This window comes from Pedobacter frigoris (assembly GCF_032678645.1).
Taxonomy (GTDB): Bacteria; Bacteroidota; Bacteroidia; order Sphingobacteriales; family Sphingobacteriaceae; genus Pedobacter; species Pedobacter frigoris_A.
Genome location: NZ_JAVTSP010000008.1, coordinates 115,344 through 173,014, shown reverse-complemented (window position 1 = coordinate 173,014; position 57,671 = coordinate 115,344). Strand labels below are relative to the sequence as shown.

Sequence of the window (57,671 nt, the reverse complement as noted above, 5' to 3'; positions counted from 1 at the left end):
TCCCAGCCTTTCAGGTCAGATACCTGCGTCCAGGTCAGTCCATCTTTCTTGATCGCTTCCAACCACTTAGCCTTATCACTATCTACTGAAACACCCAGAATTTCAAAGCCTTTGTCTTTGTAAGCAGCATATTGCTTCAACAGGTTGGGGCTTTCTGCACGGCAAGGTGAACACCAACTGGCCCAGAATTCTACCAGCACGTATTTGCCTTTATAGTCTGATAACGATACCGCTTTTCCATTAGGGTCTTTTTGTGTGAAATTAGGCGCAACTGAACCAAGCGCAGTGACTTTGTCTGCATTGAGTAGTTTATATAAGCTTTGTCCATCATACGACAAACGCAGTTTCTCACTCATTTTGTTGAATACTTCAAGAATCACCTCTGGCTTGTTGCGGTAATTCGCTTCAGGTAGACTGTGCATCGCAAAGTAGGAGTTAGGGTTTTTACCGGCGAATTCCAAAATCTTTGCCCTTCTAGAAGCCTGCATATCGTTTACCTGTTTATCCAGTGCCTTAAAAAACAAGGTGTCCTTTTTTTGCTCGGGACTGGCATGACTTAGTATAAAATTAGCATTGTGGTGTATGGTCATTACGGGCGGACCAACGGCTTTTATAAAAGCGATAGATTCATCATAAACTTTAGAGCCTGTCCATTTCGCATTGTAGAGGGAATCAGCAGAGTTAATCTGGATGTTTTCTTTTCCAAAGCTTGGATAAATGACATCGCCCAAACCACCGGAGCCATAGATCTCCTTATCTCTGATGCCCTCACGTGAGAGCGTCATCCGGCCGGAAGCAATGTTTGCAATGTATCCGGTAAATTTGAAAGTGCCGTTTACCAGTTCGCAAGAATCTGATTTGCCGCTGCCATCAGAACCGTAATCCAGGTAGATCTTTGCGGGTTTGTTTAAGTTCCCAATTTTACCACTAATGGTAAAATTGGGTTTTTGAGCAACTGCAACGATTGGCGAAAGTGCAGCAAGTATTAAGAATTTCAATTTCATATGTGTGTTGTTTATCTGATTGCCATATCCATAGGGTTCCCCGGGATACCTTCAATTTTTTTAATAAATGAACCATATTCACCGGTGTTGATATTGGTAAACCAAATGGTTCCCTCGGTTCCCACCATTAACGTTTTCTCATCTTCGGAGAGTTTCAGCATTGTGATGGGCTTACCTCCAAAATTTGTAGTGATATCCCTTACTTCCTGATTAATAGGGTTGTAAATAACCACTTTGCTGCCTGAGGCAATATAGATTACCCCATTTTTAGCGCCCTGCCATTTGGTGTCGGCCGTGATCAGGTCCTGACGGATAAACTCACGCTTGTGCTGCGGGGTAAATGTAAAAGGCCCGGTAAACTGCACGTTGAATTTCAGCTCGTAGATCTTACCGTCTGTTTGTTTCATATAGGCGAAACAGTCGGCATTGTTCAACTGGATCAGTTTTACCAGGTCCATGCCTACATTCATAGGATCGAATATGGTTGTGCTGCTTACGGAGTACTGCGTTCCGAAGTAAGCAGGGGCACCGTATAGATTGATCCTTTGGAACTGTCTTTTATTTTTATCAAACACAATAAAATAGGTGCCCGGACCAGTTTCTGCCATTGCAAATGAAGGCGCAAGTTCATAATCGCCTTCTGCCGGCAAACCAAACATGCCGTATGTAGCCGCCTGATCCCAGGTACTCGTAGTACCACCATAGAACTTACCATTGATCACGCCCATCATTACCCCCTGAGAATGTGCAAATACGGAGCCTACCTCCAGATTATCCGGTGGGGTAAAGAAATTGTCTTTTAAGGTCTGAGGGTATTTTTCTTCTTCCATCATGGTATTGGATTGTAACCTGATGCCGGCATTTTTGGTGATGATCCAATACCCTAGTAATGTTCCGCCCGTGTTTTTATTTCTCAGGAGGAACAGATTGGTAGGGTTAGGGGGTAGATCTTTACCTTGCATAGCCTTGTAAAGGCGTGCTTGGAGCGTACCGTCGGGTTTCAGGAAAGAGAATTGTGTAATTCCATTTTCAACACTAAGTATACTGGTTCCGGCATTGAATTCCGTAGCACCCTGCACCATAAACTTATGGAAGTATTTCATCCCGTTGGTTTTGTTATACACGGTCAGGAGTGCCGAATATCGTTGTGCCTGCAATCCGAAGATGATTTTCATCACGGGGCCTACGTAGGTTACATCGTTCCCTTCCATCACACTGATTTTCCAGGAAAGTTCCAGCTGTGCGCCTGCAGGGCCTTTTACTTTTGGATCTATCTTCAGACTGTCGCCTACCGTTGCGGTATATAGTGTATCCAGAGCGGTCACCTGTGGCTCTACAGGCATGTTGATGTCGTAGTCGCCCAGGTCTTTATGACAGGCGGAGAGGGAAACTACAAGTACTGCCAGTGCCAGTAGTTTTCTGATAGCTATGTTTATTTTGTTAAATGACTTCATTGCCGTTTTCGTCTATAAAATAATATTTACCATTCTGTGTGTTCTTCCTCAGCAAAGTTTTCTTTGCAGGATTGTTGGTGTTGTAGAAATAATAGTCTGTATTTCCTGCGGTTACTTCTTCTAAAACATATTTTTTCAGCGGATTTCTGGCTACCCAGTTAAACGGATTGTTCAGCATAGTGCTCAATAATCCTACATAATAGAGGTTTTTAGGTGCATCAAGTCCGTCTGTCGACATAGAAGTCTGCCCGGTAACGAGGATAAACAGTTCATGCTTAGTTCTCGAGTAAGGCGGCAATGGCCAGGTATCCCACCAGTGCGGTTTTTCCAGTTTTGCAGAGAATACTACTTTGGCCCTGATGATGTATGGGTTTTCAATCCCAAGATCGCTGGTGCCGTTCAGTTTTACGATTATAGACACAGCGCGGTTTTCCAGTTCTTTGTCTTTGTTGTAGATCACCAGGGGGATATAGCCAACGCCTTTTCCAGCTGGTATGCTGTAGCTTGGTTTCAGTGCTTCGTAATGTAATCCTGACTTAGCGGTAGAGCTGTCGGTCTCAATTCTTGCAGTAAATGTCCTGGCTACATCTGTCCGGATGCCGGAAAGGCGTGCTGCCAGCCATACGGTATCTTGTGGGATGGTAGGTGTGTAAGCAAAAGTCCTTACAATGCTGTCACGGTCTCCATCCCTGAGGTCAAAATAGACATTGGCTGCATGGTCAAATTTCATCTCCTCTGCCTTTTTACAGGAAGCGAGGGAAATCACTGCAAGCAATATGATGATATATGGTTTCATAATTTCTTTTTTAAAATATAACATTGTTTATCTGCCTCCGTAAACCAATTCGTCGTTCGGTAAGGGCAGGACGAAAATATTGTTCGATGCTGGGATAATTGTTCCTGTTTGCCCTACAATGCCTCTGTTTAGTCGCTTGTACATATAAAACAACTGTCCTTCAGCCAGTGTCTCTTTTCTTGTGTCCTTAATCAGTTCCTTCAGGAAATCTTCCTGTTGGTTGCTCACCGGAAGTTTATCGCCGATGTCGCGTGCCGAACGCACCTGGTTCAGATAGTCATAAGCTTTCGCAGGATCTGTTGGGTAAGTAGCTTCTGCAGCGATGTAATACATTTCGCTCAGACGAATGGCAGGTGCCATCAGGTAATGCAGATTTGCTGTTGCGGTCTCACTCAATGGATTCCTGCGGTACTTTAAGATCTCAAAAAATGGAGAATTTCCCTGCACAGAATTTTTGGAAAGGAAATATTTATAGCGTGAGTCCATTGATCCGGCAGTTTGCTTTTCATAGATGAAATCTGCAGCATCCTCAATGAGATGAAAGCCATAGGTGCCGGTGCGAAACCACCAGTCTTTAATGTCTTTTGCCATTCCGGAGATGTACCAGCCAAATACCAACTCTTTATAAAGGATGCGGTCTTTTTTTGCCTCATCAAATGCGCCAAAATCAGTGCTTAGTGTCCATGGGAACTTTTTAGCATCGATCACTTCTTTTGCGTTGGTCAGTGCATTGGCCTTGTCGTTTTTATAAAGATATACCCTGGCCAGCGTGCCGCAAACTGCATAGTAGTTAAGACGGTGCCTTCTGTTCTGCAGAAATAGAGATGGAGAATTCAATTCTGTAGTAATCGTAGTATCTGTTACAGTAGGGTATCCTACTTTGTAACCTGCGCTGCGGATGGGATCTCTTGTCAGCAATCGCTTGGCTTCTTCCAGGTCTTTAAGGATCAGCGTAATGGTTTCAGAAACATTACTCATCGGTGTCGGGTCCTTGGTATATCTTGAAGCATACGGTATACCCTGTGCGGTAGGATTACTGAGATATGAAGGGGCAAACAGACGCAGCAGGTCAAAATGGAAATATGCCCGTAGTGCAAGTGCTTCACCTTTCACAATCTCGTAATTTGCTCCTGTGAAGATGTTCTTTTTCTCATCCACATTTTTTAGTACCAGGTTGCAGTTTACAATGGCACTGTATAAGCCTGCCCATATTTTATCCTTTCTTTCTATAAACTTCCCGTGTTTATAATTGTACAGGGTAGTCTGTCTGTAGTCCTGCAGATCTTCACGCATAGAATAATTCTGCGCCAGGGCTTCAGTTGTGCCGAAGGTTAGTTCAGCACCATAAAGTTCGGATACATTAGCACGGTTGTATATCCCGTTGATGGCATCCATAAAGCCGTTTTCGGTAGAGAACAATACCGGAGCGGCAATCTCTGATTCGGGCTGCAGTTCCAGCCATTTTTTGCAGGAGGAGAACAATCCTGTAAGCAAAAACAATCCGATTAATAACTTCTTGTTCATATTTTTATATTTTAAAATATCTTTAATCATTCCTAAAATCCTGCTCTTAAACCAAATGTGATACTTCTGGCAAAAGGATAATCAATTCCTCTTTCTTGTTTCACGGATGACCAGCGCAACACATCATTTGCGGTGAGGGTGAAGGTCAGGTTAGTCATGAAAAGTCGTTTTGCATATTTCTGATCCAGATCGTAAGACAAAGCCAGTGTCTCCAGGTTCAGCATATTGTCTTTCTGGATAAATCTGGAGTTGACCTCCGTTGTTCCTATATCAGTAATGTTCTTGTAAAAACTCTGGTCTCCGGATTGTTTCCATTTCTCTTCAAACACCCTTCTGTCTACATTATATTTAGGATCGGCATTTTCTACTCTTTCTACAAGCGTGAGGTTGTACATATCGCCTCCAAAATAGGTTCTGAAGTTGGCCGACAGGTTGAAACGCTTGTAGTAGATATTGGTTCCGAAAGAACCGTCCAGCTTAGAATCTGCATTTCCGATAGGCACGATATCTCTCTTGTCATATTCGTAGCTCAGGGTGCCGTCACGCTTTACGTATAGTTCACGGCCGTTTTCCGGATCTATACCTAAAGAAGGTACTCCATAAATGGTATTGATCGACTGGCCTTCTCTGTACCTCAACAATGGTATACCTCTGAACCCGCCGTCTTCTGGTTTCTCTGATTGCAGGTCATTTGCCTTGTCTTCGTATTTCTTAAGGGCATTGGAAATTCTCAGGATTTTGTTTCTGTTGGTTACAAAATTACCGAAGAAGCTTACATTCAGTCCTTTGCTGCGGATGGCTTCCCACCTTAGGTTCAGCTCGGCGCCTCTGTTTTCCATATCCCCAAGGTTTTCTTTGTAGGAAAGAAACCCTGTTGAAGGAGGAAGGGTAACATCAGCAAGGATATCTTTGGTGAATTTTCTATATACTTTTGGAGTAATGGTCAGGCGATCTTTAAACAAACCAAGATCAATACTGATGTCTGTCATCCTTGTCTTCTGCCAGGAAAGGTTTTCATTGCCGTAGTTATCTACGATAGCACCAATACCGGATGAATACCAGTTACCGGTGTTGTATTTATAGGTAGTCCTGGACAGGTAAGGGGAGAACTCAACGGAACCGGTCAGTCCTGTAGAAGCCCTTAAGCGCAATTGGCTAATCACGTTATTGCCTTGCAGGAATGGTTCGTTGTGCAGGTTCCAGCCTAATCCCAATGACCAGAAAGGCGCCAGTTTATTGTCTACTCCAAATCTCGAGGAGCCATCAACCCTTACCGTAGCGTCCAGCAGGTATTTATTTTTGAATGAATAGTTGGCACTCAGGAAGGATCCGAATAACCTGGTTTCTTCTTTTTTACTGCTGGGCTTTCCATCTTCAGCATATCCCTTGGCAAAGCCAATACTGGTAAACCTGTCGTTTGCAAAACCAATGGCTGTAAAGTCTTTGGAATCTTTCATTTCACTTCTCACGTTCACACCGCCAACGAAGTTGATATAGCTCCCGCCAATCTGTTTCAGCCAGGTCATTCTTAAGGTACCATCCCAGATCAGCTCTTTTCGCTGACCGTTAAAATACTCACCTTTCTCATCTGCTTTATCGGTGGTATACTCATAAAATTTATTGGCAAGCGGTGAGGTGAAGATGTCGTCGTTGTTCGAACGGCTGGTCAAACTCATTTGTGCCCTTAGTTTCAGGTCTTTTACCAGCTCAAGCTCCGCAGAAAGGTTGTCAATGATCTCGGTATAAGCTGATTTGTTGAAGCTGCTCAACTGGGCGTCGAAAAGCGGATTAAATACCAGGGTTCTGGACCTGTCCTGTTTTTCCCATGTATCTATCACCTGCGGATATCTTCCGTAAGCATCCTGCATTGGGAAGTAAGGATTCATCCTTACATAGTTTTTGAAGTCGCCATATGGAGATTCCGTTCCCGTCACCTGGGCTATAGACAGGTCATTTCTGAACTGAAACTTATTCAGGTTGTACATGAAGTTCATACCCCCTGAGTACTGATCCCTGGAAGAACCTTTCATGACACCCGGACGGGTCTGGTAGCGGACATCCACTCCATAACGGAATGCATTGGAACCACCGTCAAGACTTACGGAATGCTTCTGGCCTGCAGTAGTGCGTACCGGTTGTGACAACCAGTAAGTGTTTACACCTCCAACAACATTTGCATACCTGTGGTAATAGAGTTCATTCAGCAGATCCTGGGACATACTTTGTTTACTACCATCATAAAGTCCGGCCATTAGCTCGTATTCCATTTTTTCTTTTGCATTCAACACCTGGTAGTCGGACAGGTCCGCACCCGTTACATTGAGCTCGTAGTTGTAATCTACACGTAGTTTACCTTCTCTTGGTGCCCTTGTGGTGACTACCAAAACGCCGTTTGCCGCACGTGAACCATAGATGGCTGTCGCCGCCGCATCTTTTAGCAGGGTGGCCGTTTCTACCCTGTTGATGTCAAGGTCAAATATCTTTTGTACGTTTACCTCGTATCCATCCAGGATAAACACCGGCATATTTACCCCGCTCGTAAAATCATCTCTCCTTAATACTTCTCCGTCTCCGCTTGGTAGTGCAGATGAACCCCTTACATTGATGTTCGGGATACGGTTGGGGTTTGATCCTGCAAGGTTATTCTGCTGCAGTTTAAAAGAGGGATCAAAAGCACCAATGCTAGACAGTAGGTTTTGAGGATTGATTTTCTTCAGATCCGCTCCGGTCATGGTAATGGCCGTACCTGTATAGCTTTCCTTTTTGATGGTCTGGTAACCTGTAATGATGACATCAGTCATCTGGTTTACCTCTTCTTCGAGGCTTACGTTAATGGTTTTATTATTCCCAACCTTTACTTCTTTGGTTTTGTAACCCACATACGCAAACACAATCACATCTTCTGAAATGGCATTTATGGTGTATTCACCGCGGTCATTACTTTGGGCCCTGATATTCTTGTCGGCTTTCAGATAAATGGATACTCCCGGGATGATTTCTCCCGTCTTGGCATCCGTAACCTTTCCAGAGATCTGGGCAAACTTAGCTGGACTGCCGGAGTTGTTTGGCACGTTCCTGATGACAATGGTCTTGTTGACGATGTTGAACGTGAGGTTCATTTGTTCTAAAGTTGCCTTTAGTGCCTCTTCCAGACCTATGTTCTTCAATTCTACATTAATCTTTTGTGTATTAATGTTTACATCGCCACTGTAAAAGAACAGGTAGCCGGTTTGTTTTTTGATGTCATTGAAAACCGTTTCCAGGCTTGTGTTCTTCCTGGATATATTGACGTTTTGCGAATAACTTGCGGCAGACAAATGCATGGTGCCGATCAGTAATAAAATAGCAACTAATTTCATCACTATAAATAGTTTGTACTTTACCCTCCGCATTGTGCACACGGGGTTGTAAAGAAAAGTTAATTTCATACTTTTGGAATAGAATAAAGTGAACAATTGCAGCCGGGGCTTCAAATCTGGCTGCTGACATTTTTTTTAAGCCGGAAGTAGTGAGATACTTTCGGCTTTTTCTTTTGTGGTTCCTAGCAAATGAGTAAGTTTCTGATCATCAGATAAAGGTTTTTGGTTAAAAATCGGTTAGTTGGTTATGTTGATGTGGGACGATTTGCTTTAAGGGGTGCCAGAATAGGAAACCTTAACGGTTTTACCTTTTATTTCAAAGTGTACATTGTTGAGCTCAAGTATTTTAAATACTTCAGATAATTTGCTGCTTCTGGGTATGCCGCCAAAGAATTTTTTGTCGGGTATGTAGCCTGTATAAACAATATCTACATCATACCATCTGGAGACTTCGCGCATTACTGATTTCAGATTGTCATTGTCGAAGAAAAACTGATCGTTAATCCATGCAACTTCTTTTTCCGGATCTATATCTTTTTTCGATAATGAAGTACTGGTCCTGTCGGCAAGAACCTGCTGTCCCGGACTGATCATCATATTGTTCTGACCCAGTAATACCTTAACTGATCCTTCGAGCAGTGTAGTCTTGATCTTTTCCTCATTGGTGTAGGCATTTATGTTAAAATGCGTGCCTAATACCTCAACAGTTTGTCCTTCGGAAAGTACCTGAAAGCGTTTGCCTGTTTGTTTGGCTACTTCAAAATAAGCTTCTCCTTTTAACTCAACGACCCGATCTGATTTCATAAAGGAATTTGGAAAGGTCAGGGAAGAAGCTGCATTCAGTTTTACCTTAGTGCCATCTGACAGGACTATCGTGTACTGTCCTCCGTTAGGAGTAGAAATGGTATTTTGGGTAGGTTCACTGATTGTATTTTCATCTCCTGTCACATTATACACAACCTGTCCATCAGCTGTTTTTGTAATGTTAATTCCAGTTTGAGTACTGATCTGGCCTTTAGAAGCATCATCCAAAACGATCTTTTTTCCATTGGCAAGTGTCAATATTGCTTTGTTACCGCCTGGATCAACATCGTTAGCGGAGGCTGTAAGACGGTTATTATTTGTTCGCGGATTTAACATCAGGAAAAGGGTAACAGAAAGCATCAGAACAACTGATGCTGCAGCAGCATATTTTATCCATTGCCAGGAGTTGGCAGGTTTATTTGTGGCATAGTTAAGTTCTTGATCAATACCGCCTTTTATCAGATCTTTAATGCGGACGGCATCCTCATCAGTAAGACTTAAATCTTCATTTGATTCGAAGAGATCATAATATTTCTCAAGAAAAGTAACTTCTTCAGGGGAGGCAGTTCCCAATCGGTATTTTCTTAAAATATCAATAAAATATTGTTTGTAGTTGTCTTTCATCGTTAGGTTTATATATACATGAGTCGGTTTTTTTAAAATAGCCCATGCAGATTGAAAATATTTTTAATTTTTTCATTTACGTTCGTCATCCTGAATTTATTTCAGGATCCCGGACATGCATAGAGTTTTTCTCTTGCGGGATCCTGAAATAAATTCAGGATGACGAAAGCCTCAAAACCATTCACTACTGTGACATACAAAAAGATTACCTTGTTTGATACAAAAACAGCAGCAAATGCATTAAAAGCATCGAGGATCTTAGCGTAGATAATGCTTTTCCTAATTGATTTCTTACAGTTTTCGGCGAAAGCTCCAATTGATCTGCAATTTGCTGACTGCTCAGTTCTTCTTCGAAACGCATTTTGAAGATAATGCGTTGTTGTGTCGGGAGTGTATTGACGAGTGCATTAAAGGCAATTAAAAATTCCTGATGGAGCACTCCGGAATCAGCTCCACCAAACGGACTTTCCAGTTGCTCCGCTGCATCAGGCAGAGCAGAATACTTTGCCTCTTTTTCCATCTTTTTAAATACCCCGTTTCGGGCGGCAACCATCAGGTATGCCGGCAGGTTATCTATCTGCGTTTTGGATCCTCTGGTCCAAAGCTGTACGAAAACATCCTGGGCAATATCCTGCGCCTGCTCTATGTTATTTAGTCTTTTGTAAGCGGCATTGAAGACCTGCTTCCAGTACTTGTTGTATAATATGTCGAAGGCATGTTTATTCCCCTCACTTAGCTGAAGCAGAAGTGCATTGTCTTCTAAGCTATGGGAATTGTCATCGTACATTTTATAACCGATTTGCTTTTACTCCTTCAAAGGTAATCTTTACTGGTTTAATATGCCCATTTTCATCAAATTCCATTTTGTCAATGCAGGTTGCACGGTGATTTCCATTGGTTTCTCCCAATGGCCTGCGATGGTAGATAATATAATAGTCTTTGGTTTTAGGATTTTGTATGACAGAATGATGCCCTGCACCTGTCGCGATTGTTGGGTCTTGTTTCAGTATTTTGTCAATCCTGTTGAACGGTCCCAGAGGCGAGTCTGCTATTGCATAAGCTACCGAATAATTTGGTCCCGTCCAGCCGCCTTCCGACCACATGAAATAGTATTTGCCATTGCGGATGAACATAAAAGGACCTTCCACATATCCTTTGGGCGTGACCTCTTTATACATTGTCCCATCTGGGAATGAAACAATACTTTTAAAATCATCACTTAGCTTAACGACATTACAATGAGACCAGCCGCCATAATAGAGGTAGTGCTGCCCATCTTTATCTCTAAAAACATATTGGTCTATAGGTTGTGCTCCATTATGGAATTTGTCAATCAGCGGCTTGCCGATATGGTCTTTGAAAGGGCCATAAGGTTTATCGGAAACCGCTACGCCAATACCACCTGTTTCCTGATCATTTTGAATGTCATTAGCGCCAAAAAACAAGTAGTATTTCTTGCCTTTTTTTATAATTGAAGGTGCCCACATGGCCTTGTTTGCCCATTTGATATTATCCTTATTCAAAATATTCGGATGCTTTTTCCAGGTAACCAGATCTTTTGAACTGAAAGCATCCATAAAGATCTGCTCTTCATATTTTGCAGAGTAGGTAGGGTATACCCAATATTCTTTTCCGAAAATGGTTGCTTCAGGATCAGCATACCATCCCTGGAATATCGGATTTCCTGATGTGCTTTTTTCAGGCGCTTTTTGTGCGAGTGTTGACAATGCCAAAAATGGCAGACAGAATAAAATGATAGGGCTCTTCATTTATTAATTTTTTTAAAGAATATTGTTCGGCGTGTCCAAGATAGAACATTATCAACTTTAATGCAAAGAAAAAGCGTTTTAGCTGTGTCAAAAAATGGGAGGCGGCAGGTGAGTGAATTATATAATCTACTAAATCAGTAGATTTAATTTGTTTTTATTAAAAATGCGCTTACATTTGCTTGCTAATGACCAACATTAGTTCAACATGAAATTAAAACTACACCACAAAAAAGAACACGCTCGGGTTATTTCTAATGGGATGAATTCCTTCATCTGTTGTTGTTGCTGTTTCATGCAATAACATTTTCTGTTATTTTTTTAGAATAAACAATAAAGACAGGAACGCTAATTCCTGCCTTTATTAAAAGCATTCAGTATGCAACGCCAATCACTTACTGAAATGCAGCAGTTTTAACCATCAATTTTTATAATTAAAACTTTTTAAAGTTATGCAAAATTTTAAAAAGGGTAAGCGATATGCTTATGCCTTATTAAAAATGATATTGCTGTTCAGCAGCAGTATAACGATACTGATCTCGGTATCTCAACGATCTTTCGCTCAAAATCAACCAATTATCAATTCTACCTTAAAAGGGCAGGTAATTGATTCTTTAACAAAACAAGGGATTCCCGGTGTAAGCATTCACATTAGCGGTACTACTCACTCGGTACAGACCAGTAACGATGGACGCTTCGATTTTGTAACCGGACAAAAGTTTCCGTATAAGCTTGAAATCAGGCATATCGCTTACGAGATAAAAGATGTGGTAGCCACAGGTAGTCCGATCCTTATCCGCTTAAAAGAGCTTTCCAGCCAGTTAAGTGATGTCGTGATTGTTGGCTACGGTACCCAGACCAGAAAAAGTGTGGTCGGCTCCATCGCCAAGATCAATGCATCAGAAACAAAAAGAGTACCGGTAGCCAGTTTTGATGCTCAACTGCAGGGGAGAGCAGCAGGTGTACAGGTCAATACTTACTCTGGTTCACCTGGTGAGGGTGTAAAGGTACAGATACGTGGTACAGCTTCCATCAATGCAAGCAACGAACCACTGTATGTGATCGATGGTGTATTCGTCAATAATAATTCACTTTCTACACTTGACCTGGGTGGCAAAAGAACTTCGCCTTTGGCAGACATCAACCCTGCTGATATAGAAAGTATTGAAGTTTTAAAAGATGCCAGCGCAATAGCGATTTATGGTTCCCGGGGTGCTAATGGGGTTATTCTCGTGACTACTAAGCGGGGTACCTATAATTCTGGCCGCACGAAGTACAACCTGGAGGTATCGCATGGCTGGCAGGAGGCTGATCCGGACAGGTTATGGAAACTGACGACTGGTCCGGAACATGCCGCACTGGTAAACGAACAGTGGATCAACTCGGGAATAGATAAGCCCAGCTTGAATCAGACTTATGCAAACAGACCTTTTCGTCCGGTTAGCGAAGTGGTCAATGGTGTGGCAGGCAGAGGAAATCCTGAAGATCAGCAAACCTATGATCGTCTAAGCAGGGTATTCAGAACGGCTCAGCTCAGTAATTACGATTTTGGAATCCAGGGTGGGAGCGATAGGATCAGGTATAATATCGGAGCAGGTTATACCGATCAGGAAGGCATATTGAAACCTGCGGATTTCCAGAGAGGAAGTTTCAAACTCAACCTGGACAGCAAGCTGAGTGATAAGATCACACTGAGTTCGAGCAACGGTGCTTACCGCACATTCAGGCAGCAGATTCGGGGTGGCGCAGGGCAGCAGGCCGGGCATTTGCTGGCAGCATTACATCATCCTACTTATTTGCCCTTGTTGAACACTGATGGTACACCGGCAAGGGGCTCTATCTACGAGAATATCGATAATCTGACCAATACTGATATCACGAATATCTCTACGGTCAGCATCCGGTACATCGGTAACCAGTCGGTGGAGTTTGATATTCTTCCGGGATTGAAATTGAAATCTTCGGTGGGGTTGGACTACAACACTTATGATGAAAGGGAGTTTTTTAACGACCAGACCATTATTGGTGGAGCACCAAATCCCCTGGGTTATCGTAAGGATGTACACACCACTAGTACCATATTTCAGAATGAGCAAACGCTCGCTTATACAAAAGCGATCAATAAACGCCATAACATCTCGGTGTTATTAGGAAATAGTGTTCAGACTACCGACGTTCAGATTTCACAGGCTGTAGGGCAGGGCTTTCCAAACAACTCATTTCAGCAGATCTCGGCGGCATCGGTAAGGACCGCAGATCAGCGCAGATCGAGATCTACTCTTGCTTCTTTCTTTGGGAGATTTAACTATGGACTTGACAACAAGTACTTTTTTGAAGCGGTATTGCGTGCAGACGGATCGTCTAAATTCGGTGCAAATAACCGCTGGGGTTATTTTCCTGGAGTTGGAGCCTCATGGCGTGTGAAGCAGGAGGATTTCCTAAAGGATAATGAAAGCATTTCTGAACTTAAACTAAGGTTTAGCGCAGGCTCTGCCGGCAATCAGAATGGGATCAACGATTATGCTGCCCTTGGCTTATGGCTGGGCTCTGCTGCTTACCCTGATAATCTGACCAGCGGACCGAAACCTGGTGTTGCTCCGGCACAACTCAAAAACCCTGATCTGAAATGGGAAAGAACTACAACCTATAATGCTGGTGTCGATCTGGGCTTATTTAAAGACCGGATCTTTGTGAATTTTGATGCTTATTATAAATATACAACAGATGCATTGCTTTACCTGCCAGTCCCTCAATCTACCGGTTATTCAAGTACGCTGGCAAATGCCGGAGAGGTAAGTAACAAGGGTATTGAATTGGGTATCACAGGCAATATCATCAAATCAAAGGACTTCGAATGGACTGCCAATTTCAACTTAGCACGGAATGTAAACCGGGCCGAGAAGCTGGTGAGCCCAATTACGTTCGAAGCAAGGGAATATAGAAGAACAGAGGTAGGTGCTCCTCTGGGAAGTTTCTGGTTGTATAAACAGTTATATGTAGATCCGCAAACAGGAGATGCAATATTCCAGCACGGTGATGGCACTACGGGAACTACTGTTACCACCGCCGATCGCCAGTTGATGGGCAACCTGATCCCGGAATTCTTTGGTGGATTTTCAAACAGCTTTACTTACAAAGGGTTTGACGCAAACCTGTTTTTCTCCTATCAGTACGGCAATAAGGTGTTCAACTTCAATAAATACATATTGGAAGGCGGGGGAACAAGGGATGCTTCAAGATCTATATTGGCAAGTCAGCTCAACAGGTGGCAAAAGCCGGGAGACATTACCAATACACCGCGGGTAACGAGTGTAGGTAACAACTACAACATCGAACAAAACAGCCGCTACCTGGAAGATGGTTCTTTCATCAGACTAAAAACAGCAAGCATAGGTTATACGCTTCCCAACTCAGTGACTTCTAAGGCAGGCTTAAATAAAGTAAGGTTGTATGCTTTGGGAACCAACCTCTGGATCAAAACCAAATATTCTGGTGCTGATCCTGAAAGCTCAGGCAGTTCGGGGCAAAACCTGGACGGGCTGGATACAGCCACTCCACCACAACCACGGGGAATTCAGTTTGGTGCCAACATCACTTTTTAAAATAAACTATTATGAATAAGATACATAGATCGCTTTTACTCCTGATATTCACTACCAGTCTCTTTTCTATTTCCTGCAGAAAATTTCTGGAAGAGAGCCCATATGATACCATCCCGGATGAGAATACCATTTACGACAAATCATCCGCCGAAGCAGCTGTAAGGGGAGCATATCGCTCTTTGGCCAGTTTAAATTACAGCAGCGGTTTTCAGAATACGATACTGCAGTCGGGGGGCGACATTAAATCACTGAACAATGCGCAGACTGATCTGAATGTGATCAATTACGACCTCCGTTCTGATATTGCATTTTTATCCACTTACTGGGGGAATTTTTACAATACCATTAACCGTGCAAATCATGTCATTGAGAAATTACCCATCGTAAATGACATTAAGCTCAGTACTGTGTTGAAAGATCAGCTATTGGGCGAAGCCTATTTTATCAGGGCCATCTCTTATTTTGACCTCGCACGAACCTTCGGAAATGTACAGATCTTTCTTACGCCGACTAAGGTAGTAGAAGATAAATTCAATGTGAAGCAAAGTACGCAGGCTGAGGTGTATAATCAGGTGCTGAGTGATCTCAATAAAGCAGAGCCATTATTGCCGGTTACTGTGCTTAGAAACAGGGTAGCCCGGTCTACTGTAAATGCATTACGCGCCAGGCTTTATTTATACACTAAAAAATATGCTGAGGCAGAAGCGGATGCCAGTATCGTCATTGGTAATGCTGCATACAAACTGATCAAACCTTTTGCCCTGGCTGCAGGAACTACAGAATCTGTTTTGGAGCTGTCTTACAGTGTAAATGATGTCAATGCCGGATATGCGCAATGGAATACCAGCAACCGGGCACTGGAGCCTAAAGCAGTAATTCATAACCTGCTGAATGACCCTGCTGTTGGAGGCGACAGAAAACTACTTTCAGTAAAAAATTCATCCGGACAATTTATCGGGGGGATTTACCCTACGAATACCTCGGCTGCCTACCTCATCAGAACAGCCGAAATCTATTTAATCAGGGCTGAAGCAAGGACGTTAAAAACCAGTCCAGATCTTCAGGGAGCAATTGATGACGTCAATGCGGTAAGGTTAAGAGCAAATGTCCCCGCCCTTCCAAATACACTCACTAAAGAAGATATTTTACTGGTGATAGAGAACGAAAGAAGGGTAGAGTTTGCCTTGGAGCCTTTCCGCTGGTTTGATATTGTGAGGACCGGAAGAGCGGCAGCGGTGTTTAACCTGAACGATCCTGATAAATACATTTTTCCAATTCCCGCCGGGGAAATACTGGCAGATAAATCTAAATCCCTGAATCAAAATCCGGGTTATGGTAAAAATTAATCTTCAATAAATATTGATCATGAGCGATATCAAAAATCAAGATAATAAACAGGCTTTCCGGGAGTGGAAAGCTTACGAGAAAAACCTGTTCAGGTTCTTTTTCATTTTTCTCCTGATCCAGATCATACCCCTGGACTGGAAGTTTTACAGCAAATTATTTTCCATCAACTGGCTGCACCTGCATTTCCATGATTTGTTCGAGCTGAGCAAGTATCAGCCCAGGATCTTTTCAGAAGATCAAACTAGGGCGTGGTACACCGGTAGTTTTGTGAATTGGGCATTCTTTGCTGTGATCGCAGGAATAGGTGCTGCGGTATGGGCCAGACTGGATGCTCAGCGCAAAGAATATACGGTACTTTATTATTGGCTTAGGGTAATAGTACGCTACAGGCTTGCTTTTGTGCTGATTACTTATGGTTTTATAAAGTTTTTCCCGTTACAGATGCCTTACCCTTCATTGAGTAACCTCCTTACCAATTACGGGGACTATTTTGCCTGGAAGATCTATTTTCAAACCGTAGGTATTGCACCTAAATATGAATCTTTTCTTGGTTTTGTGGAAATCCTGGCTGCCTTTTTACTGTTCAACCGCAAAACAGTCACCTTTGGGGTAGGCTTGATCTTTGGATTTCTGGGCAATGTAGCCGTGGCCAACGGATTTTATGATATTGGTGAAGAGGTTTTGAGTACTTTTATCGTTCTCCTTGCAGCTTTTCTTTTTGTCTACGACATTCCCAGGTTATATGATCTGCTGGTCAAAGAAATCCCTGCAAAGGCAAACCGCTTTATCTACAACTTTGACAGTAAGAGACTGAAAAACCTGAGGGTGGCTTTGCGGACCGCCTTTGTGTTGTTCGTCGTGTTGTTCGCTTATAAAGCATGGGATAACTATACAAATGACCCTTATAAAATACCGCATACTCCCGGACTGAGTAAGGCTTATGGTTATTATCAGGTCAGGGAGTTTGTACTCAATAAAGATACCATCCCATACTCAAAAACTGACTCGAACCGATGGCAGGATGTGGTTTTTGAAAAATGGTCTACACTCACCATTAAGGTGAATCGTCCGGTTAAGGTCGATTTTTCAAGCGCGGAAGAATTTCATCAGAAGGATATTGACAGAAACTATGAACTGGCAGGTTTTGCAGGCAGACATTATTTCTACTATGAAGCTGATACGGTAAACCATACCCTTTCACTTCAAAATAAGAACAAAAACCACAGGAATGAAAAGCTCTTCCTCAAGTACGATAGGCCAAATGATTCTACCATAGTGCTTTCAGGTATCAATGAGCGAAAAGACTCTATACACGTTGTACTCGCCAGGATCAATAAAAAGTATATGATGTTTGAAGGGCGCCGTAAACCAGTAAAAATTTAATAATCACTCAAAAGAAATTGTTATGTCGATATTAGATGCAAGTCTGGATGTTCAGGAAGTCCTGAAATCTGGAGACAAATCAATAAATGAACCGCTGATAGAGGCAGAAAGATCTGGCCACTGGAAAAATTACCAGAAAGTAGCTTTCAGAATAGGTTTTCTTTACCTGCTGTTTTTATGTATACCTACCTATCCTAAATTCTACGAGCATCTCTTTACGCTCCAGTTCTCTAAAATCACTTACCATGACTTCCAGTCAATCGTGGCCTTCTGGCCTCCACAGTTTGTGACCATAGAATCCGAAGAGGGCGTGTTTGGATTGCTGAATTATATTAATTTGATCCTGCTTTTTGGTATTTCTATAGTTGGCGGACTCATCTGGACACTGCTGGATAAGAAGTCTGCAGAATACAATAAGCTTTATTACTGGATCAGGGTATTGGCTCGCTATCGTCTCGCCTATGGGATGATCGGCTGGGGACTGAAAAAGGCATTTCCTATGCAAATGATTTTTCCTACGGTCGGGATGTTGAATACCCCATTTGTAGACATGGCTGAAAAAAAACTGTACTGGTCTCACGTTGGCGTTTCTTTTTGGTATACCGTGTTCCTGGGCTTTGCCGAGATACTGCCCGGACTGCTGTTGCTCAACAGAAAAACTTCTCCCTTAGGAGCGGCTTTAGCAGCCGTTGTAACGTTTAATATCTGTATTGCCAATCATGCTTATGATGCGGGTGTAGCTGTGCCGGCTGCTTATTTTGCGATCATAGGTATTTTCATCGTATGGTACGATCTTCCGAAAACATGGAACCTGCTGGTCAATGAAAAAGACATCCTTCCTTATCGATATGCACCTTTGATTACGGTCGGCTGGCAGAAAAAACTGGCTTTTGCGGTAAAATGGACATTCAATATTTTGTTTGTACCGGTAGCAGCGGCACTATGGGCGTACGGATTTTTCAATGGCAATAACTATAACATTCCAAGTACACCAGGACTGGCGGGTACTAAAGGGTATTATCAGGTTTCTGAATTCAGACTGAACAATAAAGTCATCCCTTACACTCCGCAGGATTCCATCAGGTGGCAGGATGCAACGTTTGAGGAATGGTCGTCATTGAGTTATAAAACCAATCGTGGTGCTATTGCAGATCGGATGATTGGTTATTCCCCTTTGAGAGTAAAAAATGATCAAAAGAACAATAGGCTGAACCAGGTAAATACCCAGGACTCTGATGAACTTAACAAGCTGAAAAAAAACAGGGATCTTGGGGTGACCAGGTGGGAAGTAGGCGGCATGGCCGGAGAACGTCGTTACTTTTTTTACAAAGCAGATACGGTAAATCACATCCTTTATCTTCAGAATAAGAACAAAAATCATAAGGAGGAAACCCAGGTTTTGCATTATTCAAGACCAACCTCCAGTAGGGTTATATTGCAGGGAATCAATGAATTCAGAGATTCTATTTACGTAGTTCTTGATAAGGTCAATAAAAAATATCCACTGGTAGAGGGACGTAAAAGTGATGTTAAGTCATATTAATAGATACATACATGAAATATCCATATCTTCGAGATTTGCAGATGCCGATTAATGAGAAATACTAAAACTGATTTTGATGCGATAGTAGTAGGCTCCGGTCCAAATGGATTGGCGGCTGCAATTACCATGCAACAGGCCGGACTTTCGGTACTGATCATTGAGGGAAAGGACGAGATCGGCGGAGGTCTGCGTTCAGCAGAACTGACCTTACCAGGCTTTGTTCACGACATTTGTTCGGCCATCCATCCACTGGCAATTGGTTCGCCGTTTTTTAATACTTTACCGCTGGGTGATCACGGCTTGCTTTATCAATTTCCAGATCTTGCGGCCGCCCATCCGTTTGACAATGGCAGTGCTGCGGTATTAAGCTCCTCCCTGACCGAAACTGCAAAGTCATTAGGGGTAGACGAGCATGTTTATCTTAGACTGGTAGGGTCACTTGTAAAGGATTGGCCGGATATCGCAGGCGATGTTTTAGGCCCGCTTCATTTTCCGAAGCATCCTCTTGCTATGGCTAAATTTGGGTTAAATGCGCTGACATCAGCTACTCACCTGGCAAAAAGATTTAAGACTAAAGAAGCTAAAGGACTTTGGGCGGGCATGGCGGCACATTCCATACAACCATTATCCAACTTAAGCACTTCAGCTATAGGCTTGGTTTTAATGGCAGCAGCACACCTGAAAGGCTGGCCGATTCCGGCAGGCGGATCCCAGCAGATCGCCAATGCGTTAAGCTCTTATTTCATTGCGCTTGGTGGAAGAATTGAAACAGGCAGGTTTATCAATTCACTGGATGAACTGCCTTCGTCTAAAACAGTACTTTTTGATGTAACACCAAGACAGCTTTTAAAAATTGCGGGACACAAATTCTCTTCCATTTACAAATGGCAGCTGGAAAGATACCGTTATGGAATGGGTGTATTTAAGGTAGACTGGGCACTTGATGGTCAGATTCCTTTTACAGCAGCGCAGGCCAGAAGAGCGGGTACTGTACATATAGGGAATACGATTGAAGAGATTGCATTGTCTGAGAAAAGCTGCTGGCAAGGCAAGCATGTGGAGAAGCCATTTGTTTTACTCGCCCAGCAAAGCTTGTTTGACGATACCAGGGCCCCAGAGGGAAAGCATACGGCATGGGCTTACTGCCACGTTCCAAATGGCTCTACGAAGGACATGACGGAGATCATTGAAAAACAAATTGAACGTTTTGCACCTGGCTTCAGGGATTTGATTTTGGCGAAACACAGTATGGATACCAGCGAAATAGAAGCTTATAATCCAAATTACATTGGTGGCGATATCAATGGCGGGGTGATAGATCTGGGGCAGCTATTTACCAGGCCCGCACTTCGAAGTTCGCCTTACCGTACCTCGGCAAAGGGTCTATACATTTGTTCATCATCTACACCGCCGGGAGGTGGGGTGCACGGAATGTGTGGTTATCATGCAGCTAAACGTGCATTAAAGGATATTTTTTCCATCATTATCGACAATTAAGAAACACAAATAAAACCAATATATAATGTCTGAAAACAAACAATTTAGTATTCATGAAGACTGGGTGGTGGTCATACTCGGCGCACTTACCATTATTTTATCCATTTCGGGGCTCATACTGCCTGTTCCTGTTTTTGGCTGGAAAACAGCAACTGAACTGACCACTACGGTATTGTCTGTAGCTAATCTTGAAATCATAGGACTGCAGTTTATTTTCGTGATCGCTACGGCGGCACTGGGGGCTTTGCTGACCGGGAAATCAGTAAAAAGTGCATTGTTCACATTTCCATTTGTATACATCCTCACTATTATAGCACTCGTTTTGGCTGGCAATAGTCAGGTTAAAGCTTTAAACCTTGAAGCGGTGATTTTCAGTCTGGCTATCGGACTGGCAATCGGCAATTTTTTCAAGTTGCCGGAATGGTTCAAATCGTCTTTGTCTACAGAGTTGTTTGTAAAGATCGGTTTGGTCTTGCTGGGTACGAGTGTCATATTTTCTGATATTTTAAAAGCGGGTTCACTGGGCCTGATTCAGGCATTAGTTGTCGTACTGTCAGTTTGGTATTTTGCTTTCTGGCTCTGTAAAAAATTAAAAGTGGATGAGGAGCTGACCATGATGATTTCAAGTGCAGTATCCATATGCGGGGTATCAGCGGCAATTGCTACTTCAGGTGCCATAAAGGGAGATTCAAAAAAACTGTCTTATGTGATCTCAATGGTGCTTATTACGGCTATCCCGATGATGATTTTTATGCCTTATATAGCTCATTACTTCAATTTTCCTCAGGCTGTTACTGGAGCATGGCTGGGAGGAAGTATAGATACAACAGGTGCTGTAGTGGCATCTGGTACATTGGTAGGAGAGGAAGCTTTAAAGATCAGTACGATTGTTAAGTTTTCACAGAATGTCCTGCTGGGTATCGCTGCTTTTGCAATTTCAGTATACTGGACTTACACACAACACCCTGCCGGTAAAGATGCTGCATCGAAACCTACGCTAAAAGTAATCTGGGAGCGTTTCCCTAAATTTGTGATCGGATTTATAGGCGCATCATTGCTATTTTCTTTCTTTGTTTCGCCGGAGACAAATACCGCCGTTAAAGGTAGCCTTAAGAACCTGCAGGGCCTTTGGTTTGCCCTTGCTTTTACCAGTATAGGATTGGAAACCAATTTTAAAGATCTTTTTAGCAGAAATAGCAAAACACCTTTCTATGCATTTTTAATTGCACAGGGTTTTAATATTATTGTCACGCTGATCATTGCTTTCTTTTTATTTGGTTAATTAATCCATTATCTTGGTTTTAATAAATAAAGCCTGACGTTTGGAAATAAAATATGCGACAGGTATGGATCATCTTCATACCTGTCATTTTTTGAAACTAAAACCTTAAGTTGCGCCAGTATTCAACAGCAGATATGAAATATTTTTTACTCCTTTTTTTTATCATCACTTCCGGGTTTACATTCGCACAAGAACAATCAAAAGCTAAGTCAGGGAAAAATTCAGATCTGACCTCCAAAGTAAATGTCTTTTTGGGTTCATCAGGCGACCATGGACAACTATCTCCCGCTGCCAGTTATCCATTTAGTATGTTGAGCATCGGCCCGCAAACTTATCCGAATCTCCATGCGGGTTATGAGCATTCTGCCAGGCAATTTCTTGGCTTTACCCACAATCGTTTTGAAGGGGTAGGTTGCATGGGAAGCGGGGGCAACCTTATGATTAAACCTTACCTGGGAAATGATCCCGGCAAAGGGGAATTAATAAAAGTAAAAGAACAGGCATCTCCGGGATATTATAGCGTAGGGTTTGAAAATAAGGTGACAGCAGAGATGACTGTTTACAAAAATCAGGGTATGCACCGTTACCACATGCCACAGGGTAAAAAAGGTTTTGCTATTGATCTGGGGTATGCATTTAACGGGGCATTCGTTGCCGAAGAACATCAGCTTGGCAATAATACCATAACTGGTATGATTGCCTCAAAAACAACCTGTGGGGCCGGTGTTTATCGTATTTATTATCTTGTAGAATTTAGCAAACCGGTAAAGTTTCAGTCAACCGGCGATCATAAGTTCAATGCTGTTCCTGCTGCTGCAGATACGGAGCTGGAAATTAAGGTGAGCTTTTCATCTACCAATATTGATTATGCTAAGAGAACACTTAGTAAGCTGAGTTTTGACCAGCTTAGGGAAGAAAGCAAGCAGGGCTGGAATAGCCACCTCAATCGCATCATAGTAAAGGGCGATAAAGAAAGAGAAAAATTATTTTATTCACTGTTATACCGTACCATCCAGTCTCCTTATCAGATATCAGAAACTGACGGAACCTATAAGGCAATAGACGGGTCTACCCAAAAAACAGAAGGTATAAAATACAATGGCTGGGCCATATGGGACAATTACAGGACGCAACTGCCTTTGCTTTCAATTGCTTATCCGGAAAGGTACCAGGACATAGCAGGATCCATTGCCAATCTTTACACTTATGGCAAAAAAGACTACGCGACTAAATTTGAGCCTTCCCCAACAGTAAGGACAGAACATGCGGTAGTAGTTGTGCTGGATGCAATCAGGAAAGGATATAAAATAAATACCGGACAAATCATCGATTCCCTGATTAAAGAAGTCGATCATCTGGATTATGGAGCGCCTGATAAAGCTTTGGAGTCATCTTACGATGCCTGGGCGCTTTCTGAGATACTGAGTATAATGGGCAAAAAAGAGGATGCTGATAAATACAGACAAAAAGCATTGGAGTATAAAAACTACTGGAACAAAGACTTTAAAGACATTACCAAATCCGATGTAGACAGAATGCAGGCACGCAAACTATATCAGGGAACCATATGGCAGTACAGGTGGTTCGTGCCATTTGATGTAAAAGGGCTAACAGAGCTTATCGGAGGCGAGAAAACCTATGTGGAGCAACTGGATTATTTTTTCAAAAATGACCTGTATAACCATGCCAATGAGCCTGACCTTCAGGTACCTTTAATGTACAATACAACTCCGCAAGCCTGGAAATCTCAAAAGCTGATGCACAACTATGCGGTAGATACCGTAGTACAATATTACTTTAACGACAACAGCAGGGGGATAGATCCGTTTGTAGACCGGATCTATAAGAACACAGATAAAGCCTATATCCGTACGATGGATGACGATGCAGGCGCAATGTCGGCATGGTTTGTACTTACTGCTGCGGGTATTTCACCTGCATGTATTGGCTGGCCTGTATATTATCTGAATGTACCTTTGTTTGAGACAGTAACCTTCAACTGGGAGAACGGCAAAAGTTTGAATATTAAAGTTCAGAATTTCTCGGATAAGAATCTATACATCAAAGAGGTAAGCTTAAATGGCAAAAAACTGGATCGCAACTGGATCACTCAAAAAGAGATCATGGATGGAGGAACATTAGAGATTACGGCAACCGATAAGCCCCAGGAAAATAAAAATGCCTGGATTTCAGATATTAACAGAAAGGCAGTGCAGTAAGTCTCTAACTTTTTGAAAAATGTATGGAAACCTGCACAAGAATGTTTAAATTGGGATTATCAAGTATAAACAGATAGTTATGGCTAAAACGCATGAATACCAGACAAGTTTGGTATGGACAGGAAATAAAGGTTCAGGTACGATGGATTACAGGTTATACGACCGCAGTTATGTGATTTCAGTAGATCATAAAGCGGATATACAGGGCTCCTCTGATTCGGCATTTATGGGCGATAAAACAAAACATAACCCGGAAGATCTTTTGGTTTCGTCGTTATCCTCATGTCATATGTTATGGTACCTGCACCTGTGTTCCCAAAATGGAATTATAGTTTTAGATTATAAAGATAATGCAGTGGGTGTTATGGAAGAAAATGCGGATGGTAGCGGACGTTTTACTTCAGTAGTCTTGAATCCAGAAGTAACCATCAACAAAGAAGGAAATGTTGATCAGGCGAATGCATTGCATGCCCAGGCCCACAAAATGTGTTTCATAGCCAATTCATGTAATTTTCCAATAACCCATCAGCCAAAGTGTATCGTTGAAAGAAGTTGAGAACCGATAAAGCCCGTAAAATATAAACCCGTCATTGCTTCGTATTTCGCAATGACGGGTTTTTTTAATATATATCTGTTTACAACTCCCTTAGCCAAACGTTGCGGAAACTTAATGGCTCGCTTGGATCTCCATGTGACTGAAGTTTTATGGGAGATGCTCCGTGTGCCTTTCTGTAAGACGGATCTCCAATGTACTGTGTCGGCCCCTTTAAGATGGTGTTGTCCTGTACTAAAACACCGTTAAAAAGTACTGTTACCCGCGCAGGTGTTTTTACTGATTTATCATCATTGAAAGTTGGAGCGGTCCATATTACATCATAGGAGTTCCATTCACCAGGTTTGTTTGTAGGATTGGCCAAAGGAACAAACTGTTTATAGATACTTGCGGCCTGCCCGTTTGTATAGGTATCATTTTTGTAAGAATCAAGGATCTGCAGTTCATAACCGTCATCGCCTTTGCCTATTGAAGCAAGAAAAAGACCACTGTTACCACGTCCCTGACCTTTTCCTTTAATATTTGCAGGAACTCTCCATTCTATATGCAACTGGTAATTGAGGAAAGCTTGTTTTGTTTCTATGTTTCCTGATTTTTTGTTTACGGTAAACTCATTATTCGCAACAGTCCACTGCGCAGCTTGATCCCTGTTATTGGTCATCACCCATTTACTCAGATCTTTTCCATCAAAAAGAATGATAGCATCTGAAGGGGCAGGGGTAGATAGGGCCTTTGCTTCAATAATTTTTGGCACTGGTGTATACACCTCAGTTTCTTCTGGTTTGGTTTTCTCCTGTGCGTTTGCCATGCTTAGTGCTCCTATGACTAAAGTGGAGGTGAAGATTGTTCGCTTAAAATTCATTGTGTGTTTTTAAATAGTTTATTATATCAGTTTAGGAAACTAAAGGTAACCGATAAATAGCGCTATTCAAAAATATTTTGGTTACATAATTTTGTCTAAATTCGATTTAGCAATAGCTCAATAGCTTGTTACGACTGATGTGGTATTGCACTCGCTATGCGTTCGTGTCTACCAGGGTATTGATAGGGTGTTGATTAGGGGTTGACAGGGGGTTGATTCGGTCTAGATCGAACCAATACCGCAGATGATACGAACCAATACTTTAGTTGATACGAGCGCATAGCGGAAGCAGACGGCAGTAAAGCCTCATGCAATACTTCAATGGGATGCTTTGCCGTTTTTCCGGTGCCGTCCTTAATTTGGTGTCTGCAACTCGTTCCAGGTGCAGCAATCAGCACTTGTTCGGGTTGCTTTCTGATTTCTGGAAATAATACCAGTTCACCAATCTGCATGGAAAGCGCATAGTGTTCCCGTTCATAGCCAAAAGATCCAGCCATACCACAACAGCCCGAGGCAATGGTTTCTACTTTGTAATTTTCGGGGAGAGATAATACTTGTTGGGTTGCAGGCAACAATCCCAATGCTTTTTGCTGACAATGTCCATGCAGTTTAATGGTCTTTTCCTCGGCTGTAAACTGTGATTTTAGGATACTTCCGGCTTTCATTTCTGAAAGCAGAAACTCGTCAATAAGCAATGCATTTGCAGCCAGCTTCTTTGCAGATTCCAGCAAATGGTCATCAACAATGTCAGGATATTCATCTCTGAATGTCAATATAGCTGAAGGTTCTATGCCTATTAGCGGTGTGTCCGCTGAAACCAGTGGGCTAAGCTTAGCCACATTGTAGTTTGCGATCTTTTTCGCGCGCCTTAGCAGACCTTTGGAAATGCTGGCCCTGCCGCTTTCCTGATGTTCGGGAATAATGACCTGGTAACCTAACTGGTTAAGTAACTGAATTGCCTTTATACCAATTTTTGCATCCTGATAGTTGGTGAACTCGTCGCAAAATAGGTATACGGTTTTTTTGTATACCACATCCGGGTTTGTTTTTTTTAGTCTTAGCCTGAACCAGTTTTTTAAGGTAACAGGGGGCAATTCAGGCATGCTGCGCTGAACTGCAAAGCCCATTGTCCTTTTAATTAACCTACTGACTATTCGTCCTGTCATCACATAATTATACAGATGGGGGATAAGTGCAGTAAATCTTGACAATGTACTAAAGTTTGCAACCAGTCTGGATCGCAACGGAACGCCATTCGCATCTTGGTAGGCCTGAAGGAATTCTGCCTTCAACTTGGCCATATCTACATTTGAGGGGCATTCTGATTTACATCCTTTACATCCCAGGCATAGATCCATTACCTCCTTAATTTCGGGGTGGTCAAAAGGATTGATTTTAGCAGAATTGGTAAGATATGTTCTCAGTACATTTGCTCTTGCTCTGGTGGTGTCTTTCTCATTTCGTGTAGCCATATAGGACGGACACATCGTGCCCCCGGCAAGCTGCGATTTCCGGCAATCCCCGGAACCGTTACATTGTTCTGCATGTTGTAATATATTCTGTCCATGATACCTAAATACAGTTCTGATATCTGGAGTCTGTTTTTCAGGTACATAGCGCAGACTGGTGTTCATGGGCGGGCTGTCTATTATTTTTCCGGGATTAAAAATGTGTTTCGCATCCCAGGTGTCTTTAAGCTCTCTCAGCAGGGCATAATTTTTAGGGCCAATCATTTGCTCCACAAATTCGCCCCTAAGTCTGCCATCACCATGTTCGCCACTTAATGAACCCTTGTATTTTTTTACAAGTAGAGCCACCTCTTCTGCAATCAGCCGGAACATCCGGTTGCCTTCGCTGGTCTTTAAATTGAGTATGGGCCTCAAATGTAATTCACCAGATCCAGCATGTGCGTAGTGGACTGAATGCAGGCCATGCTTTTCCAGCAATAAGTTAAATTCCCGGATATAGGCAGGCAGATCCCTGACATCTACCGCAGTATCTTCAATAACGGGTACTGCCTTTTCATCGCCGGGAAGATTACTGAGCAATCCCAGTCCGGCCTTACGGAGCGACCATACCTTTTTCATATCAGAGCCATACAACAAAGGAAAATGATAACCCAGTCCGGCCTCTCGCATCTCGTGCTCCACGATGCCGGTACATTCATTTACTTTTTCCAAACTGTCTGCCGCATATTCAATCACCAGCAGTGCTGCGGGATCACCTTCAACAAAGAAACGGTTATCTAGCTGCTCCCTATTGCTCTTGGTACATTCCAGTATGTAATGGTCTATGAGTTCTACGGCATAAGGCTGGTGCTTTAGTGCGATGAGGTTGGCCTTTAAAGCATCATCTATGGATGCAAAATGTGCACAAAGCAACACACTATGAGCCGGTGGCAGAGGATTAAGGCTAAGTTTAATCTCCGTAATGAAAGCGAGGGTGCCTTCTGAACCACAGATCAATTTGCAGAAATTAAAATCCGGCCCGCCGGCGGTGAAAGGCGCTGATTCCAGCAGCATGTCTATCGCATAACCTGTATTTCTTCTTTCAATACTTGGTCGTGGAAATTCTTTGCGGATCTCCAGCTGATTTTCATACAGGCCGAGCTGTCCGCGTATCGAACGGTATAGGTTGGCTTCCAGAGTGTCTCCTTGGCACTTTTGGATGAATTCCTCAAAATTAAGGGCTTTAAATTCCACCTCTGAGCCATCGCTTAATAAAGCTTTAATAGCTAATGTATGCTCACGTGTACTTTTATAGATCACAGAGTTAGAGCCACAGGAATTGTTGCCCACCATACCGCCAATCATGGCCCGGTTAGCTGTAGAAGTTTCGGGTCCGAAGAACAAGCCAAGAGGCTTCAAAAATAAGTTTAGTTCGTCGCGTACCACGCCTGGCTGTACACGTACCCAGCGCACTGAACTATCGACTTCAAGTATTCCGGTAAAATACTTTGAGATGTCAACTACAATACCATTGCCGACCACCTGTCCGGCAAGCGAAGTGCCTGCAGCCCGGGGGATTAGAGATACCCCTTCATTTCTTGCAAAAGCAATAAGGTGACGGAGATCGTCAACCGACGCAGGTATACAAACTGCAAGGGGCATCTCTGAATAGGCTGAAGCATCTGTCGCATAAAGTATGCGCATCAGTTCATCGCTATAAAATTCGCCAGTAAGCAAGCCAGACAGTTGCTTCAGCTTCTTTTGCATTGTCACTTATAGATCGAACTTGATGCCCTGTGCTAATGGTAAACTGTCAGCGTAATTAATGGTATTGGTTTGCCTGCGCATGTAGGCTTTCCAGGCATCCGATCCACTTTCCCTGCCTCCTCCGGTTTCTTTCTCACCGCCAAAGGCACCACCAATTTCCGCTCCGGAAGTACCTATGTTGACGTTTGCGATCCCACAATCAGACCCTGCGGCAGAAAGAAATTGCTCGGCTTCTCTCAAATTCAGCGTCATGATCGCTGAAGACAACCCTTGCGGAACATCATTCTGGATTGCGATAGCCTGGTCAAGTGTTTTGTATTTGATCAGGTATAATATTGGTGCGAATGTTTCTTCCTGTACGATTTCATAATGGTTTTCGACTTCAGCGATGCAGGGTTTTACATAACAGCCCGAGCTGTAGTTTTCGCCGTTTAGCACACCGCCCTCAACTACAAATTTTGCACCTTCTTTTTTACCTTTTTCTATAGCCTGTACATACATATCTGCAGCTGCTTTATCAATTAGCGGGCCTACATGATTGTGTTGATCCAGTGGATCGCCGATGCGTAGCTGACCGTATGCATGAACCAGTTTGTTTTTAAATTCTTCATAGATGTCCTCATGGATGATCAGTCTTCTGGTGGAGGTACAGCGCTGTCCGGCTGTGCCTACAGCTCCAAAAACTGCTCCTATGATTGACATGTTCAGGTCTGCATCTTTTGAAATGATGATGGCGTTATTCCCGCCCAGTTCCAGAATACTGCGTCCGAATCTAGTGGCTACAGCTGCAGAAACAATCCTTCCTATGCGTGTAGAACCGGTAAAAGAAACCAGAGGGATGCGTTTATCATTATTGATCCTGTCGCCCACTGCATTGCCTATCAGCAAACTGCTGATTCCTTCAGGCATGTCATTTGCCTTTAGCACTTTAGTGATGACGTGTTGGCAGGCTACGGCACACAAAGGTGTTTTTGAGGAAGGTTTCCATACACATACATTGCCGCATACCCAAGCGAGGGCTGTATTCCAGCTCCATACCGCAACAGGGAAGTTGAAGGCCGATATGATACCCACAATACCCATAGGATGCCATTGCTCATACATCCGGTGATTTGGCCTTTCTGAATGCATGGTGAGGCCATAAAGCTGACGTGAGAGCCCTACTGCAAAATCACAGATGTCAATCATTTCCTGAACTTCGCCCAGACCTTCCTGCAGGCTTTTTCCCATTTCAAAAGAAACCAAAGCACCGAGGTCTTCTTTTTGCTCACGGAGTGCATCACCAAATTGGCGAACGATCTCACCTCTTTTTGGAGCAGGCACACTGCGCCAGAAAAGGAAGGCTTCCTCAGCCTTTTTCATCACGGTTTCATAAGCTGCTTCATCCGATGTCTGTACAGTAGCAATCAATTTGCCATTTACCGGAGAATAGGAATCTATGGTTTTTCCTTCAGTGGTTAGCCATTGCTGTCCTGTGGATGTGCCTGAATTCAATTTTTGTATGCCCAGACGGGTTAATATTGCTGTAATGTCCATAATTGTGTAGTTAACCTTTAATTTGTTTGGTATAAGTGCTTTCAAAGATTTTGTCGGCATTGCCGGTTTCGAATCCTTCGCGGCGGTGTTCAGATTTAAGCTCCGTAGCAGCCAATTCAGTAAACTGCTGAAGTACGAGCCGCTCGGCGAATTCCACATAGCTGCCTGCGATGTCCATCTTCTCACCGTTGGCGAATATAGCTTCCTGCATTTCAGCTACAGAACTGCTCTGGCGGAGCAAACCGTCGGGACTAACTTTAATGGTGCCGCCTTCCGTATTCAATTTCAGTCCAAGTGATGTTACAAAGGTATTGAAATCTTCCAAACGATTATAGCCGGGTTTCAGGTCGTGCACACTGATGGTGTAATGGTTCAGGTAATACCTGTTGTAAATTACCCATGCAGCATATTCACTTTCCCCCAGGAGGGTCTCATAATCTGCCTTTTCAGGTAATTCCCATAACGGTTTGTGAAAAAATTCTCCAATTTCCTGTCCATCGTTCAGGTTGAGGCTATCTACCGGGTCAGCACTGATGTGACTGGTGTACTTGCTGATCAGCGATTGCGCATGGTCTGAAAGCTGTTCCACAATCAATTCGCTCATGAAAATCCTGGGGTATTCCGGTGAAGGCGGGGAGTACCAGTAGGCATTTAGCTTTTTGCCCTCAAAATAATAATTGTCCCTTTTGGTATAGCCGTGGTGGAGGAAGATCTTTTCAAAAGAATTAATGCCCAGATGAGGAACGCCAAGAGTTCTGAAAGCAATATGATCATTTATGATGTCTTCCTGTCCGCTGACTATGCCCCTGCTGATCATCGCGTCTGTTATTTTTCGCACTGCCGGCACCTGCTGACTATACCTTTCGAAAAGTATGTTCAAAAAAATGTCGAGTTGACTATGGTTGTTAAAGTTCATAAGCCTGGTATTAAACTTCCTGTAACTGCCCAAGTTTACCGCTGCTGAAAAGCTGACCGGTTTGAGTATTTAGTAGTGCTTCAAAAGGAATGTCCTCCTGTTTTATAAAACCCTTAGCTGGTAAAGCACCATTGGCTACCATTTCTATAACTGCCACTAAACTGGCCGCGGTAGTCCAGGAGATTGCCCTCCAGCTCTGACCATCTATAATTACCGGGCTGTATGACTTGCAATATTCATTACGTTTCAGCTGTCCATCTTTCCAGCCCTCTGCTGCTGCATAAACCAGTACGACATCATCTTCTACCTCAGGCTTTGCATTTTTCAATATCTCTTCGAGCTGTTGCTTGTTATTTTTCAGGTGAAGTTCATGGATTAAAAAGTTCATGAGGTCGCAATGTCCTGGATAGCGGATGGTTTTATAATCCAGCTTATCAACCATGCCTTCGTAGGTCTCGCACATGGTGCCCAATCCGCCGGAGGTATAAAATGCCTCATAACTGGCGCCTTCAATGTTGATCGCTTCTTTGCCCTGTAAACTCACTACTTGCTTGCGGTGGCCGTTGTGAATGGCTTCTGCATCATTGATGTACTCATTGACCACGCCGGCGGCCGACCAGGTAAAGGAGTAGCCCAACTCGCCGTTGGGATATTTTGGCAGTGCACCCACACGCATTTCAATAGAGCGCAGTTTTTCAAAATCTTTGGCAAGATGTGCACCGATAATCCCGATGATTCCAGGTGCCAGCCCGCATTGTGGTGCCATTACTGCGGTAGCCGTTGTACTCAGATCAATGATGTATTTTGTTGTTTCCACGTCTTCCGTGAGGTCAAAATAGCTCTTGCCCAATTGATGGGCTATTTTTGCAATGGTCTTGTTCAGGAAATAAGGTAATGCCGAAACTACCGCATCGTGGCCGGCTATCAGTTGCCCCATTAATTTCTCATCGGTTACGTCGCCGGTAATCACGTTAAAAGGAAGTTGATATGGGTAATGAGGTTCATGTTTGTCCATACCCGTCACCTGAAACTGCTTGCTCAGCAGTACGCCAACCAAGGTACCTACTTTGCCAAGGCCTAGTGTCAATACTTTTTCAATCATTTGGTCTATATATTTGGTAATACGTGTCAAATATCCATACATTTATCATTAGTAAACAATACATAATGGTTAACAAATGATAAGTATAGCTAATCAATTAGAGCTGCGACACTTCAATTATTTCAAAGTACTGGCTGAGGAATTGCACTACCGCAAGGCTTCAGAGCTCTTGTTCATTTCGCAATCGGCCCTGAGCCAGCAGATCAAGCATTTGGAAGGAATTCTAAAAGTCTCGCTATTTGAGCGAACTAATCGTAAGGTGTCACTTAGCGATGCCGGGGTGTTATTTTACAAAGATGTGCTTCAGATTTTGAATAAAGTAGAGGTTGCCGCTACGAACATTAAATTATATACTGCAGGGAATACGGGACAGATCGGAATAGGTTTTGTGGCCTCGGCGATGTCTTCAGTACTGCCGGGATTATTAAAGCAATTTCATACCGATTGTCCGAACATCAGGTTTCGGCTGGATGAGCTTAACAATGCTGAGCAGCTGGTCGCACTCCAGAATGAGACGCTCGACATCGGTTTTATGCGTTCCAATCATTTACCTGATGGTTTTGTCAGTAAAAGGGTTCATACAGAAACTTTTTCCCTGGTGCTACCAAAAAATCATCCGGTTACCACTGCTTCATTTGAGCATATAGGCCAGTTTAAGGATGAGAATTTTATCCTGTTTCCAAATGATCAAAGTCAGTTGTATTACCAACAGATCATAAATCTATGTATTGACCAGGGCTTTACCCCGAAAGTAGCTCATCGATCGATTCATGCGCCCACAATATTCAAAATGGTGGAAAACGGTATGGGGCTTTCTGTGATTCCCACATCACTGGCCTCGACTGAAAATTCCAGTATTCGGTTTATTGAATTGAAGCATATTCCACAACGCACCGCACTTTATGCTGTATGGAAGAACCAAAATAATAATCCGACGCTGCCATATTTCCTGGATATGCTGGTGTCTGTTTGATTTCTTAAAAACTTGTGGAAATGATTATATTCGGTATTTACGTGATACTTAGGAAATATGTTTGTCTTATTTAGATTTTCTGTCAATACAGCTGCTGCGGTTATATTTTTGGCGGGACTGATTACGCTTAGCGACCTCTTTTTGAACCAGAATCAGCCCAGTTATCAAATATTAACTGTTGCAATTGCTGCAATTTTTTTTGCCATTGGATTTAGTGTATTGTTCTTTTATAGGAATTTCAGAAATATTTACAATGATATCAAAAGAAGGAAGCAGGACGAAACGGTCTATGTTTCCTTGCAAAGAATAATGTTCTTTCTTAGTTTAATGGCTGTAATCGCAACTCTGGCTTTAGGGGCATTATGCATGGCTTTAATAGAGAGGATGGCCGGCGGAACGGCATTGTTGGGATGAAATATCTCTGTTGCTTCATAAGGCTTATTTAAGAAGAATGTTGTAAATTGCAGCGCAAATTTACTCAGGATAAAGAAAATCCTGAACGGGATAGATAGGTGATTGCATACAATTTTAATTAACCCGGAGGCATTTAAAAGAGCAGCCGTTAATAGAAAATAAGTAAAATATGAAAAGAGTAGTAGTGACAGGTTTAGGAGCTGTAACCCCTCTGGGTAATACAGTGCAAGAGTTTTGGGACAATATTGTGGCCGGAAAAAGCGGCGTATCAGCAATAACCAAATTTGATGCTTCAAAATTCAAAACTAATTTTGCCGCTGAGGTTAAAAACTTTAATGCCGAAGAGTATATCGACAAGAAGGAAGTAAAGAAATATGACGTTTTTACGCAGTACGCAATAGCTGCGAGTGATCAGGCCATTAAAGATTCCGGTCTTGATTTCGAAAATATGTCTGAAGCTGACCGTTATGAAGTTGGTGTAGTTTGGGGCTCGGGAAATGGTGGTATTGGTACTTTTGAACAGCAACTGAAAGATTTTCATCTGGGTGATGGTACTCCAAGATTTAACCCCTATTTCATTCCTAAAATGATCATTGATATTGCGGCCGGTGTAATTTCTATTCGCAATAAGCTCCATGGACCAAACTACGCTACGGTATCGGCTTGTGCTTCTTCGAACACAGCGATCATAAATGCATTTGATACTATCCGCTTAGGTAAAGCTACTATAATGGTTGCCGGTGGTTCTGAAGCGGCAATTACTCCTTCATCAGTAGGTGGTTTTAACGCTGCTCAGGCTTTGTCTAAAAATAATGAAGATCCTCAGGGAGCCTCACGTCCATTTGATGTAAACAGAGATGGGTTTGTAATCGGTGAAGGTGCAGGTGCTTTAATTCTGGAAGAGCTGGAACATGCGGTAAAAAGAGGTGCACATATCTATGCAGAAATGGTTGGCGGAGGTATGGCAGCTGATGCTTATCACCTGACCGGAACTCCTCCGGATGGATTGGGCGCATCTTTGGGTATATCTAAAGCTTTGGCTGACGCGGGAATAACACCTGATAAAATTGACTATATCAATGCGCATGCTACCTCAACAGGTTTGGGAGATATAGGCGAGCTAAATGGTATTAAAAAAGTATTTGGTGATTTGCCAGTAGCTATTAGCGCTACCAAATCTATGACGGGTCACCTTCTGGGTGGGGCCGGTGCAATCGAAAGTGTAATCAGTGTGCTTTCTGTAAAGAATGACATCATTCCGGCTACTATAAATACCAAAGATATTGATCCGGAAATACCTAAAGGATTTAATTTTATTTTAGGTAAATCTGTACATCAGCCGGTAAATTATGTAGTGAATAACACATTTGGATTTGGCGGGCACACAGCGACTTCTATATTCAAGAAATATACGGACTAGATTAAATTGTAAATCTGGTTTTTACTTTGATCGTCATTCTGAAATAAATTCGGAATGACGATCTTTAGTTAAGGGTGTTTCTATACCAAATCCTGATTTGGACTTTTGTTCCATAAAAAAATACAATTAACTTGCCTGCGATGGATATAGAATTCAATAAAAACGAAGACGTTAATAAACAGTCAGTTTACGAGTTAAAAACGCGTTTAAAAAAGATATATAAAGGTGGGGGAGAGAAGAGTGCGGCAAAGCAAAAGGAGAAAGGTAAAATGCTCGTTCGCGAGCGCATTGCTTATTTGATTGATAAAGAAAGCAAGTTTTTGGAGATAGGAGCTTTTGCTGCAGAAGACATGTATGCTGAACAAGGAGGATGTCCCTCTGCAGGTGTGGTATGTGGAATCGGATATGTTTCAGGCAGGCAATGCATGATTGTCGCTAATGATGCGACTGTAAAAGCCGGGGCATGGTTTCCTATGACTGCCAAGAAAAATCTGAGGGCCCAGGAAATTGCAATGGAGAACAGATTGCCAGTGATTTATCTGGTGGACAGTGCAGGTGTTTATTTGCCCATGCAGGATGAAATATTCCCCGATAAGGAGCATTTTGGACGTATGTTTAGAAATAATGCCCTCATGTCTTCAGATGGTATTGTACAGATTGCGGCGATTATGGGTTCTTGCGTTGCAGGTGGTGCATATTTGCCAATCATGAGTGATGAGGCAATGATCGTTGATGGCACAGGCTCGGTATTTCTTGCCGGTTCTTATCTTGTAAAATCAGCCATCGGAGAGGAAGTAGATAATGAAGCTCTCGGAGGAGCAACGACTCACTGTGAGATTTCGGGCGTGACGGACTATAAGCATCCAAATGATCAGGCTTGTCTTGATAGTATCAGAAACATCATGAGTAAGATGGGCGCGCCGCAGGTAGCAGGATTTGACAGGATAAAACCAGGCCTTCCTAAATTCGAAGAGGATGAGATTTATGGAATTCTTCCAGAAAATAGAGAGAAACCCTATGATATGCTGGACATTATTCATCGTTTGGTAGATGACTCTGATTTTGAAGAATACAAAAAATTATACGGACAAAGCATCATCTGTGGTTTAGGCAGGATCGATGGCTGGGCGGTTGGCATTGTAGCCAATCAGCGTAAAGTAGTAAAATCGAAAAAAGGAGAGATGCAGTTTGGGGGAGTAATTTATTCTGACAGTGCGGATAAAGCTACCCGCTTCATTATGAACTGTAATCAGAAGAAGATCCCCTTGGTGTTTTTACAGGATGTGACCGGATTTATGGTGGGAAGCAGATCTGAGCATGGAGGTATTATTAAAGACGGTGCTAAAATGGTCAATGCGGTAGCCAATTCAGTGGTGCCTAAATTTACTATTGTTATAGGTAACTCTTATGGGGCAGGTAACTATGCGATGTGTGGTAAGGCTTATGATCCAAGACTGATCTATGCCTGGCCAAGCGCTAAGATTGCCGTAATGGGAGGGGCTCAGGCTGCCAAGGTATTGTTGCAGATTCAGGAGGCTTCACTTAAAACAAAAGGGGAGACGATAACCGCTGAAAAAGAAGCTGCGCTGTTGAAAGAAATTACGGATCGTTATAACAGTCAGACGACACCATATTACGCCGCTTCCAGGCTTTGGGTTGACGGAATTATAGACCCTAAAGACACCAGGCAAGTAATTTCGATGGGAATTGAAGCCGCTAACCAATCACCCATAAAAAGACAGTTTAATGTCGGTGTTATCCAAACCTAAGTTCAATTATAATCTATAAATCACAATGTTGCATTTGTTACATTATGCGGTTTGCTGGATAGCCGGATAAAGCGTAATTTTGCTGTGTAATACAATTAAAAATATGTCACAAGAAACAGAACACGTTCAATGTTTAATTATAGGGTCCGGCCCTGCCGGTTATACTGCTGCAATTTATGCTGCACGTGCAGATCTTAAGCCCGTTATGTACACTGGTATGGAGCCAGGAGGTCAATTGACCCAAACTACAGAAGTTGATAATTTTCCTGGATATCCAAATGGAATAACAGGTCCGGAAATGATGGAAGACTTCCGTAAACAAGCAGAACGCTTTGGTACAGATATTCGTTTTGGTTACGTGAGTTCAGTAGATTTTACGTCAATGCCACATAAAGTTGTAGTAGACGAAATTAAAACCATCACTGCAGATACAGTGATTATTTCAACGGGTGCTACCGCTAAATGGCTGGGATTACCTAGTGAACAACAATATAATGGATTTGGTGTGTCAGCTTGTGCGGTGTGTGATGGATTTTTCTTCAAAGGACAGGATGTAGCAATAGTAGGTGCTGGCGATACAGCTGCAGAGGAAGCTACTTACCTGGCTAAACTTTGTAAAAAAGTATATATGTTGGTTAGAAGGGATGAGTTCAGAGCTTCTAAAGCCATGGTACACAGGGTGATGAATACTCCAAATATTGAAGTGATTTACAATTCAGAAACAAAAGAAATTCTTGGTAATGGTAAAAATGTGACAGGCGTAAGGGTACTGAACAACCAGACAGGTGCAGAATCTGATTTGCCTGTTGAAGGATTTTTTGTAGCGATTGGTCATAAACCTAATACAGACATCTTTAAAGGATGGTTGGAAATGGACGAGACTGGTTATCTGAAAACAATCCCTGGATCTACAAAAACCAACGTAGAGGGAGTTTTTGCTTGTGGAGATGTGCAGGATCACTATTATCGCCAGGCAGTTACAGCTGCTGGTTCGGGATGTATGGCAGCTTTGGATGCTGAACGTTATTTGGCGGCTAAAGAAGATGAGGTAAAAGTTTTGTCTTAATTGACAGTTTATTAGATAAAAGGCAGGATCATTGTGATTCTGCCTTTTTTTTGTGCTTTTTCTTAACAGATTTTTTTTATCTTGTGGCTTAAATACAATCAAAAATTTTGACCACACACATGAAAAGATTATTATCAATTACGCTTATGGCATTTATCTCGGTAAATGTATTGGCGCAAACTGATGCCAATATGGGGATTATTCCTGCCCCGGTATCTGTAACTAAAAAGAGCGGTTCTTTTAAATTGGATAAAACTGTCGTATTGGTGTCTGCAGACGCTGCAAATGCAAGAGTAACAGATTTGCTGAATGCAGCGATTGTAACAAAAGCCGGATATGCATTGAGAGAAGTAAAGACTGCAGGAGCTAATGATAGGGCAATTGTGATTACTTCTGCGGGAGCGGATAAGTTACCTGCTGAAGGTTATACCATTGATATCACGGATAAAAAAATAACGATTACAGGTAAAGATGCAGGTTTGTTCTATGCTGTACAGTCTGCCATTCAGCTGCTACCTGAGAAAAAGAACAATCAAATTGTTGTAAATGCTGCAACAATAAACGATTACCCAAGGTTCAAATACAGAGGTATGCATCTTGATGTTGGCCGTCATATGTTCCCTGTTGCTTTCGTTAAAAAATACATTGACATCCTTTCCCAGTACAAACTGAATACTTTTCACTGGCATTTAACTGAAGATCAGGGCTGGAGAATTGAAATCAAGAAATATCCTAAATTGACCACAGCAGGCGCCAGTAGAAATGGAACCATCATTGGTCATCATCCTGGTGTAGGTACAGATGATGAAGTTTATAAAGGATTTTATACTCAGAATGAGGTAAAAGAAATTGTGGCTTATGCTGCGGCAAGATTTATCAATGTGATACCTGAGATAGAAATGCCAGGGCATGCTTCGGCTGCGATTGCGGCTTACCCTGAATTGAGCTGTTTCCCTGACAGAGATACTTTTGTTGATGCAAAAACCCCATGGGCAGGATCAAGAAAAGGAAAACAAGTGCAGCAGCAGTGGGGTGTATTTGATGATGTATTTGTGCCTAGTGAGAACACATTCAAATTCCTCGAAAATGTATTGGATGAAGTGCTTACACTTTTCCCTTCTAAGTACATCCATATCGGAGGTGATGAAAGTCCTAAGGAATATTGGAAAGAAAGTGAGTTTTGTCAGAAACTGATCAAACAGCTTGGAATAAAAGATGAGCATGAGTTGCAAAGTTATTTTATCCAGAGAATCGAAAAATACCTGAATTCAAAAGGCCGTTCTATCATCGGATGGGATGAAATTCTTGAAGGTGGGTTGGCACCAAATGCGACCGTGATGTCCTGGAGAGGCACTGCTGGAGGAATTGCTGCAGCTAAGCAAAAGCACGATGTGATCATGACGCCCAATGGAAATGGTTTGTACTTTGATCATAAACAATCTGAGTCTGTTGATGAGCCGACAAACATCGGAGGTTTGTCTAATTATGCTAAAGTATATTCTTATGATCCCATTCCTGCTGAACTGACTGCCGATGAAAAGAAACATGTAATTGGTGTTCAAGCCAATTTATGGACAGAATATGTAAGAACTCCTGAAAAAGTAGAGTACTTTATCTTTCCAAGGATATTCTCTTTATCGGAAATTGCATGGAGTCCTGTTGAGCGTAAGGATATCAAAAACTTCTCTGAAGAACGTCTGCCATTGCATTTAGCTAAACTAGATAGAGAGAAAACAAACTACTGGGTACCTGCACCAATCGGCCTGAAAGATAAGGTAATGAATGGACAAGATTTTAGCATTGAGTTGAAAGAACCGGTACCGGGAGCTAAGATCTATTATACGTTTGACCTTACCCGTCCATCTGAAAATGGTAATTTATATAAAGGACCAATCAAAGTCGTGGTTCCTCAAGGGCAAAAACGCGTATTGAAAACCATCGTTATTACTCCTGGAGGCAGACGAAGTGTCGTTACAGAGACGATCTTAAACAATGGTGCAGATTTGAAAGCTAAATAGATTATTTAATTGTATTTGCATTAAAAAAGAGAAATGAAATTAATGAAATACTTGGTAAAGCAGTCTCTGATATTATCAGGACTGCTTTTTCTGGCTTCTTGTAGTGACGGTGAAAAAGGTGCAGCAGGTAAAAAAACGTCTGAAACAAAGAAGCCTGCCGGACAATTTGTGTTTTATAAAGACATTGAGATCAGACCGGGAATTAACTTTGAATTGATCAGCTGGGGAAAGGGAGTCGACAGTATAGGTGGTTATACCATTCTGATGTCAGACTCTATTAGAAATAACTACAAATCATTTTCTAATGAACGCAAAGGAATCATTACTGATGCCTGGAATATGGATATGGACAATGATGGAGATCCTGAGATTTATATAGAATTACTTAGTAAAAAGAATGTGAAAGATCTTAATGTTTATGAGTATTCGGGTGGTAGTTTTAATAAAATCAGTTTTCCACCGTTGAGCAGCAGGGCAAAAGAAAGCTATGCAGGTGATGATAAATTCAGTATAAAAAATGGAGAACTTTTCCGTACCTATCCACTGGTAAATCCTAAAGATACCAGTATAAAGGCAGGTGATATGAAATACCTTCAATATAGTTTGAGAGGCAATAGCTTCGAGATTTCAGAACTAAAAAAGGGAGAGTGATCTTGCTAGATTAGGCGGTTAGACTTTGCTACTCTGATGGCGTCAGACTTAGAGTTCACATTAAGCTTTAAATAGATGTTTTTGATATGCGTTTTTACCGTTTCTATTTCAATAAACAGTTCATGCGCGATCTGACCCCTGTCTTTACCTTTTGATATTAATTCCAGGATTTGAGCTTCTCTTTTTGTTAGCGGTGAATCCTGGTTTTTTTGTAAAGAAGTGATGACTATTTTTGCAACATCAGGACTCATAGGACCGCCGCCCTGTATTACTTCTTGTATGGCATCGATTATTTTTGCTGATGAAGTGTTTTTTGTGAAATAGCCAGAAGCCCCGTTGGCAAGTGCATCCAATATGGTTTTTTCAGTCTCATAAACGGTAAGCATGATAATGTAGGCATGCGGAACTATTTTTTTTAATTGAGGCAAGGCTTCTATGCCGTTTGTTCCAGGTAATTGAATGTCCAATATAATTACATCTGGATTGTCTTTACTGATTTTTTGTTTTGCGAGATCAAAAGAAGGGTAGGTATTAACTACCGTATACGGAGAGGTATTGTTAATCAGATAGGCATAACCTTCTCGTATCGTTTCATCATCTTCAATTATTACGACCCTTGCTATAGACTGATTATACATTTTTGAAATGCTTTAGTGTTGGAAAATTAATCATTATGGATATACTTGTTCCCTGAGTGCCTGAGGTGATGTTGAGATTGGCATTGATTCTTTTGGCCCTTACATACAGATTATTTATGCCATGCCCATTTTTTGCATGCTCAATATCAAATCCCTGCCCATTGTCAACAATACTTAGTGTAAGTATTTCATTATTCAATACTGCAGAAAAGGTGATTTCTGTTGCCCTGGCATGTTTTAATACATTGTGTATGGATTCTTTAAAAATCAGTAAAATATTTCGGCTGATATCCAGAGATAGCCGCGAATCTCTATTGTTAATGTTAATATTACTTCGGAATTCTATAGGCGTTTCATTGAACATTTCTTCTCCAAAACTTCGGATATGATTTAGTAGCTGACTAAGTGTGTCGTTCTTTGGATTAAGTGCCCAAAGAATATCTTTAGTTCCTGTATATAATTCGTCCACGTTATTGCTGATTTTTTTTAGAATCCCCCGTTTTTCAGTATCATTTTTGTCGATCATACTGCTCAATACTTCTGATAAGACTGTAATTCGGGTAAGTTTGTTACCCAGATCGTCATGAAAATCTTCGGCAGTTTGCTTTCTGATCTTAAATTGTTCTTCAAGCTTTATTTTTAAGCGAAATTTCCGTTTTCTTTCATTCAGTTTTAGAATAATATAAACTGCTAGCAGAATCGAGAGAATCACGATCAGCAGCATGAAGAATCTGAACAGACCTGTCTGATAGTAGGGTGGGAGTATTTCAAAAGAAAAATTGGCTGCATTTTCAGAAGAAATGCCTTCTCTGGTAAGTGCAATTACTTCAAACCTGTATTTTCCAGGAGGCAGCGCTGTAAAATTTATTGAAGTATTAGTGCCGGCCAGATTGAATTTATTGTCAAGTCCAAGCAACCTGTATTTATAGGATATGGCATTGGGGCTGGAAAGGTAGATTCCAGTATAATTGATGTTAATGTGGTTGTGGTCATATGGTAAGGCCGGAGCATATTCTAATTCATAATCTTTGAAAAATGTTTTGAGCTTTTTACTGCTGTCCCGCTTGTAGCTCGGAGAAATACTTACTGAATTGATATATATGTATGGCTTTACCTTAGTCGAACTAGATGAATTAACCGGAAAAACTATCGCTCCTTTTGTGGTTCCAATCCAGATGTTGTCTCCATTTTGGAGTATTGCATTTTGATTGCATTCTACGAGTATGTTGTCGTTATTGACGTTTGGAATAAGCTTGAAATCTTTCGGATTTAATCTGTTGACCCCACGACCTGTTCCCAGCCATATTATTCCTTTGGTGTCTTTTAAAATGCTGTAGACGTGATCGGAAGCCAGGCCTGACTTTGTGTTTATTATTTTAGAGCTGCCCGTTTTACTGTTCCATATCATCAATCCATAATCCGCTGTTCCGAAAAGTACATATTCTTTATACTTCAACATAGATAAAATACTGGAACCTTCCAGCCCTTTTATATCCAGATGAGAAGCTTTTTGTTTATTAATGAGCCAGACGCCGTCCTGAGTTCCTGTAATGATCGAGTCTTTTCCCATCTCAAGAAGACCTCCTCCAAACTGCCTGGTAATTTTTTTAAAATCATGGTTTATGGGGTTGTACAGCAGACATCCGTAATCTGTGGAAAGCCATATTTTCCCATCAGTATCCTCAAGAATGGCATTGTAAGCGATATCATGATATTTCTCATCTACCTTTATGATTTGCTTTCCATTATGCATCCATAATCCGGCACCGGGGGTGCCGATCCACACGTTTTTCTTACTGTCTTTATACAGGAAATTGATGCGATAAGCATCTTCATTATTAGTTGGGATGGTTATACTTTTTATCTTTTGATTTTGCTTGTATTCATACAATCCTCCAAATGAACCAAGCCATATTGTTCCTGGTTCAGGGCCATTGGATATCGCCATGACTATTTTGTTTTGTATTCCCTGTGTTTCATCAAAAGTTACATATGTGTTATTTGTAAACTTGAAAATCCCGGATCCGTCAGTTCCCAGCCAAATGTTGTTTTCAATATCTTTAAAAATAGTATTGACCATGTTGTCAGTAAAACCATTTTTTGAATTGAAATGTATGACCTGCGTAGAAGTAATACAGTAAGCTCCCTTACTGGTGCCAATCCAAACTGCCCCTTTATCGTCTTGTGCAATCGACATACATTTTAAGGTAATCTCGGGATAAGCCTTTTTCAGAACATTGTTGTTCAGGATATAGATACCGTCTGAGGTCACCAGCCAAACCTTATGCAGATTAAATTTGTCGACCAAGATATCGGTAATAAATAGTTTGCGGAAAGTGAGAGAATCTCGTGATCGCAATACCCATATGTTGTTTTCAAGGCTATAAATTCCCTTTTGATGGATTGCCGCCCATATTTTTCCAGACTGATCAAGATTCAGCGCGGTGACGAATTCCATCTTGTCACGGGTAATAGAAACGGCTTGTTCTTTTTGGCCTGTAATTTTAAAGAGATGTTTAGACTTTAAAGCATAGGTGCTGCCAGTTTTATCAACGACCAGTCTGTTTACCCATTTTTTATGATCACCGTAATTGGAAAATTGAAGTCCGTTATAGGTCGTGGTACCCCTTGCAGATCCAATCCAGAGATTGTTTTGTTTGCCAACAGCAAGAGTAAGCGTAAAATTGCTGCTTAAACCATTGGTTTTGGTATAACTTGTAAATTCGCTGCCGTTAAAGCAACTTATTCCTCCCAGAGTCGCTATCCAGAGTCTTCTGTGGCTGTCTTGTGCAAATGACGTTACCTGTGATTGTGTAAGACCTTTGTCAATGTCAAACTGCTCAAAATTATAGCGCTGTGGATAGGCAGCTGGATTATAAGCAGACAGCATAAGTATCAGAAAAGATAGCTTTTTGTAAAACACAAGAAGTGAATATATGTGATTAACCCAATTGTAAATATATTTATCAATATACGATTAAAAAATACCGCCAGAAGGGGTATTTTTAATCCTGATCTAAATATACCCCTTAAAGGGTGAATAATCCAGAAAAACATCAATGTAGCTTTGTTAAGCCAAATTAACACTGTGATGGGTATCTATAGGATGACTGTTTGTAAGAATGAAGTTATAAGCGAGACAACCAGTCGGGCTTATAATTCAGGTATTACTGAAAAATATCTGGTAAGTACCATATCTCGCGGTTCCGGAGATTTCGTCATCGGTAAGCGCGATCTCAAGTTGTTTCCGGAAAAGTTCATTGTTTTAAATGAAGGGAGTGCTTATTCCAACAAGATAGAATCTGCTGAAGAGGTAAATATTTGTTCCATATTATTTGATGCTGATTTTGTTTGTGATTATGAATATTCAAGCGCAAACGAAAATAGGGTATTGCTGGATAACCCCCAGTATTACAAAAATGGAAAGCCTGTTTTTATCGAAGCCATTTATGCGTTAAATGAAGAAGTTAGAACCGGAATTCAACAACTTAAAAAAGCAACTGAAATGGGGTTGAAAGACGAAGTTTTATTGATGGAATACTTTAACGGTTGTTTGTCGGCATACTATGATTTATACCACGCCGAAGTCACAAACAGGGCGAAATCTTTGAAATCACTTAATCTCAGTACCCGTTCAGAAATATTGAGACGGTTGTCTATTGCCAGAGATTACATGCTGAGCAACTACAATAAGAGCATTTGTTTGTATGATGTAGCGTTAGCTGCCTGCCTGTCAGTAAATCACTTGTTACGCACTTTCAAACAGGCTTACCATCAGTCGCCACATCAATTTTTAACAGATGTAAGACTTCAGCAGGCTAAGTATTATTTAAAAAATACAGATTATTCGGTAAGTGAGATTGTGGATATCGTAGGTTTTGAGTGTCCAAGTTCATTTACACGCTTATTCAGGAGTTCATTTAAAATTACACCGGGCAAATTCCGGTAGTATTTAATTGTATTCCGTGTTCTTTGAAAACCTTAAAAACAACATAAAACAATTACACAATGAAAACAAGATTTTTAATGTATTTAGCCATACTAAGTATGGCTTTTACTACGCTTTCAGCAAAAGCAGACCGACCAGTAAATGAAATCAATATTAAACCTAATTCAGTTATTGAAGCTTTTATCAAGGCTAATTTAAACGGCAATGCAGCACTTTTTGATGTTGTGTTAAAAGATGGAGCGACCATCAAAGTAAATAGGAAAGATAAAGTTATTGAACACTCAAAAAGTGAAATACTCGATTTCTATAAAAAAAGCGGTGAGATCATGTTGAATTGCAGCTCTGATTTTGAGATTTTAACAACCAATGATTGTACAATACTTGCAAGGGTAGATTTTAAATTTCCGTCGTTTGTGCAGCAGAATTACATTTCCATAGAAAGAGATAGAAAAGGTGCGTGGAAGATAACCCATGTAAACAGGTTTAATGTTTAATGGATAATTGGGTGATTTTCGCCTATTGGGATCTCTATATGAAATTTATATTTGAAGCAGGTAAACCCATATAAGTTTGGATGAATTTAAATTTGGGTTAGTTAATAATAAAAGTCATCCAAACAGGATGACTTTTTTTTATTGCTGGTCTTTAAACTGACCACTGATCCTTTCAAATTTTTCAATCAAAAGATCCAGTCTTTCTTTCTCACGTTTTATATAGGCCTTTCGCAGGATTGTCGCGCATAAGGCCATCCAGAATATCGTAAAGGAAATGATTCCGACTTGTATCCAAATATTCAGGTTATCCAGCATTTCATAGAAGTAGAGGATAAAACCAACAGATAAGGCTATAGCATAAAACCAATAAAGCTTATTGTATATTGTGAATTTGTTGAGCTGGTATATTTTCAGTTTCGATAAAAATGCATTGGGATGTTCTGTGAAATCGTTTTGTGCGATTATTCTGTAATCCTTATAAAGAATAAGTGTGTAAACAGCTACCGATGCTACTATAATGCTCAAGCCTGCCAGGGTAGTCCAGGAATTAAACTGAAAAAATATTATTAATGCTGTAATGGCGGCAAAAGACAAAATCATTCCAAGAATATTGAAGAGGGATCTGGTTCTGATTCCATTGACTTCTTTTTTTGCCTGCGCCAGCATTTCATCAGAAGAGATTTTTACCTCAACCGAATGTGATTGCCAAAGCGATTGTATATGATCAAATTCTTGCATGCTGATTGTATAATTCGGTAAGTTTTTGTTTAATACGATGAATTTTTACCCTAAGATTTCCTTCACTAATCCCGGATATCTCTGCTATTTCGTTGTATGGTAGTTCATCCAGTACCATAGTAATGATTAAGCGGTCATTTTCTTCCAATTTGGATATGGACTTATACAGCAAAGCAATTTGCTCATTTTTTTCTAAGAACTCTTCGGCGCGGTTTTCTATGATGTTTTCCGTAAGCTCATCTTTTGCCTGTCTTTTTTCCGATCTCAGATAAGTAAGGCAGGTGTTTACTGCTATACGGTATATCCATGTTGATATCAGTGACTTGTTACGGAACTTATCTAAATTTTGCCAGACCTTTAAAAAAGTCTCCTGCAGTAAATCATTTGCCGAATCTTCATCACCAGTGTAACCATAGCATAAATGGAATATCTTTTTAGAGTTGGTGTCGAAAATCTGTTTAAATAACTGGTCTTTTTTTTCCACTTAAACTTATTTTGTTCCTGGTTTAGATTGAAGTATTCCTTGTTTGTTACGGGGGTCAAAAAGTAAAATTACACACTTTATATACAATGTTTAGAGAATAATTTAATTATTGTAGTTTTACAGACTTGAAAAATTTATAAGAAAACAATGGTAAAGAACAACAAACTAACCTTTTTCATTTTTCTTGCTTTAATATTAGGTGTGGTACTCGGGTATTTTTTAAATGTTAATTCATTTAAGGATTATAATGATACTATTGCTACATCTGAAAGCCAGATAAAAACCCTAGACATCCAGCTAAATGGAATAAAAGATACGACCATTGTGCAATATGCCGACCTGAAGGCACAAAAAGTTTTAGCAAGTACAGCCGCTAAGAATGCCACTATTGCGAGGGAAAAGAGCCTGGAGCCTTTAACTTTGCTAAGTGATATTTTTCTTCGCCTGATCAAAATGATCGTAGCGCCTCTTGTATTTACTACATTGGTAGTTGGGGTTGCTAAGGTTGGGGACATTAAGGCAGTCGGAAGGATTGGAGGAAAGACGATGCTGTGGTTTTTGAGTGCGTCCCTGTTGTCCCTGGTACTGGGAATGATTATGGTGAATATCTTTAAACCAGGCGAAGCAATGAACTTGCCTTTGCCGCCAAGTAATGCAGATACAGGAATTCATAAAGTGGCTTTATCACTCAAAGACTTCATTTCTCATATTTTCCCTAAAAGTATGACCGAGGCCATGGCGACCAATGAAATTCTGCAGATTGTGGTATTCTCACTATTTTTTGGTGTTGCTACAGCAGCAATAGGAGAGAAGGGGCAGATCGTTATTAACTTTTTTGATGCTGTTGCACATGTGATTCTAAAAGTAACCGGTTATGTAATGAATTTTGCCCCATTTGCAGTTTTCGGAGCAATGGCCGCAATTGTCGCAAAACAAGGATTAGGAGTGTTGTCAACTTATGCATTGTTTATCGGGGAATTTTATTCTACGATGCTATTGTTGTGGATTGTTCTGATTCTGATAGGATTTAGCATTCTTAAAACGAGGATATTTAATCTGATGAGTCGAATGAAAGAACCTGTTCTGGTGGCTTTCAGTACGGCGAGTAGCGAAGCTGCTTATCCAAAGACACTATTGCAGCTGGAACGTTTTGGTTGTAAAGATAAAATTGTGAGTTTTGTTTTGCCTTTGGGTTATTCATTTAATCTTGATGGATCAATGCTATATATGACCTTTGCATCGCTCTTTATTGCGCAGTCTTATGGTATCCATTTGTCTTTTGAGCAGCAAATAACGATGCTGCTTATCCTGATGCTTACCAGTAAGGGTATCGCCGGTGTGCCAAGAGCTTCTTTAGTGGTGATAGCCGGAACCATAGCTACGTTTAATATTCCCGAGGCCGGACTAGCACTTTTAATCGGAATAGATCCGTTATTGGACATGGGGCGATCAGCGACAAATGTCATTGGAAACAGTATTGCTACCGCTGTGGTTAGTAAATGGGAGGGTGAGCTTAGCGGCCCGCTTGATTAGCGATTAAGAAAGTATTATAGTAAAATAAATATATGACTACCAAAACAAAAAAAATATTCTTAGCCTTTACGATTGTAGTGCCTTTTATCGTTTATTGCGTAATCTATTACATTCCAATGTTTAAGAATGCACCCTTTAAATCGACAGAGTTTGTATCTATTATTTATAAATGGGGACCAGGGGAGAATCTTGAAAATTCATACAATTCAGCTACAGGTGAATATCATTACAAAGACACGCGTGATTCATTGGTGACAACAAATGTTAAGCTTAGGTCTAACGATATCATTTATCTGCATGGTAAAGCCAATGAATTAGGCTTTTGGAATTTCCCTGAAATAATTGCCAACAAGGGAACAGATTTAAAAACCTCAAAAGTGTTGCGCTATGTAATCCAGTTCAATTATAAACGCAAATCCAAAACGGTTACTTATCTGACTGATTATAATGAAATACCGAAGCTTCAGGGGCTGGCAAAACAGATGACGCAATTGATTGAACAAAGCATTAATGATGCTGAACAACGTTATAGTAATAAATAATGAATGGTGTTGTGTATTTATAAAAATAAATTCTATATTTGCACCTCGATAAAAAAAATAAACAATTTAAAATAATAATTATTTAACAATGTACGCAATAGTAAATATAGCAGGACAGCAATTCAAAGTTGCAAAAGACCAGCACCTTTTTGTACACCGTTTGCAAGGAGATGAAGGCGCTAGTATTGAATTTGACAATGTATTGTTGGTTGAAGATGGTGGTAAAATCTCTGTAGGAGCTCCTGCATTGAAAGGCGCAACTGTTTCAGCTAAAATCGTGTCTCATTTAAAAGGTGATAAAGTAATCGTTTTCAAAAAGAAACGTAGAAAAGGTTACAAAAAGAAAAACGGTCACCGTCAGTATTTCACTAAGATCCAGATCTCTGGTATCAGTTTATAATTATTTGTTAAACATTGAATTTCCTGGCTAACAGGTGATTTATAAAATATAAAACAAGATGGCACATAAAAAAGGAGCCGGTAGTTCCAGAAACGGACGTGAGTCGCATAGCAAACGCTTAGGTATCAAAATCTTTGGTGGACAAGAAGCTATCGCTGGAAACATTTTAGTACGTCAGCGCGGTACAAAACATCATCCTGATAAAGGAGTAGGTATTGGTAAAGACCATACTTTATTCGCTTTGGTTGATGGTACTGTAATCTTCAAAAAGAAACAAGACAACAAATCTTATGTTTCTATTTTACCTACAGCTGTAGTTAAAGAAGTTGTTGCTGAAAAAGCACCTGCAAAGAAAGTGGCTAAAGCTGCTGCACCTGCAAAAGAAACTGCTGAAAAAGCACCTGCAAAGAAAGCTCCAGCTAAAAAAGCTGTTAAAGCTGAAACTGCAACTGAATCTACTGAAACAGAAGCTGCTCCTGCAGAATAGTTTTAAGATACTGTTAAAAGAAAAGGCCTCAACGATTGTTGAGGCCTTTTTTATGTATTCTTATTTGATGATCAGCTTTCTCTGTTCATCAACTGATTTGCGAGAAGTATGAGTTCCCTCTTTTGTTCTTCAGGTACGCTGATCAAGTGAAGTGCTGCAAATGCCTTTTCCAGGTATTCCTTCATCACTAATGTAGCCTGCTCTTTTACTTCATACTGATTATACAGCGCAGTTACTTTGCCAATCTTCTCGGCGTTAATTTCAGGACTTTGCTGCATAGTCAATGTCTCAAGATCGTTTGCATCTGCTAACTCCTGTAGCTTTAACCTTAGGAAGGTCTTTTTGTCAGAGATGATATCCCCGCCAACTTGCTTACCGAATTTTTCCGGATCTCCATATACATCAAGAATATCATCCTGAAGTTGGAAAGCAATGCCAAGATTCTCTCCGAACTGGTATATAAGGTCAGCTTCCTCATGACTTGCTTTCGATACAATGGCACCGAGTTTCATCGCTCCGCCAACCAGGACTGCAGTCTTCAAACGGATCATATTGATGTACTCATCAATACTTACATCATTCCTGGATTCAAACTCCATGTCCAGCTGTTGCCCTTCGCACACTCCCTGAGCTGTGTTATTAAAAGTATCCAGCGCAGGTTTTAGTATAGCCACCTCAACTCTGGTTAAATGTTTATTGGCTTCCACCATCATCACGTCTCCACTTAAAATAGCGGTGTTATCGCCCCATTTTTCATGTACCGTTTGCTTGCCGCGGCGAAGTGGTGCATTGTCCATGATGTCATCGTGGATCAACGTGAAGTTATGAAAAGTTTCAATGGCCAGTGCTGCCGGAATGGCCTGTTGAATATCTCCGTTAAATAGGTCTACAGCCATCAGCAGCATGGTAGGTCTGATGCGTTTGCCACCAAGACTCATGATATAACTTATTGGTTCATATAATGATGCAGGATGAGACGGGTATTGTATGTCGTTTATTGCCTGTTCTATTTTTTCTAATAGTTCTGAAGGAGAATGCATTCTTATTTAATGTTGTCTAATCTTGTATCAGTGTGAAATCAATCTGTCGTTTAGCCAGGTCTACTTTTTTAACCTTGACTTTGACCTCATCACCCAATTGGTATTTCTTCTTTTTGCGCTGTCCTACAATGCAGTAGTTTTTTTCATCAAGTACATAAAAATCATCTGAAAGATCTCTCAATCTGATCATTCCTTCACATTTGTTTTCTATGATCTCAACGTACATACCCCATTCGGTAACCCCTGAAATGATGCCTGTAAAGATATTGCCGATATTTTCTTCTAAATATTCTGCTTGCTTGTACTTAATAGAGGCGCGTTCTGCATCTGCTGCCCTTTTTTCCATAGTGGATGAATGCGATGAAGCAGTTTCATACTCTTCTTCATTTGCAGATTTTTCATTATTTAAATAAGCTGCAAGGAGTCTGTGTACCATTACATCAGGATATCTCCGTATAGGAGAGGTAAAGTGTGTGTAATGATCAAATGCCAAGCCATAGTGACTGGTTTTTTTAGTGGTATAGATTGCTTTGGCCATGGAACGGATGGCAAGCTGTGTAAGTACATTCTGTTCTTTTTTACCTTCCACATCCTCCATCAGATAATTTAGCGATTTTGCAATTTCTTTATCTGACTTCATGTTGATCTTATAACCAAAGCGGGCAGCAAATAATGCAAAATTGCCCAGATTCTCGAGGTTAGGGGAGTCATGGGAGCGGTATACAAAGGTGTATTTCTTTTTGCCCTTACCTTTTTTAGAAATAAATTCAGCCACTTTTTTGTTAGCAAGTAACATGAAGTCTTCAATCAGTTTATGAGCATCTTTACGCTCTTTTACATATACGCCAATTGGTTTACCGGTTTCATCCAGTTTGAATTTTACTTCAGTACTTTCGAAACTGATAGCGCCATTCTTGAATTTTCTGTCACGGAGAATGTAAGCAAGTTCATTAAGTTTCAATATTTCTTCCGAATGATCACCTTGTTTGGTCTCGATAACCTCCTGAGCCTCTTCATAAGAGAAGCGTCTGTTGGAATGTATGATTGTCCGTCCAAACCATTCGGTAATTATATTTGCATCGTCATCAAGTTCAAATACGGCAGCAAAACAAAGCTTATCTTCATGTGGTCTGAGCGAGCATACGCCGTTACTCAGGCGCTCTGGGAGCATGGGAATTACCCTGTCTACCAGATAAACTGAAGTAGCTCTTGCATAAGCTTCTTTATCCAGATGGCTATTTGGCTTTACGTAATAAGAAACATCTGCAATGTGAACACCGATTTCATAATTGCCATTTTCCAGTTTCTTAAAAGAGATGGCATCATCAAAATCCTTCGCATCTGCAGGGTCTATTGTAAATGTAACCGTATCTCTAAAGTCCTTTCTGTCTTTCAGATCAGCTGCTGTAACTTGTTCAGGGATTGCATTTGCCTCTCGTTCTACTTCAGGAGGAAAAGCCAGAGGAAATCCATATTGTGCCAATATGGCGTTCATTTCTGTATTGTTTTCGCCCTGTTCGCCTAAGATTGTAACGATTTTTCCTATTGGATTTTTAGCGCTTTCCGGCCAATCGGTTATACTTACCTGAACCTTTTGCCCGTTTTTAGCTCCACCAAGATCACTTAGGGGGACAAAAATATCATGCAGCATCTTGCGGTCGTCTACATTTACAAAAGCAAAGCGGTCAGAAATACGGATCACACCAATAAAATCTGTCTTGGCACGTTTGATGATCTCAACGACCTCACCCTCATTCTTACGTCCGCTTTTTTTGGCGTATATATACACTTTTACCTGATCCCCGTGCAAAGCATTATGAAGCTTGCGGGCAGATACAAAAATATCTTTTTCAAACTCGTCATCCGGTACTACAAAAGCAGAGCCGTCTGTAGTCATGTCTACCTTTCCGGTGACAAAAGTTTTCAGGTCTTTTAAACGGAACTTTCCTTTTTCAGGCTCCAGAAAGATGCCTTTTTTAGCCTGTTCCCTGAGTACATCCAGTATGGTTTCACGACCCGACGGATCAGTAATGTTCAATTTGGCTGAAACCTGCTTGTAATTCAGGGCTTCGTTTTTACTTTTCTCTAAAACATCGCTAATTAATTGTATTAAAACGAGTTCCAGATGAGATGATTTCCTTTTTGCCATAATATAGATATGAATCAATCGAAGGTAACAATTTGAACTGATAGATTGTTGTATTTTGTACCTTTGCTTGTGTAGTATCAGGTTAGTTTAACTCTAATTTATTACCAGAAATGATAGAAGATAAAGAAAGAAAGACCGGTAAGGAATTGCTGATGATCGCCATTAAGACTATAATTTTTGGTATCCTGGTCTATTCATTTTACATCAGTCAGGATTCTTATGCTGATCATTGGACATTTTACAAGGAGAACCCAAGAATCAAGAGCCTTGCTCTAGCAATATTTGTTTTTTTAGGTCCGAGTTTGATGATATCGGTGCTCAGACTGGTGATCATTTACTGGTACATCAGAAAGCATAAATTCAAAAGCAATATCAAAGATAATTTCATATTGGGCATCAATCGAATTGTGTCTATACTAAATACGGTGTTTTTAGTAGTCGCATTTACCACTTTATGGAATGTAAAGATCGAGGAATTGGTATTTAGTGTTTCCATCGTTGCTGCTGCGCTTGCTGTCACTTTCAAGGATTATATTGGCAATATGATCAACGGGCTGATCATCATGTTTTCGGACAGGTTATCGCTGGGTGATCACATCAGGATCGGCGAGCATGAAGGTAAAATACTGGACATTACACTGATCAATATGATTTTGCAAAATGAAGACAGTGACATGGTCATTATTCCAAATTCGCTGGCATTCAGTTCTGTAATCATCAACCAATCCAAGCAAAATACCAAGAAACTCAGTATTGAGTTTGAAATGTCGCTGACCAACGGTTATACTCCCGAATATCTGGAAAAGCATCTAAACAAAGTGATAACTTCATATTCAGATAACGTGGTAGAAGAGGGCTTGACAGTAAAAACTATTGCAATCAATAAAGATGTGGTGATCTTTAAAGTGATGATCCTGCTGAAGCGTTACGATAAAGTAAAAGAACGCGAGATCAGACGTGCTATAAATACTGCATTAATACGTTTGTCCGCGGTTCTGAAGGACAAAGATGCTAATCCTCAAGTTGAAAATACAGAAGACAACCCACTTATTAAGATACAATCTTGATAAGAGAAATCTCATTTGATAAGTGTTATTTTATCGTCCAAATTCAGCGGTTTGCTTAATTTTGCAAAATGGAAAGAGAAATCCTTGATACCAAGCGTAAAGCGCTAAAGATTAACTTAAACCCTAAGATTTACGGAACTTTTGCGGAGATAGGTGCAGGGCAGGAAGTAGCCCGTAACTTTTTTACTGCAGGAGCTGCTTCCGGCACGGTTGCGAAAACAATGTCGGCCTACGACATGACCTTCAGCGATGCCATATATGGAGTAGAAGAGTCCGGCAGGTATGTAAGTGATTCCAGGTTATTGAAGATGCTGAGCCATGAATTTGGATTGCTTACTGAGCGTCTGCATAGCGAGAAATATGACAATCGTACTTTTTTCGCTTTTGCAAATACCGTAACCACCTTAAATTATAATAAATCAAATGATCCTCACGGATGGATAGGTTTGTGCTTTCAGACTGAGCCTGATGGGGAGCCGAATGAAATATTTTTCCATGTGCGCCTGCTCGATACTGATGCCGCACTGCAGCAAAATGTACTGGGGATCATCGGGGTCAACCTCGTATATGCCGCTTTTTATTACCATCAGGACCATAAGGCCATGATTGAATCTTTGGCTGATAACCTTACCGTAGGATCTGTAGAAATTGACCTAATCTCTGTAAACGGACCCGCCTTTAAAGGCGCAGATAATATATTGCTCAACCTTTACCTGATCGTGAAGGACTTTTCTGATGCAGCCATTTTTGATTCTACAGGCAGGCCTCGTTTGCCTAAGGACTTGTTGTACAAGAAAGACATCATGATTCTTCGTACAAAATATGCGCAAAAGTCCAATCCGAACTTTAGTATGCTCAACAAAGCAGTAGATCAGTTTGTGCGCACAGAAAATGTGCAGGAGGAGAACCTCAGTGTATTGATTGAAGTACTGATGTCAAATCTGCTTTCTGCCAATGAAGCGGTTTCTGATGAAATAGACCTGACCGCAGTGGCCAGGAGGGCTGAAGAAATGTGCAAGACAGGCAATAAGGTAATTGTTTCTAACTTTGCAAGACACAATAAACTGGCTAAATACCTTGATCGCTGCAGGCCTAAAAGTGTAGGGATCTCTACAAATATCAACAACTTAAAGTTTGTGTTTAATTCAACGAACTTCGGTGAAAATTACTCAAGCCAGCTATTGAGTTATGTAAGTGATATGTTCAACAAGAACGTGAAATTGTTCGCCTATCCTTTCCTGGATAAGAAAACCAATGAAGTGATTACCAGTGCCAATATGCCTGTCACACCTGATGCCAAACCATTGTTTGATTTTCTTATTGTCAATGGATACATCACCGACATTAAGGATTATAGTGAAGACGATGTGAAGACTGTTTAATTACAGGTCTTTGTAAGCGTCTTTAATCACCACCGCCATTAGCCGGTCAGGATGATCAATCGGTTTAAAGCCAAATTGTGCATATAAGCCATGGGCATCCTGAGTGGCCAGCATATATCTTCTGAGTCCCTGAAGATCTTTGTGGAAAAGCATTAATGACATTAGTTTTTTTGACAATCCCTGACCTCTGTAAATCTCATCAACGTATACATCTGCCAGATAAGCAAACGTAGCCTTGTCCGTAATCCATCGGGCAAAACCAATTTGTCTGGTATCCTTATAGATACCAAAACAAAGGGAGTTTTCTATAGATTTTTTAACCACATCAAGCGGAATGTTTTCTGCCCAGTAGGATTGATTGCTGAGGTAGTGGTGCACGGCAACCGAATCTATTTTTTGAGTATCGTCAGAAAAGATAAAACCACTGTCTTCAATTTCCATTAGTTCCTCATGTTGATGTATTGTAAAGGCTGACCAAAATCTTCTTTACGACATAAAGCAATAACACCCTGTAGGTCATCAATGTTTTTACTCTGTACACGAACCTGGTCATCCATCATTGAAGCCTGTACCTTTAGTCCGCTTGCTTTAATCTTTGCAACGATCTTTTTTGCAGTTTCCTTATCAATTCCTTCCTTTATTGAAATTTCCTTTCTGATCATATTCCCCGAAGCATATTGTTCTTTGCCGAAATCCAGGCTTTTTGCATCCAGTCCCTGCTTGATCATACGGGATATAATTGCATCCTGTATAGCTTTAAGACGCATATCGTCCTCTGTCACTACAGTAATTACATTTGTTTTTTTATCATGATCTATAGTGCTGTTTGAACTATTGAAATCATAACGGTTAAGGATCTCTTTTTTTGCGTTATTTATCGCATTATCAAATGTTTGTGCATCTACTTTGCTTACAATGTCGAAAGTGGGCATGATTATAGCTTTATAGTTAAAAATATGTTAGATTTAAGTATTCTTGGATTTATCATACAAAAAAAACAAAAATTTATAAAATATAAATAGTGTAGTATATGAAAACCAATAAGTCAAAGGTGCAAAAAAAAGGCTCAAAAAAAGCAGCCAAGAAACAATTGGAGAAAAGCTTAACCGATAAAATCCTTGAAGTGGTAAAACACCTGGGGCACGATGCAGAGAAGATTGGTAAGGATATAGAAATAGCGAGTAAGTTTGTCGCCAAAAAAATGTCTAAAAAGTTCAAGCAGGTTAAGGCTGCGGTAGAAAACAAATTAGATGAAGTGTCTTCAGCTAAGAAACCTATCGCCAAAAAAGCTGCTAAAGCTAAAAAGGATGTTAAGAAAGGTACAAAAGAAGCAAAAAAAGTAGTTGCAAAAGCAGTAGCCAAAGCTAAACCTGTTGTTCAAAGTGTAAAGGTTGCGGCCATTGCAACCGAAGAGAAAGCAGCAAAAGCTATAGCAAAACCAGTGAAAGCAGTCGCTTCAAAAGCAAAAACCGTTGCGAAGGTTGTTTCGGCAAAAGCCGAAGAAGTAAAGACTGAGGTAAAAGACGCTGTAAAAGCCGCAACAGCTAAACCTGCTGCAAAAGCACCAGTAAAAAAAGCTGCACCGGCCCGCACTACATCCGCAAAAGCCCCAGCTAAACCAGCAACAAAGACCGCTGCTAAACCTGTTCCTGCTAAGCCGGCAGTTCCAAAAACAACTTCGAAAGTAGCTGTTTCTAAACCTGCGGAGGTTAAAAGTTCAGAAGCTGCACCTGCAACAACTGAAAATAAAGTATCAGAAAATAAGTAAGAATAATTAACAATTACTTAACAAAAGAATATGCAGTTTTGAGCGGTGGATGTCCAGCAAGGTAATTCTTTGGACATCCACTCTTTTAATTAATATATGACGAAGAAAAAGGCACCGTTTTTAAATAGGGAAATCAGTTGGTTGTACTTTAACGAACGGGTTTTACAGGAAGCTGCAGATGAAACAGTGCCCCTTATTGAGAGAATAAAGTTTCTTTCTATTTTTTCTTCAAATCTTGAGGAGTTCTACAGAGTCAGGGTGGCCACCATGAGCCGTCTTTCCAATCTGAATGATAAATCCA

Annotated in this window: 46 protein-coding genes (2 of these 46 cut by a window edge); 25 read left to right on the top strand and 21 right to left on the bottom strand. The window is 41.1% G+C overall.

Annotated elements, in window-relative coordinates; genetic code table 11:
* The 8 genes from R2Q78_RS20445 to R2Q78_RS20410 form a co-directional block, all read right to left on the bottom strand.
* Positions 1–1,004: the 5' portion of a TlpA disulfide reductase family protein gene (locus tag R2Q78_RS20445; RefSeq protein WP_316794418.1), read on the bottom strand. The gene continues 133 nt to the left of window position 1, outside the view; only the first 1,004 of its 1,137 coding nucleotides appear in the window; the start codon lies at positions 1,002–1,004; its stop codon lies beyond the left edge, outside the window.
* Positions 1,005–1,015: 11 nt separating this feature from the next.
* Positions 1,016–2,458, bottom strand: a complete 1,443-nt coding sequence (locus R2Q78_RS20440; RefSeq protein ID WP_316794417.1) for a PKD-like family lipoprotein — start codon at positions 2,456–2,458, stop codon at positions 1,016–1,018.
* Positions 2,445–3,254: a DUF4843 domain-containing protein gene (locus tag R2Q78_RS20435; protein WP_316794416.1), complete on the bottom strand. Its 810-nt coding sequence runs from the start codon at positions 3,252–3,254 to the stop codon at positions 2,445–2,447. The genes R2Q78_RS20440 and R2Q78_RS20435 overlap by 14 nt, the downstream gene beginning before the upstream one ends.
* 27 nt (positions 3,255–3,281) lie before the next feature.
* Entirely contained in the window at positions 3,282–4,778 is a 1,497-nt protein-coding gene (locus R2Q78_RS20430; protein ID WP_316794415.1) for a RagB/SusD family nutrient uptake outer membrane protein, read from the bottom strand.
* A gap of 32 nt (positions 4,779–4,810) precedes the next feature.
* Positions 4,811–8,137, bottom strand: a complete 3,327-nt coding sequence (locus R2Q78_RS20425) for a SusC/RagA family TonB-linked outer membrane protein (protein WP_316794414.1) — start codon at positions 8,135–8,137, stop codon at positions 4,811–4,813.
* Between the two features lie 270 nt (positions 8,138–8,407).
* Complete coding sequence (locus tag R2Q78_RS20420) at positions 8,408–9,565, bottom strand: FecR family protein (RefSeq protein ID WP_316794413.1); 1,158 nt, start codon at positions 9,563–9,565, stop codon at positions 8,408–8,410.
* Positions 9,566–9,770: 205 nt separating this feature from the next.
* Positions 9,771–10,352 carry an RNA polymerase sigma factor gene (locus R2Q78_RS20415; RefSeq protein ID WP_316794412.1) on the bottom strand — a complete coding sequence of 194 codons (582 nt, stop codon included), beginning with the start codon at positions 10,350–10,352 and terminating at the stop codon, positions 9,771–9,773.
* Position 10,353: 1 nt separating this feature from the next.
* Positions 10,354–11,334, bottom strand: a complete 981-nt coding sequence (locus tag R2Q78_RS20410; protein ID WP_316794411.1) for a glycoside hydrolase family 43 protein — start codon at positions 11,332–11,334, stop codon at positions 10,354–10,356.
* Between the two features lie 449 nt (positions 11,335–11,783).
* On the opposite strand from R2Q78_RS20410, the gene R2Q78_RS20405 reads away from it, so the two are divergent.
* From R2Q78_RS20405 to R2Q78_RS20370, 8 genes are all read left to right on the top strand, one after another.
* On the top strand, positions 11,784–14,933 hold the full coding sequence (locus R2Q78_RS20405; RefSeq protein ID WP_316794410.1) for a TonB-dependent receptor: 3,150 nt from the start codon (positions 11,784–11,786) through the stop codon (positions 14,931–14,933).
* 11 nt (positions 14,934–14,944) lie between these two features.
* A complete protein-coding gene (locus tag R2Q78_RS20400; RefSeq protein WP_316794409.1) occupies positions 14,945–16,279 on the top strand; it encodes a RagB/SusD family nutrient uptake outer membrane protein in 1,335 nt (444 codons plus the stop codon).
* 19 nt (positions 16,280–16,298) lie between these two features.
* Positions 16,299–17,663, top strand: coding sequence for a DoxX family protein (locus R2Q78_RS20395; RefSeq protein WP_316794408.1), 1,365 nt, complete (start codon positions 16,299–16,301; stop codon positions 17,661–17,663).
* Positions 17,664–17,685: 22 nt separating this feature from the next.
* Positions 17,686–19,206, top strand: coding sequence for a DoxX family protein (locus R2Q78_RS20390; protein ID WP_316794407.1), 1,521 nt, complete (start codon positions 17,686–17,688; stop codon positions 19,204–19,206).
* A gap of 51 nt (positions 19,207–19,257) precedes the next feature.
* Entirely contained in the window at positions 19,258–20,703 is a 1,446-nt protein-coding gene (locus R2Q78_RS20385) for an NAD(P)/FAD-dependent oxidoreductase (RefSeq protein WP_316794406.1), read from the top strand.
* 25 nt (positions 20,704–20,728) lie between these two features.
* On the top strand, positions 20,729–21,985 hold the full coding sequence (locus R2Q78_RS20380; RefSeq protein WP_316794405.1) for a YeiH family protein: 1,257 nt from the start codon (positions 20,729–20,731) through the stop codon (positions 21,983–21,985).
* Positions 21,986–22,119: 134 nt separating this feature from the next.
* Entirely contained in the window at positions 22,120–24,204 is a 2,085-nt protein-coding gene (locus R2Q78_RS20375; RefSeq protein ID WP_316794404.1) for a glycoside hydrolase domain-containing protein, read from the top strand.
* 79 nt (positions 24,205–24,283) lie between these two features.
* Positions 24,284–24,760 (top strand): OsmC family protein, encoded by a 477-nt coding sequence (locus R2Q78_RS20370; protein ID WP_316794403.1) that lies wholly within the window; start codon positions 24,284–24,286, stop codon positions 24,758–24,760.
* Positions 24,761–24,839: 79 nt separating this feature from the next.
* On the opposite strand, the gene R2Q78_RS20365 is transcribed toward R2Q78_RS20370, so the two are convergent.
* The 5 genes from R2Q78_RS20365 to R2Q78_RS20345 form a co-directional block, all read right to left on the bottom strand.
* Positions 24,840–25,619 carry a DUF1080 domain-containing protein gene (locus tag R2Q78_RS20365; protein ID WP_316794402.1) on the bottom strand — a complete coding sequence of 260 codons (780 nt, stop codon included), beginning with the start codon at positions 25,617–25,619 and terminating at the stop codon, positions 24,840–24,842.
* Positions 25,620–25,813: 194 nt separating this feature from the next.
* Positions 25,814–28,834 carry an FAD-binding and (Fe-S)-binding domain-containing protein gene (locus R2Q78_RS20360; protein ID WP_316794401.1) on the bottom strand — a complete coding sequence of 1,007 codons (3,021 nt, stop codon included), beginning with the start codon at positions 28,832–28,834 and terminating at the stop codon, positions 25,814–25,816.
* Between the two features lie 6 nt (positions 28,835–28,840).
* Positions 28,841–30,370, bottom strand: coding sequence for an aldehyde dehydrogenase family protein (locus R2Q78_RS20355; protein WP_316794400.1), 1,530 nt, complete (start codon positions 30,368–30,370; stop codon positions 28,841–28,843).
* Positions 30,371–30,380: 10 nt separating this feature from the next.
* On the bottom strand, positions 30,381–31,286 hold the full coding sequence (locus R2Q78_RS20350) for a DUF1338 domain-containing protein (RefSeq protein WP_316794399.1): 906 nt from the start codon (positions 31,284–31,286) through the stop codon (positions 30,381–30,383).
* A 10-nt stretch (positions 31,287–31,296) separates the two neighbouring features.
* Positions 31,297–32,430: a saccharopine dehydrogenase C-terminal domain-containing protein gene (locus R2Q78_RS20345; RefSeq protein WP_316794398.1), complete on the bottom strand. Its 1,134-nt coding sequence runs from the start codon at positions 32,428–32,430 to the stop codon at positions 31,297–31,299.
* 34 nt (positions 32,431–32,464) lie between these two features.
* Between R2Q78_RS20345 and R2Q78_RS20340 the strand changes: the two genes are divergently transcribed.
* The 7 genes from R2Q78_RS20340 to R2Q78_RS20310 all read left to right on the top strand — a co-directional run bounded on the left by R2Q78_RS20340 (position 32,465) and on the right by R2Q78_RS20310 (position 40,699).
* On the top strand, positions 32,465–33,361 hold the full coding sequence (locus tag R2Q78_RS20340) for a LysR family transcriptional regulator (RefSeq protein ID WP_316794397.1): 897 nt from the start codon (positions 32,465–32,467) through the stop codon (positions 33,359–33,361).
* A gap of 57 nt (positions 33,362–33,418) precedes the next feature.
* Positions 33,419–33,775, top strand: coding sequence for a hypothetical protein (locus R2Q78_RS20335; protein WP_316794396.1), 357 nt, complete (start codon positions 33,419–33,421; stop codon positions 33,773–33,775).
* A 169-nt stretch (positions 33,776–33,944) separates the two neighbouring features.
* Positions 33,945–35,195: a beta-ketoacyl-ACP synthase II gene (fabF, locus tag R2Q78_RS20330; RefSeq protein ID WP_316794395.1), complete on the top strand. Its 1,251-nt coding sequence runs from the start codon at positions 33,945–33,947 to the stop codon at positions 35,193–35,195.
* Positions 35,196–35,335: 140 nt separating this feature from the next.
* Entirely contained in the window at positions 35,336–36,964 is a 1,629-nt protein-coding gene (locus R2Q78_RS20325; RefSeq protein WP_316794394.1) for an acyl-CoA carboxylase subunit beta, read from the top strand.
* A 103-nt stretch (positions 36,965–37,067) separates the two neighbouring features.
* Complete coding sequence (gene trxB, locus R2Q78_RS20320) at positions 37,068–38,030, top strand: thioredoxin-disulfide reductase (RefSeq protein ID WP_316794393.1); 963 nt, start codon at positions 37,068–37,070, stop codon at positions 38,028–38,030.
* Between the two features lie 119 nt (positions 38,031–38,149).
* Positions 38,150–40,048 (top strand): beta-N-acetylhexosaminidase, encoded by a 1,899-nt coding sequence (locus tag R2Q78_RS20315; RefSeq protein WP_316794392.1) that lies wholly within the window; start codon positions 38,150–38,152, stop codon positions 40,046–40,048.
* Between the two features lie 33 nt (positions 40,049–40,081).
* Complete coding sequence (locus R2Q78_RS20310) at positions 40,082–40,699, top strand: hypothetical protein (protein ID WP_316794391.1); 618 nt, start codon at positions 40,082–40,084, stop codon at positions 40,697–40,699.
* 5 nt (positions 40,700–40,704) lie between these two features.
* Here R2Q78_RS20310 and R2Q78_RS20305 read toward each other — a convergent pair whose 3' ends face one another.
* Positions 40,705–41,337, bottom strand: a complete 633-nt coding sequence (locus tag R2Q78_RS20305; RefSeq protein ID WP_316794390.1) for a response regulator transcription factor — start codon at positions 41,335–41,337, stop codon at positions 40,705–40,707.
* Positions 41,330–44,227: a two-component regulator propeller domain-containing protein gene (locus R2Q78_RS20300; protein ID WP_316794389.1), complete on the bottom strand. Its 2,898-nt coding sequence runs from the start codon at positions 44,225–44,227 to the stop codon at positions 41,330–41,332. Before R2Q78_RS20300 ends, R2Q78_RS20305 begins: the two co-directional genes overlap by 8 nt.
* 201 nt (positions 44,228–44,428) lie before the next feature.
* Between R2Q78_RS20300 and R2Q78_RS20295 the strand changes: the two genes are divergently transcribed.
* Complete coding sequence (locus tag R2Q78_RS20295; RefSeq protein WP_316794388.1) at positions 44,429–45,286, top strand: AraC family transcriptional regulator; 858 nt, start codon at positions 44,429–44,431, stop codon at positions 45,284–45,286.
* Between the two features lie 59 nt (positions 45,287–45,345).
* Positions 45,346–45,780 carry a hypothetical protein gene (locus R2Q78_RS20290; RefSeq protein WP_316794387.1) on the top strand — a complete coding sequence of 145 codons (435 nt, stop codon included), beginning with the start codon at positions 45,346–45,348 and terminating at the stop codon, positions 45,778–45,780.
* Positions 45,781–45,918: 138 nt separating this feature from the next.
* On the opposite strand, the gene R2Q78_RS20285 is transcribed toward R2Q78_RS20290, so the two are convergent.
* Both R2Q78_RS20285 and R2Q78_RS20280 read right to left on the bottom strand, forming a co-directional pair.
* Positions 45,919–46,518, bottom strand: coding sequence for a hypothetical protein (locus R2Q78_RS20285; protein ID WP_316794386.1), 600 nt, complete (start codon positions 46,516–46,518; stop codon positions 45,919–45,921).
* Positions 46,505–47,002 (bottom strand): sigma-70 family RNA polymerase sigma factor, encoded by a 498-nt coding sequence (locus R2Q78_RS20280; protein WP_316794385.1) that lies wholly within the window; start codon positions 47,000–47,002, stop codon positions 46,505–46,507. The genes R2Q78_RS20285 and R2Q78_RS20280 overlap by 14 nt, the downstream gene beginning before the upstream one ends.
* 147 nt (positions 47,003–47,149) lie before the next feature.
* Here R2Q78_RS20280 and R2Q78_RS20275 point away from each other — a divergent pair, with 147 nt between their 5' ends.
* From R2Q78_RS20275 to rpmA, 4 genes are all read left to right on the top strand, one after another.
* The gene (locus R2Q78_RS20275) at positions 47,150–48,535 is read left to right on the top strand and encodes a dicarboxylate/amino acid:cation symporter (RefSeq protein WP_316794384.1); all 1,386 of its coding nucleotides are present in this window, start codon (positions 47,150–47,152) and stop codon (positions 48,533–48,535) included.
* A gap of 32 nt (positions 48,536–48,567) precedes the next feature.
* Positions 48,568–49,077 carry a hypothetical protein gene (locus R2Q78_RS20270; RefSeq protein ID WP_316794383.1) on the top strand — a complete coding sequence of 170 codons (510 nt, stop codon included), beginning with the start codon at positions 48,568–48,570 and terminating at the stop codon, positions 49,075–49,077.
* A gap of 88 nt (positions 49,078–49,165) precedes the next feature.
* Positions 49,166–49,477 carry a 50S ribosomal protein L21 gene (gene rplU, locus R2Q78_RS20265; RefSeq protein ID WP_008241463.1) on the top strand — a complete coding sequence of 104 codons (312 nt, stop codon included), beginning with the start codon at positions 49,166–49,168 and terminating at the stop codon, positions 49,475–49,477.
* A gap of 58 nt (positions 49,478–49,535) precedes the next feature.
* A complete protein-coding gene (rpmA, locus tag R2Q78_RS20260; RefSeq protein ID WP_316794382.1) occupies positions 49,536–49,964 on the top strand; it encodes a 50S ribosomal protein L27 in 429 nt (142 codons plus the stop codon).
* A gap of 71 nt (positions 49,965–50,035) precedes the next feature.
* Here the strand turns inward: rpmA and R2Q78_RS20255 are convergent, their stop codons facing one another.
* Together R2Q78_RS20255 and rnr are read right to left on the bottom strand one after the other, a co-directional pair.
* Positions 50,036–51,004 carry a polyprenyl synthetase family protein gene (locus tag R2Q78_RS20255; protein WP_316794381.1) on the bottom strand — a complete coding sequence of 323 codons (969 nt, stop codon included), beginning with the start codon at positions 51,002–51,004 and terminating at the stop codon, positions 50,036–50,038.
* Positions 51,005–51,020: 16 nt separating this feature from the next.
* Positions 51,021–53,153, bottom strand: a complete 2,133-nt coding sequence (gene rnr, locus R2Q78_RS20250; RefSeq protein ID WP_316794380.1) for a ribonuclease R — start codon at positions 53,151–53,153, stop codon at positions 51,021–51,023.
* Between the two features lie 110 nt (positions 53,154–53,263).
* Between rnr and R2Q78_RS20245 the strand changes: the two genes are divergently transcribed.
* Together R2Q78_RS20245 and R2Q78_RS20240 are read left to right on the top strand one after the other, a co-directional pair.
* On the top strand, positions 53,264–54,220 hold the full coding sequence (locus R2Q78_RS20245; protein ID WP_316794379.1) for a mechanosensitive ion channel family protein: 957 nt from the start codon (positions 53,264–53,266) through the stop codon (positions 54,218–54,220).
* Between the two features lie 68 nt (positions 54,221–54,288).
* A complete protein-coding gene (locus R2Q78_RS20240; protein ID WP_316794378.1) occupies positions 54,289–55,602 on the top strand; it encodes a nicotinamide mononucleotide adenylyltransferase in 1,314 nt (437 codons plus the stop codon).
* Here R2Q78_RS20240 and R2Q78_RS20235 read toward each other — a convergent pair whose 3' ends face one another.
* Entirely contained in the window at positions 55,603–56,043 is a 441-nt protein-coding gene (locus tag R2Q78_RS20235) for a GNAT family N-acetyltransferase (RefSeq protein ID WP_316794377.1), read from the bottom strand.
* Complete coding sequence (locus R2Q78_RS20230) at positions 56,043–56,534, bottom strand: YajQ family cyclic di-GMP-binding protein (protein WP_316794376.1); 492 nt, start codon at positions 56,532–56,534, stop codon at positions 56,043–56,045. Before R2Q78_RS20230 ends, R2Q78_RS20235 begins: the two co-directional genes overlap by 1 nt.
* A 98-nt stretch (positions 56,535–56,632) precedes the next feature.
* Here R2Q78_RS20230 and R2Q78_RS20225 point away from each other — a divergent pair, with 98 nt between their 5' ends.
* Together R2Q78_RS20225 and ppk1 are read left to right on the top strand one after the other, a co-directional pair.
* The gene (locus R2Q78_RS20225) at positions 56,633–57,370 is read left to right on the top strand and encodes a hypothetical protein (RefSeq protein WP_316794375.1); all 738 of its coding nucleotides are present in this window, start codon (positions 56,633–56,635) and stop codon (positions 57,368–57,370) included.
* A 96-nt stretch (positions 57,371–57,466) separates the two neighbouring features.
* Positions 57,467–57,671: the 5' portion of a polyphosphate kinase 1 gene (ppk1, locus tag R2Q78_RS20220; RefSeq protein ID WP_316794374.1), read on the top strand. It continues 1,853 nt past the right edge of the window; only the first 205 of its 2,058 coding nucleotides appear in the window; it begins with the start codon at positions 57,467–57,469; its stop codon lies off the right edge, out of view.

Bases quoted from the DNA above. Each gene is read 5' to 3' on its own strand.
- R2Q78_RS20440 (WP_316794417.1), bottom strand. From the start codon at position 2,458: ATGAAGTCATTTAACAAAATAAACATAGCTATCAGAAAACTACTGGCA.
- R2Q78_RS20435 (WP_316794416.1), bottom strand. From the start codon at position 3,254: ATGAAACCATATATCATCATATTGCTTGCAGTGATTTCCCTCGCTTCC.
- R2Q78_RS20430 (WP_316794415.1), bottom strand. From the start codon at position 4,778: ATGAACAAGAAGTTATTAATCGGATTGTTTTTGCTTACAGGATTGTTC.
- R2Q78_RS20425 (WP_316794414.1), bottom strand. From the start codon at position 8,137: ATGAAATTAGTTGCTATTTTATTACTGATCGGCACCATGCATTTGTCT.
- R2Q78_RS20420 (WP_316794413.1), bottom strand. From the start codon at position 9,565: ATGAAAGACAACTACAAACAATATTTTATTGATATTTTAAGAAAATAC.
- R2Q78_RS20415 (WP_316794412.1), bottom strand. From the start codon at position 10,352: ATGTACGATGACAATTCCCATAGCTTAGAAGACAATGCACTTCTGCTT.
- R2Q78_RS20410 (WP_316794411.1), bottom strand. From the start codon at position 11,334: ATGAAGAGCCCTATCATTTTATTCTGTCTGCCATTTTTGGCATTGTCA.
- R2Q78_RS20405 (WP_316794410.1), top strand. From the start codon at position 11,784: ATGCAAAATTTTAAAAAGGGTAAGCGATATGCTTATGCCTTATTAAAA.
- R2Q78_RS20400 (WP_316794409.1), top strand. From the start codon at position 14,945: ATGAATAAGATACATAGATCGCTTTTACTCCTGATATTCACTACCAGT.
- R2Q78_RS20395 (WP_316794408.1), top strand. From the start codon at position 16,299: ATGAGCGATATCAAAAATCAAGATAATAAACAGGCTTTCCGGGAGTGG.
- R2Q78_RS20390 (WP_316794407.1), top strand. From the start codon at position 17,686: ATGTCGATATTAGATGCAAGTCTGGATGTTCAGGAAGTCCTGAAATCT.
- R2Q78_RS20385 (WP_316794406.1), top strand. From the start codon at position 19,258: ATGAGAAATACTAAAACTGATTTTGATGCGATAGTAGTAGGCTCCGGT.
- R2Q78_RS20380 (WP_316794405.1), top strand. From the start codon at position 20,729: ATGTCTGAAAACAAACAATTTAGTATTCATGAAGACTGGGTGGTGGTC.
- R2Q78_RS20375 (WP_316794404.1), top strand. From the start codon at position 22,120: ATGAAATATTTTTTACTCCTTTTTTTTATCATCACTTCCGGGTTTACA.
- R2Q78_RS20370 (WP_316794403.1), top strand. From the start codon at position 24,284: ATGGCTAAAACGCATGAATACCAGACAAGTTTGGTATGGACAGGAAAT.
- R2Q78_RS20365 (WP_316794402.1), bottom strand. From the start codon at position 25,619: ATGAATTTTAAGCGAACAATCTTCACCTCCACTTTAGTCATAGGAGCA.
- R2Q78_RS20360 (WP_316794401.1), bottom strand. From the start codon at position 28,834: ATGCAAAAGAAGCTGAAGCAACTGTCTGGCTTGCTTACTGGCGAATTT.
- R2Q78_RS20355 (WP_316794400.1), bottom strand. From the start codon at position 30,370: ATGGACATTACAGCAATATTAACCCGTCTGGGCATACAAAAATTGAAT.
- R2Q78_RS20350 (WP_316794399.1), bottom strand. From the start codon at position 31,286: ATGAACTTTAACAACCATAGTCAACTCGACATTTTTTTGAACATACTT.
- R2Q78_RS20345 (WP_316794398.1), bottom strand. From the start codon at position 32,430: ATGTATGGATATTTGACACGTATTACCAAATATATAGACCAAATGATT.
- R2Q78_RS20340 (WP_316794397.1), top strand. From the start codon at position 32,465: ATGATAAGTATAGCTAATCAATTAGAGCTGCGACACTTCAATTATTTC.
- R2Q78_RS20335 (WP_316794396.1), top strand. From the start codon at position 33,419: ATGTTTGTCTTATTTAGATTTTCTGTCAATACAGCTGCTGCGGTTATA.
- fabF (WP_316794395.1), top strand. From the start codon at position 33,945: ATGAAAAGAGTAGTAGTGACAGGTTTAGGAGCTGTAACCCCTCTGGGT.
- R2Q78_RS20325 (WP_316794394.1), top strand. From the start codon at position 35,336: ATGGATATAGAATTCAATAAAAACGAAGACGTTAATAAACAGTCAGTT.
- trxB (WP_316794393.1), top strand. From the start codon at position 37,068: ATGTCACAAGAAACAGAACACGTTCAATGTTTAATTATAGGGTCCGGC.
- R2Q78_RS20315 (WP_316794392.1), top strand. From the start codon at position 38,150: ATGAAAAGATTATTATCAATTACGCTTATGGCATTTATCTCGGTAAAT.
- R2Q78_RS20310 (WP_316794391.1), top strand. From the start codon at position 40,082: ATGAAATTAATGAAATACTTGGTAAAGCAGTCTCTGATATTATCAGGA.
- R2Q78_RS20305 (WP_316794390.1), bottom strand. From the start codon at position 41,337: ATGTATAATCAGTCTATAGCAAGGGTCGTAATAATTGAAGATGATGAA.
- R2Q78_RS20300 (WP_316794389.1), bottom strand. From the start codon at position 44,227: ATGCTGTCTGCTTATAATCCAGCTGCCTATCCACAGCGCTATAATTTT.
- R2Q78_RS20295 (WP_316794388.1), top strand. From the start codon at position 44,429: ATGGGTATCTATAGGATGACTGTTTGTAAGAATGAAGTTATAAGCGAG.
- R2Q78_RS20290 (WP_316794387.1), top strand. From the start codon at position 45,346: ATGAAAACAAGATTTTTAATGTATTTAGCCATACTAAGTATGGCTTTT.
- R2Q78_RS20285 (WP_316794386.1), bottom strand. From the start codon at position 46,518: ATGCAAGAATTTGATCATATACAATCGCTTTGGCAATCACATTCGGTT.
- R2Q78_RS20275 (WP_316794384.1), top strand. From the start codon at position 47,150: ATGGTAAAGAACAACAAACTAACCTTTTTCATTTTTCTTGCTTTAATA.
- R2Q78_RS20270 (WP_316794383.1), top strand. From the start codon at position 48,568: ATGACTACCAAAACAAAAAAAATATTCTTAGCCTTTACGATTGTAGTG.
- rplU (WP_008241463.1), top strand. From the start codon at position 49,166: ATGTACGCAATAGTAAATATAGCAGGACAGCAATTCAAAGTTGCAAAA.
- rpmA (WP_316794382.1), top strand. From the start codon at position 49,536: ATGGCACATAAAAAAGGAGCCGGTAGTTCCAGAAACGGACGTGAGTCG.
- R2Q78_RS20255 (WP_316794381.1), bottom strand. From the start codon at position 51,004: ATGCATTCTCCTTCAGAACTATTAGAAAAAATAGAACAGGCAATAAAC.
- rnr (WP_316794380.1), bottom strand. From the start codon at position 53,153: ATGGCAAAAAGGAAATCATCTCATCTGGAACTCGTTTTAATACAATTA.
- R2Q78_RS20245 (WP_316794379.1), top strand. From the start codon at position 53,264: ATGATAGAAGATAAAGAAAGAAAGACCGGTAAGGAATTGCTGATGATC.
- R2Q78_RS20240 (WP_316794378.1), top strand. From the start codon at position 54,289: ATGGAAAGAGAAATCCTTGATACCAAGCGTAAAGCGCTAAAGATTAAC.
- R2Q78_RS20235 (WP_316794377.1), bottom strand. From the start codon at position 56,043: ATGGAAATTGAAGACAGTGGTTTTATCTTTTCTGACGATACTCAAAAA.
- R2Q78_RS20230 (WP_316794376.1), bottom strand. From the start codon at position 56,534: ATGCCCACTTTCGACATTGTAAGCAAAGTAGATGCACAAACATTTGAT.
- R2Q78_RS20225 (WP_316794375.1), top strand. From the start codon at position 56,633: ATGAAAACCAATAAGTCAAAGGTGCAAAAAAAAGGCTCAAAAAAAGCA.